The 57,671-nt window shown below is 43.7% G+C and carries 43 protein-coding genes; 22 read left to right on the top strand and 21 right to left on the bottom strand.

Annotated features, from left to right (window positions below; translation table 11 throughout):
• Positions 1–20 precede the first annotated feature (20 nt).
• The 6 genes from BUB99_RS11475 to BUB99_RS11450 form a co-directional block, all read right to left on the bottom strand.
• Positions 21–935 (bottom strand): ribonuclease Z, encoded by a 915-nt coding sequence (locus BUB99_RS11475; protein WP_073122644.1) that lies wholly within the window; start codon positions 933–935, stop codon positions 21–23.
• 30 nt (positions 936–965) lie between these two features.
• A complete protein-coding gene (locus BUB99_RS11470) occupies positions 966–1,343 on the bottom strand; it encodes an STAS domain-containing protein (protein ID WP_073122641.1) in 378 nt (125 codons plus the stop codon).
• An 18-nt stretch (positions 1,344–1,361) separates the two neighbouring features.
• Positions 1,362–2,306: a phosphoribosylaminoimidazolesuccinocarboxamide synthase gene (locus tag BUB99_RS11465; protein WP_073122639.1), complete on the bottom strand. Its 945-nt coding sequence runs from the start codon at positions 2,304–2,306 to the stop codon at positions 1,362–1,364.
• A gap of 66 nt (positions 2,307–2,372) precedes the next feature.
• Positions 2,373–3,695, bottom strand: a complete 1,323-nt coding sequence (locus BUB99_RS11460; RefSeq protein WP_073122637.1) for a toxin-antitoxin system YwqK family antitoxin — start codon at positions 3,693–3,695, stop codon at positions 2,373–2,375.
• 110 nt (positions 3,696–3,805) lie between these two features.
• On the bottom strand, positions 3,806–4,984 hold the full coding sequence (locus tag BUB99_RS11455) for an acetyl-CoA C-acyltransferase (RefSeq protein ID WP_073122634.1): 1,179 nt from the start codon (positions 4,982–4,984) through the stop codon (positions 3,806–3,808).
• A gap of 46 nt (positions 4,985–5,030) precedes the next feature.
• Positions 5,031–6,578: a hypothetical protein gene (locus BUB99_RS11450; protein WP_073122631.1), complete on the bottom strand. Its 1,548-nt coding sequence runs from the start codon at positions 6,576–6,578 to the stop codon at positions 5,031–5,033.
• Positions 6,579–6,723: 145 nt separating this feature from the next.
• Here BUB99_RS11450 and BUB99_RS11445 point away from each other — a divergent pair, with 145 nt between their 5' ends.
• The 12 genes from BUB99_RS11445 (at position 6,724) to thrC (ending at position 21,953) form a co-directional block, all read left to right on the top strand.
• Positions 6,724–7,881: a 2-isopropylmalate synthase gene (locus BUB99_RS11445; protein WP_073122629.1), complete on the top strand. Its 1,158-nt coding sequence runs from the start codon at positions 6,724–6,726 to the stop codon at positions 7,879–7,881.
• Between the two features lie 9 nt (positions 7,882–7,890).
• On the top strand, positions 7,891–8,058 hold the full coding sequence (locus BUB99_RS20395) for a hypothetical protein (RefSeq protein ID WP_170863787.1): 168 nt from the start codon (positions 7,891–7,893) through the stop codon (positions 8,056–8,058).
• Positions 8,059–8,573: 515 nt separating this feature from the next.
• On the top strand, positions 8,574–9,464 hold the full coding sequence (locus BUB99_RS11440) for a branched-chain amino acid transaminase (protein ID WP_073122627.1): 891 nt from the start codon (positions 8,574–8,576) through the stop codon (positions 9,462–9,464).
• A 31-nt stretch (positions 9,465–9,495) separates the two neighbouring features.
• Positions 9,496–11,166: a dihydroxy-acid dehydratase gene (gene ilvD, locus BUB99_RS11435; protein ID WP_073122626.1), complete on the top strand. Its 1,671-nt coding sequence runs from the start codon at positions 9,496–9,498 to the stop codon at positions 11,164–11,166.
• 12 nt (positions 11,167–11,178) lie between these two features.
• A complete protein-coding gene (ilvB, locus tag BUB99_RS11430) occupies positions 11,179–12,912 on the top strand; it encodes a biosynthetic-type acetolactate synthase large subunit (protein ID WP_073122624.1) in 1,734 nt (577 codons plus the stop codon).
• Positions 12,913–12,926: 14 nt separating this feature from the next.
• Complete coding sequence (gene ilvN, locus BUB99_RS11425) at positions 12,927–13,481, top strand: acetolactate synthase small subunit (protein ID WP_073122622.1); 555 nt, start codon at positions 12,927–12,929, stop codon at positions 13,479–13,481.
• Positions 13,482–13,562: 81 nt separating this feature from the next.
• Positions 13,563–14,897, top strand: a complete 1,335-nt coding sequence (locus BUB99_RS11420; protein WP_073122621.1) for a pyridoxal phosphate-dependent aminotransferase — start codon at positions 13,563–13,565, stop codon at positions 14,895–14,897.
• 3 nt (positions 14,898–14,900) lie between these two features.
• Entirely contained in the window at positions 14,901–16,166 is a 1,266-nt protein-coding gene (gene ilvA / locus BUB99_RS11415) for a threonine ammonia-lyase IlvA (RefSeq protein WP_073122619.1), read from the top strand.
• A gap of 212 nt (positions 16,167–16,378) precedes the next feature.
• The gene (locus BUB99_RS11410) at positions 16,379–16,747 is read left to right on the top strand and encodes a four helix bundle protein (RefSeq protein WP_073122617.1); all 369 of its coding nucleotides are present in this window, start codon (positions 16,379–16,381) and stop codon (positions 16,745–16,747) included.
• 490 nt (positions 16,748–17,237) lie between these two features.
• Positions 17,238–19,682: a bifunctional aspartate kinase/homoserine dehydrogenase I gene (thrA, locus tag BUB99_RS11405; RefSeq protein WP_073122616.1), complete on the top strand. Its 2,445-nt coding sequence runs from the start codon at positions 17,238–17,240 to the stop codon at positions 19,680–19,682.
• Positions 19,683–19,700: 18 nt separating this feature from the next.
• Complete coding sequence (locus BUB99_RS11400; RefSeq protein WP_073122614.1) at positions 19,701–20,624, top strand: homoserine kinase; 924 nt, start codon at positions 19,701–19,703, stop codon at positions 20,622–20,624.
• Between the two features lie 33 nt (positions 20,625–20,657).
• Positions 20,658–21,953 carry a threonine synthase gene (gene thrC, locus BUB99_RS11395; protein ID WP_073122612.1) on the top strand — a complete coding sequence of 432 codons (1,296 nt, stop codon included), beginning with the start codon at positions 20,658–20,660 and terminating at the stop codon, positions 21,951–21,953.
• Positions 21,954–23,085: 1,132 nt separating this feature from the next.
• On the opposite strand, the gene BUB99_RS11390 is transcribed toward thrC, so the two are convergent.
• Complete coding sequence (locus tag BUB99_RS11390) at positions 23,086–24,666, bottom strand: AAA family ATPase (protein ID WP_073122610.1); 1,581 nt, start codon at positions 24,664–24,666, stop codon at positions 23,086–23,088.
• A gap of 723 nt (positions 24,667–25,389) precedes the next feature.
• Here BUB99_RS11390 and BUB99_RS11385 point away from each other — a divergent pair.
• A complete protein-coding gene (locus BUB99_RS11385; RefSeq protein WP_139280987.1) occupies positions 25,390–25,974 on the top strand; it encodes a hypothetical protein in 585 nt (194 codons plus the stop codon).
• 59 nt (positions 25,975–26,033) lie between these two features.
• Positions 26,034–27,272, top strand: a complete 1,239-nt coding sequence (locus BUB99_RS11380; RefSeq protein WP_073122607.1) for a DEAD/DEAH box helicase — start codon at positions 26,034–26,036, stop codon at positions 27,270–27,272.
• Position 27,273: 1 nt separating this feature from the next.
• Here BUB99_RS11380 and BUB99_RS11375 read toward each other — a convergent pair whose 3' ends face one another.
• On the bottom strand, positions 27,274–30,570 hold the full coding sequence (locus BUB99_RS11375; protein ID WP_170863786.1) for a ligand-binding sensor domain-containing protein: 3,297 nt from the start codon (positions 30,568–30,570) through the stop codon (positions 27,274–27,276).
• Positions 30,571–30,939: 369 nt separating this feature from the next.
• A complete protein-coding gene (locus BUB99_RS11370) occupies positions 30,940–33,174 on the bottom strand; it encodes a TonB-dependent receptor (protein ID WP_084190516.1) in 2,235 nt (744 codons plus the stop codon).
• Positions 33,175–33,404: 230 nt separating this feature from the next.
• Between BUB99_RS11370 and BUB99_RS11365 the strand changes: the two genes are divergently transcribed.
• A complete protein-coding gene (locus tag BUB99_RS11365; protein WP_139280986.1) occupies positions 33,405–34,280 on the top strand; it encodes a PstS family phosphate ABC transporter substrate-binding protein in 876 nt (291 codons plus the stop codon).
• A 58-nt stretch (positions 34,281–34,338) separates the two neighbouring features.
• Here the strand turns inward: BUB99_RS11365 and BUB99_RS11360 are convergent, their stop codons facing one another.
• Complete coding sequence (locus BUB99_RS11360; protein WP_073122602.1) at positions 34,339–34,713, bottom strand: DoxX family protein; 375 nt, start codon at positions 34,711–34,713, stop codon at positions 34,339–34,341.
• 126 nt (positions 34,714–34,839) lie between these two features.
• The gene (locus tag BUB99_RS11355; RefSeq protein WP_073122600.1) at positions 34,840–35,325 is read right to left on the bottom strand and encodes a hypothetical protein; all 486 of its coding nucleotides are present in this window, start codon (positions 35,323–35,325) and stop codon (positions 34,840–34,842) included.
• A gap of 403 nt (positions 35,326–35,728) precedes the next feature.
• Here BUB99_RS11355 and BUB99_RS11350 point away from each other — a divergent pair, with 403 nt between their 5' ends.
• Positions 35,729–36,490 carry a peroxiredoxin-like family protein gene (locus BUB99_RS11350; RefSeq protein WP_139280985.1) on the top strand — a complete coding sequence of 254 codons (762 nt, stop codon included), beginning with the start codon at positions 35,729–35,731 and terminating at the stop codon, positions 36,488–36,490.
• Between the two features lie 99 nt (positions 36,491–36,589).
• Here the strand turns inward: BUB99_RS11350 and BUB99_RS11345 are convergent, their stop codons facing one another.
• From BUB99_RS11345 to BUB99_RS11325, 5 genes are all read right to left on the bottom strand, one after another.
• Positions 36,590–38,950 carry a TonB-dependent receptor plug domain-containing protein gene (locus BUB99_RS11345; protein WP_073122599.1) on the bottom strand — a complete coding sequence of 787 codons (2,361 nt, stop codon included), beginning with the start codon at positions 38,948–38,950 and terminating at the stop codon, positions 36,590–36,592.
• A gap of 110 nt (positions 38,951–39,060) precedes the next feature.
• Positions 39,061–39,561, bottom strand: coding sequence for a YfiR family protein (locus tag BUB99_RS11340; protein WP_084190515.1), 501 nt, complete (start codon positions 39,559–39,561; stop codon positions 39,061–39,063).
• 38 nt (positions 39,562–39,599) lie between these two features.
• Entirely contained in the window at positions 39,600–41,750 is a 2,151-nt protein-coding gene (locus tag BUB99_RS11335) for a methyl-accepting chemotaxis protein (RefSeq protein WP_073122595.1), read from the bottom strand.
• A gap of 420 nt (positions 41,751–42,170) precedes the next feature.
• On the bottom strand, positions 42,171–43,376 hold the full coding sequence (locus tag BUB99_RS11330) for an MFS transporter (RefSeq protein WP_073122593.1): 1,206 nt from the start codon (positions 43,374–43,376) through the stop codon (positions 42,171–42,173).
• 55 nt (positions 43,377–43,431) lie between these two features.
• Positions 43,432–44,667, bottom strand: coding sequence for a 3-phosphoshikimate 1-carboxyvinyltransferase (locus tag BUB99_RS11325; protein ID WP_073122591.1), 1,236 nt, complete (start codon positions 44,665–44,667; stop codon positions 43,432–43,434).
• 349 nt (positions 44,668–45,016) lie between these two features.
• On the opposite strand from BUB99_RS11325, the gene BUB99_RS20390 reads away from it, so the two are divergent.
• Positions 45,017–45,175 (top strand): hypothetical protein, encoded by a 159-nt coding sequence (locus tag BUB99_RS20390; RefSeq protein ID WP_158584352.1) that lies wholly within the window; start codon positions 45,017–45,019, stop codon positions 45,173–45,175.
• An 11-nt stretch (positions 45,176–45,186) separates the two neighbouring features.
• Here BUB99_RS20390 and aroB read toward each other — a convergent pair whose 3' ends face one another.
• On the bottom strand, positions 45,187–46,233 hold the full coding sequence (aroB, locus tag BUB99_RS11320; RefSeq protein ID WP_073122590.1) for a 3-dehydroquinate synthase: 1,047 nt from the start codon (positions 46,231–46,233) through the stop codon (positions 45,187–45,189).
• A 114-nt stretch (positions 46,234–46,347) separates the two neighbouring features.
• Between aroB and BUB99_RS11315 the strand changes: the two genes are divergently transcribed.
• Positions 46,348–47,589, top strand: coding sequence for a metallophosphoesterase (locus tag BUB99_RS11315; protein WP_073122588.1), 1,242 nt, complete (start codon positions 46,348–46,350; stop codon positions 47,587–47,589).
• A gap of 1 nt (position 47,590) precedes the next feature.
• On the opposite strand, the gene BUB99_RS11310 is transcribed toward BUB99_RS11315, so the two are convergent.
• Positions 47,591–49,279, bottom strand: a complete 1,689-nt coding sequence (locus BUB99_RS11310) for an amidohydrolase (RefSeq protein ID WP_073122586.1) — start codon at positions 49,277–49,279, stop codon at positions 47,591–47,593.
• Positions 49,280–49,383: 104 nt separating this feature from the next.
• On the opposite strand from BUB99_RS11310, the gene BUB99_RS11305 reads away from it, so the two are divergent.
• The gene (locus BUB99_RS11305; RefSeq protein ID WP_073122584.1) at positions 49,384–49,932 is read left to right on the top strand and encodes a cob(I)yrinic acid a,c-diamide adenosyltransferase; all 549 of its coding nucleotides are present in this window, start codon (positions 49,384–49,386) and stop codon (positions 49,930–49,932) included.
• A 109-nt stretch (positions 49,933–50,041) separates the two neighbouring features.
• A complete protein-coding gene (locus tag BUB99_RS11300) occupies positions 50,042–51,103 on the top strand; it encodes a branched-chain amino acid aminotransferase (RefSeq protein ID WP_073122582.1) in 1,062 nt (353 codons plus the stop codon).
• A 63-nt stretch (positions 51,104–51,166) separates the two neighbouring features.
• On the opposite strand, the gene BUB99_RS11295 is transcribed toward BUB99_RS11300, so the two are convergent.
• The 3 genes from BUB99_RS11295 to BUB99_RS11285 all read right to left on the bottom strand — a co-directional run bounded on the left by BUB99_RS11295 (position 51,167) and on the right by BUB99_RS11285 (position 54,655).
• Positions 51,167–51,631: a hypothetical protein gene (locus BUB99_RS11295; RefSeq protein ID WP_073122580.1), complete on the bottom strand. Its 465-nt coding sequence runs from the start codon at positions 51,629–51,631 to the stop codon at positions 51,167–51,169.
• Positions 51,632–51,984: 353 nt separating this feature from the next.
• Positions 51,985–52,638 carry a response regulator gene (locus BUB99_RS11290; protein ID WP_073122579.1) on the bottom strand — a complete coding sequence of 218 codons (654 nt, stop codon included), beginning with the start codon at positions 52,636–52,638 and terminating at the stop codon, positions 51,985–51,987.
• On the bottom strand, positions 52,631–54,655 hold the full coding sequence (locus BUB99_RS11285) for a tetratricopeptide repeat-containing sensor histidine kinase (protein WP_073122577.1): 2,025 nt from the start codon (positions 54,653–54,655) through the stop codon (positions 52,631–52,633). Before BUB99_RS11285 ends, BUB99_RS11290 begins: the two co-directional genes overlap by 8 nt.
• Positions 54,656–54,933: 278 nt before the next feature.
• On the opposite strand from BUB99_RS11285, the gene BUB99_RS11280 reads away from it, so the two are divergent.
• Both BUB99_RS11280 and BUB99_RS11275 read left to right on the top strand, forming a co-directional pair.
• Positions 54,934–56,286 carry a PorP/SprF family type IX secretion system membrane protein gene (locus BUB99_RS11280; protein WP_073122575.1) on the top strand — a complete coding sequence of 451 codons (1,353 nt, stop codon included), beginning with the start codon at positions 54,934–54,936 and terminating at the stop codon, positions 56,284–56,286.
• Between the two features lie 36 nt (positions 56,287–56,322).
• On the top strand, positions 56,323–57,671 hold a 1,349-nt coding region (locus BUB99_RS11275), incomplete at its 3' end, for an HYR domain-containing protein (RefSeq protein ID WP_139280984.1).

Here is a 57,671-nt window from a genome sequence, read left to right as displayed (position 1 = left end):
TAACCCTTTTTTGGTACTTATCAATCAATACTGAACTCATACCCTTCTAGGGCTAGTTCTGTATTTTCAAAGATAGTTTTGGTCTCGGCGAGCATAGGGAGTAGCTCTTTGTAACGCGTAGAAAAATGGCCGATGAGTAGTTTGTTTACCTGCGCTTTTTGAGCGATGAGTCCAGCTTCTATGGTTGTAGTGTGATGGGTTTGTGCGGCACGGTCCTTCATGTTGTCCATGAAGGTAGCTTCGTGGTAGAGTATGTCCACACCATGTATGTATGGGATGATTGCTTCGTCATATTTCGTGTCAGAGCAGAAAGCATAGGCACGTGATGGAGCAGGATCTAGGGTGTAGTCTTCGTTCTTATATTGAAGATTTCCATCTTGGTCGAATACGTCATTTCCGTTTTTGAGCGAAATGATTTTAGATGGAGGGATGTCTGCAATTACTTTTGATCGGTCTATTCTTCTCTTTTTAGGTTTTTCTCGGAAGATAAATCCAGAACAGGGAATTCGATGATTGAGTGGAAAAGAGTGTACAGTGATGTTCTGCGTCTCCATTAGTAGCTGTTGCTCTCCGTAAATCCACTCGGTCAGATTGATTTTGTAGTTTAGTGCAGTTTGCGAATGCTTGAGATTGATAGCTAAAATTTCTTTCAACCCAGGAGGGCCATAGATGTTTAGGTCTTTTTTTCGTCCATAGAGGTGTAAAGAAGAGATCAGCCCAATGAGTCCATAGTAGTGATCTCCATGTAGATGACTGATGAAAATGTAGTCTATCTTCTGGGCTTTGATTTTGTTCTTTTTGAGTTGAACCTGTGTGCCTTCTCCACAATCGATAAGAAAAGGCACTTGCATCATCGTCAGCAGTTGTGATGTTTGATTCCTGTTATGAGCAGGTACCGATGCATTGGATCCGAGTATTTTGACGCTAAATGACAAATGTTAGGGGCTGAAAAACTAAGGAGAAGACTATTCTTCTCCCTCTTTTAATCCTTTCTCTAGCTCGTTCATGAAAACGAGATCAACTGACTCTTCTACTGTAGGTAGGATTTCGAGTACTTTATCGAGTTGCGAGATTTTAATGAGTTTCATGGCGTGATCAGATACACCACTGAGGATGAATGTCCCTCCAGCCTCAGTAAACACCCTGTTGCCTACGAGAAGAGCGCTGAGTCCTGATGAGTCGATATATTTGACCTCTGATAAGTCTACAATCATATTAGCAACTCCCTGCCCCTGAAAAGCCAAAAACTCGGTTTTTAGCTCTGCCGAAATGGTAGCGTCTAGTTTCTCTTCGTTGAACTTTATTGTATTGTATTTTTCTTGTCTATCTAGTGTGAATTTCATATTGTGTTTTCTCCTCTTCTATTGTAAATTAATCGAATTTTCGATGTTTCCTTTGATTCTGTTGTAAATATCTGAAGTGTCTACTCGATCAAACGTGTCACCGATGATCTTTTCGTATAGCTCTATGTAGCGATCAGAAATAGACTTGATTTTTTCCTCAGACATATCAGGAATCGTTTGTCCGTCCTTGCCTTGAAACCCTTCAGAGATTAACCATTGACGTACAAACTCCTTAGAAAGTTGTCGTTGCGGTTCTTCTTTTGCTTGTAAATCTGCATAAGTGTCTGCATAAAAGTAGCGTGACGAATCAGGGGTGTGGATTTCATCGATCAAAATTATTTCTCCATTGTAGAGGCCAAATTCATATTTGGTATCTACCAAAATCAACCCACGCTCTGCAGCCATCTCTGTTCCCCGTTGGAATAGTGCTTGGGTATATTCCTCCAATTGGATGTACAATGATTCTTCGACGATTCCTTGTTTTAGGATTTCCTCTCTAGAAATATCTTCGTCATGTCCTTCTGAGGCTTTTGTCGTAGGGGTGATGATAGGGGTAGGGAGCTTGTCGTTTTCTTTCAATCCGTCAGGTAAGTTCACCCCACAAAGAATACGCTTTCCGGCTTTATATTCGCGAGCCGCATGTCCAGCTAAATAGCCACGGATAACCATTTCTACTTTGAAGGGGTCACATTTCTTGCCGACGGTGACGTTAGGGTCAGGTACAGATTCTACCCAGTTGGGTACGATATCGGCGGTTGCTGCTAAGAATCGAGCAGCGATTTGATTGAGCACTTGTCCCTTGTAGGGAATGGGCTCTGGGAGCACCACATCAAAAGCAGAAATCCTATCGCTAGCGACCATGACCAGTGCATGGTCGAATTCATAAACGTCACGCACTTTGCCAGTGTATTTCTTCGTTTGTCCAGCAAAGTGATAATCAGTAGATTTTAAACCTGTATTCATAGGGGCAAATCTAAAGCATCACAGCTAATTAGTAGATATAAAAAGCAGACAGGATTTTAATTCATGCTAGGGCTGGGTGATCAGCCGCCCAAATTTATAGCTTTCCTCTTTGATAATATTACCTCTCTTGTCATAGTATATCCACCGTCCATCTTTTTCATTGCGGTTGTACTGACCTTGAATTTCAGGGTCACCAGATTTGAAATACTGTGTGTAAGCTCCATCTAGTCGATCGAATTTGTAGTTTTTACTTTCCAGTATTTTGCCATTGGGATAGTATGCGAGACTCTCCCCATGTTTCTTCCCTTTGATATATGCTTCTTCGGTAAGTACATTGCCTTTGTTGTCATAGATGATACGTTTTCCTTCTAGTTTTCCTTCGTTGTATCTCTCGACTATATGTAAATCGCCTTTCTCATTAAAATACTTCCATGTTCCAGTTTTGAAATCATCCTTGAATTTGCGAGTAGCGATTAAAATGCCTGATTCGTCGAACTCATCTATGTTGCTGTCTTTTTCATAGTTGGAGTAGTTGCCTTTGGTTTTGATCTGACCGTTGGGATGGTAGACGATGTTGGTTCCAGATCTTTTACCGTTTGCTAGGTTGAGTTCCTGCTTGACTGCTCCATCAGGATAGTAAGAAATGATCGCCCCGTTGAGCTGTCCATGCTCGTAGTTGCCAGCAGTTTCTAGCTGACCATTTTCATAGTATTTCTTGAAACTTCCTTCGTTAGACCCATTTTTTTGGAATGTTTCGGTACTGACCTGTCCACTAGGGTAGTAGCTGAGTAGTTGTCCATCGATTACGCCATTTTTATAATGGATGGAGGACTTGATGATACCAGTGTCGTAGTAGGTCTTGTTAGGGCCGTGTTGTTTACCTCCTAGGTAGCTGATTTCTTCTTTGATCTTTCCGTTTGTCCAGTATTCTTTGACTAGTCCGTCTGGTTTACCTTTTTTGAATTCTGTTTCATTTTTGATCGTACCGTCTGGGTAGTAGGATTTGAGTATGCCAATCAAGCTATCGTTTTGAAATGTGCCTGACTGGATTAGGTGTCCAGCATCGTCGAAGACTTTGGTGTCTCCCTGCCTTTTTCCTCTGAGATAGAAAGTGCTGCGTTGTATCTGCCCGTCTTCGTAGTAATTGAGAAACTCCCCCTCACGATTGCCCCGATGATAGTATCCTGTTACTATTACTGCTCCATCATAACTATACTTTTTGTATTCACCATGTAGTACGGTGGTTGTATCCACTTTTATCGTGGTGTAAGTCTCTCTGATTGGATAGGCTCCGTTTCGCTCCTGATCGTAGCGTTTGGTTACTTTGGTCTGTGCGAATAGCGATACAGAAGGGATAGAAAGAAGCAAAAGGACTAATATTTTTCTCATATCTAGGGGTGAAAAAGACTTTACACTTGTATCAGTTCGCAAATGTAAAGTCTTTGAAGAAATAACGGTTTATTGGCTCATTCGTTTGCATGAGCATTATTGGGTTGATATTAACACTTTTCTATAACGATGGCAGATGCGCCACCTCCACCGTTACAGATGCCTGCTACACCGATTTTACCTTTTTTCTGATCGAGTACAGAGGTTAGTGTTGTGATAATGCGTGCACCTGATGCACCGAGTGGATGCCCTAGTGCTACTGCTCCACCGAGGACATTGACTGTGTCTGGCTTGAGGCCGAGTGCTTGTATGTTGGCGAGTGCGACGACTGAGAACGCTTCATTAATCTCATAGAAATCTACGTCTTTGGGTGTTAATCCAGCGTGTTTTATCGCTTTTGGGATTGCCAGCGATGGAGCAGTGGTGAACCAGATAGGTTCCTGTGCGGCATCTGCAAACCCCAATATTTTTGCGATGGGTTTTAGTTTCAATTCTTCCATTTTTCGCTTGCTCATTACCACTAGGGCGGAAGCTCCGTCGTTGATGGTGGACGCATTGGCTGCCGTGACAGAGCCATCAGCGTTGAAGACGGGACGTAACGATGGGATTTTGTCGAATTTGACCTTGCGGAATTCTTCGTCTTCATTTACTACGACGGGCTCTCCTTTTCTTTGTGGGACTTCTACGGGTACGATTTCGTTTTTGAAAGAACCAGCTTCGGTAGATGTAGCTGTTTTTTGGTAAGAAGCAATAGCGTATTCGTCCTGCGCTTCGCGGCTGATGTTCATTTCCTTGGCAGTGTTGTCTGCGCAGCTACCCATGGGGAATTTATGATATGGCTCCCAGAGCCCGTCATGTAGCAATCCATCGAGCATTTGTCCATGTCCATAACCGAGACCGTAGCGTGCTTTTGGTACGTAATACGGGATATTGGACATGCTTTCCATGCCACCAGCGACTACCACGTCGTTTTGTCCAAGCATGATGGATTGAGCAGCGAGCATGACGGACTTCATGCCAGAGGCACAGACTTTATTGACCGTAGTGCACGGGACGTTGTAGCCTATGCCAGCTCCGATCGCTGCTTGGCGTGCGGGTGCTTGTCCTAATCCTGCTGATACGACATTGCCCATGAATACTTCGTCTACATTTTCGGTTTGTATTCCTGCTTTGTTGAGCGCGCCTTGGATAGCAATAGAACCAAGTTGGACCGCTGAGAGAGAGGATAAACTACCGCCAAAACTTCCTATTGGTGTGCGGACGGCAGATACCAGATATACTTCTTCCATAATGATTTTGTTTTTGGGTTGTTATATACCAAATGTAATCAATGACCTAGGCGTTCGTCAAGCGAACAGCCGCTTTTTCTTGGATGATATTCTGTACGGGACGCTTTTCGATTTTGGATTCTAGCCACGAGATGATATCGAAGTACAAGAAAGCTCTTTTTTCGTAAGGATCTTTGGATAGCAAGAGGAGATTATTACGCAGTGTTTCGAATCGTTTTTCTAGCTCTTTTTCCGTGATGTTTGTCTTTAGTCTTACGAGGAAGTTGAGGATGTATTTTTGAAACTGATGGAGGTCTTCTTTCTTCAGAAGAAAACGATAGGTGGATCGTACGTAGTACTCGATCAACTCCATGTTGCCTAGTTCATAGTGGCTGATCAGGTTAACTATCCGTGCAAAACCGTGAATGTCCTCTCTCAAATCCACTTCGTGCGAGTTGATGATTTTGTTGAGCCAGATAATGGCAGTTTTGTGGTCGTCATTTCCAAAGTATAGACAGGCGGTTTTGAAGTACATGATGACTCGAGAGTGTGGGTCAAGCTGTAGAGCAAAGGGTTCGATTCCTGGCATGATCCGTTCTATTAGGTTAACACCTCTCCTAAAATCTCCTTTCATAAAGAGTCGATTAAACTCGTGGACGAAGGTGTATTTCTGCAGCTTTAGCTTGATGTTTTCGTTGAGGTGAGCAGAAGGCAGGGTGTATAATGCACGGAGCTCACGTGTGGTGTTTTGAAATTCACGGTATTTCAGGAGTTTGTTTTGAGCGATTAGTAGATAGTTCAGACTAGAGATGTAAGCTTCCAGCCTTGATTGGATTAGTGTTTTTTGTCCCGAAAAGAGCTCGACGAGCCGTTTGGCGTACTGATACCCTTTTTTGAAATCCTGAATAAAAAAATAGTAACCTATATACAGAGTATACAAACTGATTTTTTCACTGACAGAAAAAGTCGCTTCATTGAATAATGGCAAGTTGGAGTTGAAAACCTGATTGATGTCCTTGTAGTCACTTTCATTTCGGATGAACCCAATTTTTTTGTACATCGCTTGTAGTTTGAACTGGAGGTTGGAGAAAGAGTTGATATGGTTGATGCGTGTGGTGGTTTCCTCTATCTCTCGTATCACTTTGTTGGTTCGCTCTAGACTGTCACGGACCGTATGTCGTGTGAGCATTTGTTTCTCCCATTTTAAAATCTCCAATTGCATCTCAAGGTTGTCACTCTTGATGGCCATTTTTTTTGCTTTTTTGATTACCTCAGCACATTGGGTATAGAGACTTTTGTTGAATAGAATCTCGGCGTGATCCACCATGTCCCGGATACGGATGTTGGGGAGTGTACTAGAATTGTAGTCTCGCAGTGATTCGAGTACTTTGGTGTAGAGGTGAGCTTTGAGATTAGAGAGTTGTTGTGCCTTGATTATGGGCGCTTTGATCAATATTTCATCGTCATCGAATTTCTTCTGCTTGTCAATAACGCTAAATAGATGGGTGTATTTGGCATTTTCTGTGCCACTATTCGATAGGTTGAAATAGCGCTTTTCACTTTTCTTGAGTGACTTGATCAAAAGAAATAGAGAGTCGGATCTTTCTTTAGACATTGTATTTAAAGTTTGTTCTATTTACGTTAATTGGAGTATTTGGTTCGATTATGACTTGTTAGAGATCGTAAATAAATAAAACAATGGTATTTTTTAGCGATAATTCGCTAATTACTTTTGGAGTGTAAGAAATAGAAACAGAACTATGGAAAATCGCATACACATATTCGATACGACGCTTAGAGATGGAGAACAAGTACCTGGGTGCAGGTTGAATACCAAAGATAAGTTGCTGATAGCGGAAGAACTAGAGCTGTTGGGGGTTGATATTATCGAAGCGGGCTTTCCGGTTTCCAGCCCTGGAGACTTTGAGTCTGTGTCTGAGATAGCCAAATTGGTTAAAAATGCTACTGTGTGTGGATTGACGCGTGCAGTACAAAAAGATATAGAAGTAGCTGCCGAAGCATTGAAACATGCGAAGCACCCAAGAATCCATACAGGGATCGGGACATCGGATCAGCACGTGTTTACTAAAATCAAAACCACTAGAGAAGATATCCTAGTGAGAAGTAAGCAGGCTGTCAAGTGGGCAAAAAAATATGTGGAAGACGTGGAGTTCTATGCGGAGGATGCGGGACGTACCGAGAATGCCTTCTTGGCGCAAGTCGTAGAAGCGGTCATTGCAGAAGGAGCCACAGTGATTAATATCCCAGATACCACAGGGTATTGTCTGCCAGAAGAGTATGGGGCTAAAATCAAATACCTCAAAGAAAACGTCAAAGGAATTGAGAAAGCGATCTTGTCGACGCACTGTCACAACGATCTAGGTTTGGCGACTGCCAACTCTATCGCTGGGGTACAAAATGGAGCGAGACAAATCGAATGTACTATCAATGGAATTGGAGAGCGTGCAGGAAATACATCACTCGAAGAGGTCGTGATGATCATGCGCAAGCACAGCTGGTTGAAAAGTGATACGCGGATAGATGCTAGACGCCTCAACGCCATGAGCCGATTGGTCTCTGAAAAAATGAGAATGCCTGTACAGCCAAACAAGGCGATCGTGGGTTCTAATGCCTTTGCACACTCATCGGGGATACACCAAGACGGTGTGATTAAGAATCGGGACAATTACGAGATTATCGATCCAGCGGAAGTCGGCGTGAACGAGTCATCTATTATCCTGACTGCCCGCAGTGGTAGAGCAGCATTGAGCTACCGATTGGAAAAAATCGGTTTCAAGTTAGCCAAAGAAGAGCTGGATGTAGCGTACAAGCAGTTTTTATCTGTAGCAGACAAGCATAATGTGGTAGAGGAGGAGCAGTTGAAAGAGCTCATGAATGCACTAGCAATTAGTGCCTAAGCATAAGATATGAAGAATCGAAACACAAATAAAGCAGAATACGCATCAGCAACTGTCAAAAGTAGTAAGCGGACTCCAAAACAGCATGACGAAGAATTGACTGGCCGTATGTTCTTAGGGTCTAGTCAGTGTAGAGGCACTAGGACGAACTACCTGTATGCCTTTGGGGCTGAATGATTGTTTTTCGAATAAGGTAAGTTAAGTCGAAATCGCAGTAGGTGGTTTCTTTGGGTAGGAGAAAAGTGAAATTTCAATTCTTCCTGAGCTAAGTATTGTTTAGTAGGCTACAAGCGAGTGTATTTTATTTTTGTCAAAAACCCGACTGTTTGTTTGGAACTGAAAATTAAAATGAGCTATTTTGGCATTAATTAAAAGAAAGAAATGATAGCAATTATTGTCATAGCATTAACGATTGTAGCAGTGGTCACCGTGATCACAGGCCGGGAATGATATATCAATAATTCTAAAAAAATATTTGAAGCGTCATTCCCCCAAAGGATGACGCTTTTTTATTGCCCAAAAACAACAGATAAAAGTGATAACGATTATTGACATATTAGCTATTGTCACTGTGACTGCCGTGTACGGTTACTGAGAAAGCTGCGTATATCTAAAAATATCCGAAAGCCTTTCTCTTTACAGTGAAGGGCTTTTTTTATGTCTATTGCTAAATAACTTAAAGAGATTAGACCATGTATTACAACGAAAATTCGATTCTTTACCTAGACGGCCAGTGGCTCAAGGCTTCTGAGGCTAAAGTCAATTTGTATAGCCAAACCATGCACCATGGCAATGGTGTGTTCGAAGGAATACGGTCTTATGGTAGTGCTGCAGGACCAAATATTTTCAAGGCTAAGCAGCACTTTGAACGCTTGAAGTTTTCGGCAGAGCGAATGGCAATTAAGTTTCCCTACTCGGTGGACGAACTCGTCAAGATTTCTTATGAGTTGATAGAAAAGAATAATCTGGAGAATGCCTACATCAGACCATTGATATATCTCGGCGCTAACATGAAGCTGATTACCTGTGGTGAGACACATATCATGATGGCGACTTGGGAGTGGCCTCCATACCTCGGAGATGAGTCACTCAAAGTGATGATTTCATCCTACCAGCGTCCAAACCCAAAGTCAATTCCGATTGAGGCGAAGGTGACTGGCAACTATACAAACTCTATTTTGGCAACCAATGAAGCCAAGCGAGAGGGGTACGATGAGGCTTTGTTGTTGGATTCGGACGGTTATGTGTCGGAGGGGTCTGGACAGAACTTCTTCTTTGTCAAAGACGGTGTGATCTATACGCCTCCATTGGGCAATATCCTGCCAGGTATCACGAGAGCAACTATCATCGAGTACGCGATGGAGCTCGGCTATCCTGTCGTGGAAAAGCTGTTCGTGCCAGAGGATATGAGAGGAGGGGAAGTTGCTTTTTTCACAGGTACGGCGACAGAGGTTGCGAGTATTTCCTCGATAGGAGATATTGAGTTCAAAAAAGATTGGAAAGAAACAGTGGCCTACGAGCTGTTTCAGATGTATAGAGCCAGAGTCACCAACGAAGAGTTGAGTGAGTCGGCGGTAGGATAACAAGAGAAGATTAGAAATTATTAGAATATAAATGGAACTTAACAAACACAGTAAGACGATCACGCAAGATCCTTCGCAACCTGGTTCACAGGCACAATTGTACGCGACGGGATTGACAGAAGCCGACATGAGCAAAGCACAAGTAGGTATAGTCAGTACCGGTTTTGAAGGAAACCCATGTAACATGCACCTCAATATTTTGGCTCACCAAGTCAAAAAAGGGGTCAAAGAAGCTGATCTAGTCGGTTTGATTTTCCATACTATAGGGGTCTCCGACGGGATATCCAATGGTACAGTTGGGATGAAATATTCATTGGTGTCTCGTGACATTATCGCAGATTCCATCGAGACAGTGGTCAATGCACAGTTTTACGATGCAGTAGTTCCAGTCGTAGGGTGTGACAAGAACATGCCTGGCGCTATCATGGCTTTGGGACGATTGAACAGACCGGGACTCATGGTCTACGGCGGCTCGGTCAAGCCTGGGAAATGGAAGGGCGAAGATCTCAACATTGTATCGGCTTTCGAGGCATACGGCCAAAAACTAGGAAATAATATTTCTGACGAGGATTTCAAAGGAATTATCAAAAATGCAATCCCAGGCCCAGGGGCATGTGGAGGGATGTACACCGCGAATACGCTAGCATCTGCTATCGAGGCAATGGGGATGAGTTTACCTTCTTCTTCTTCCAATCCTGCCGAAAGCGAGGACAAGAAGCAAGAGACCTATAGAGTAGGGCAGGCGGTGAGACATTTGCTGACCGAGGATATTCGTCCGAGCGACATAATGACCAAAGAGGCGTTCGAAAATGCGATTCGATTGGTGATGATTACAGGAGGCTCTACTAATGCGGTGCTTCACTTGATCGCCATGGCCAAGTCTGTCGATGTGCCGATCGGATTGGATGACTTCCAAAGATTGTCAGATACGACTCCTTTCTTAGCGGATTTGAAACCAAGTGGAAAGTACCTCATGGAGGATCTTCACAACGTGGGAGGTATTCCAGGTGTGATGAAAGTCTTGTTGAAAGAAGGTTATCTACACGGTGATTGTATGACTGTGACGGGTAAGACTTTGGCACAAAACATAGAAGAAGGACCTTCTTTGAAAGCGAAGCAGGATGTGATTCACTCCTTTGGAGATCCGATCAAAAAGTCGGGACACTTGCAGATTCTGTATGGAAACCTCGCACCGACTGGTGCGGTAGCGAAGATTACAGGCAAAGAAGGCGAGTACTTCGAAGGGCCAGCGAGATGCTACGACGATGAGTTCGCGGCGATCAAAGGAATCGGCGAAGAGGTGCAAAAAGGAGAAGTGATTGTCATCCGATACTCTGGACCAAAAGGTGGGCCAGGGATGCCAGAAATGCTCAAGCCTACAGGTGCTGTGATGGGCGCAGGATTAGGCAAAGACGTGGCATTGATCACGGACGGTCGATTCTCTGGTGGTTCGCATGGTTTCGTGGTGGGGCACATCACTCCAGAAGCGCAAGAAGGTGGGCCGCTAGGATTGGTGAAAGATGGAGACATCATCGCCATCGATGCAGTCAACAACAAACTCGAACTGAAGATCAGTGACGAGGAGATGGAGAAAAGAAAGAAAGAATGGGTACAGCCTCCTTACAAAGCAACCAAAGGCATACTCAAGAAATATATCAATCAAGTAAAGTCTGCATCCGAAGGATGTGTGACCGACGAATAAATATTAGGAGAAATGGAGACTTCTACATTAGAACAAGAAAAGAAAGCTATGGCCAAAACCGAAAGAATGACTGGCTCTGAGGCACTCCTCAGATGTCTACTCGAGGAGGATGTCGATACCATATTTGGCTATCCCGGTGGAGCCATCATGCCGATCTATGACTTGCTATACAAGTACATGGACAGACTCAATCACATACTCGTACGTCACGAGCAGGGTGCCGCGCATGCCGCACAGGGTTATGCTCGTGTCAACGGCAAAACAGGTGTCTGCTTTGCGACTTCTGGGCCAGGTGCAACCAACTTGATCACAGGGATCGCGGATGCACAGATCGACTCTACGCCGATGGTATGTATCACAGGGCAGGTCGCTTCGCACTTGCTGGGGACGGATGCTTTTCAGGAGACGGATGTCGTGGGTATCTCTATGCCTGTCACCAAGTGGAATATACAGGTGACCAAAGCATCGGAGATTCCTGAGGCGGTGGCCAAGGCCTTTTATATCGCCAATACGGGTCGTCCAGGTCCGGTATTGATCGATATCACCAAGGATGCACAGTTTGAGGAGTTTGATTTTTCTTATCAGAAATGTGAAAGAATCCGTAGCTATCACCCGTATCCAATTTTGGATGAGTCCAAAGTAGATGCTGCTGCCAAACTGATCGACGAGGCGAAGAAACCGATGATCCTCGTAGGACATGGTGTCATCATCTCACAGGCACAGCATGAGCTTTTGGCATTCGCCGAAAAAACGGGCATACCAATGGCGTCTACGCTGCTGGGACTGTCAGCTGTACCTACTGCTCACCCATTGTACATGGGCTACCTCGGGATGCATGGCAACTACGGCCCCAACGTCAAGACCAACGAATGTGATCTTTTGATTGCAATCGGGATGAGGTTCGATGACAGGGTGACAGGAGATTTGAATACCTATGCCAAGCAGGCCAAGGTGATACATATCGAGATCGACCCAGCGGAAGTAGACAAGAACGTGAAGACAGAAGTCGCGATCGTATCGGATGCCAAAGCGGCATTGTTGAACTTGGTACCGAAAGTAAAAGAGAACAAGCACGAATCATGGATTGAAGAGTTCAAGGCGTGTGACAAAATTGAATATGACAAGGTTATCGAAGGTGATTTTTTCCCGAAGGGAGAAGAGTTGAAAATGTCTGAGGTTATCAAAGCGATCTCTGACAAGACCGAAGGAAAAGCCATCCTAGTGACGGATGTAGGACAACACCAGATGATTGCGACGAGGTATTACGAGTTTAGCGATACGAGGTTGAATGTGACCTCTGGCGGTTTAGGAACCATGGGGTTTGCCCTGCCAGCGGCGATGGGTGCCAAGATGGGACGACCAGAGAAGGAGGTCATCGCGGTGATTGGTGACGGTGGATTCCAGATGACAATTCAGGAGTTGGGTACGATCTTCCAGAGCAAGATTGGGGTGAAGATTTTGATCTTGAACAACAACTTCCTCGGCATGGTGCGTCAGTGGCAGCAGTTGTTCTTCGATAGTCGATACTCCTTTACTGAGATGGTCAATCCGGATTTTCAGAAGATCTCCGAAGGCTATGGTATCCCATGTAGTCGCGTCGATAAGCGAGAAAATCTCGACGATGCGCTCAAGACGTTCTTGGATCACGAAGGGCCTTATTTGCTCGAAGTGATGGTTGAAAAAGAAGGAAATGTATTTCCAATGATTCCAACAGGAGCTTCGGTTTCGGAAATGAGGTTGGACTAAAAAATTAGATTAAAGTGGATAAGCAACATACATTATCGGTACTGACCGAAGATAAAGCAGGTTTGTTGAATCAAATCACGATCATCTTTACGAGAAGGAAGATCAATATAGATAGTTTGAACGTGTCTTCTACGGAGGTGGCAGGTATCAGCCGATTCACCATCGTGGTAACGTGTACGCAGGACGAAGCAGAAAAAACCGTCAAGCAAATCCGCAAGATTGTGGATGTATTGGGGGCCTTTTTGTACAACGAGGATCAGATCTATTACCAAGAGATCGCTCTATATAAGGTGCCTACGTCGGTGTTTTTGAACGGTCAAAGTATCGAGAAGCTCGTCCGTGAAAACGGTGCGCGGATTTTGGTGATCGAAGAGGATCACATTATCCTAGAGAAGACAGGACTCAAGGACGAAACACACGATCTATACGAAAAACTCGTGCCGTTAGGGCTTTTGGAGTTTGTGCGTTCGGGGCGTGTGGCACTTTCTAAGTCCAAGCGCAAGACGGAGGAGTACATCAAGGAACTAGAGAACTCCAAGGATAACCTGTTGGACATCCGAAATTTTTAAGAACAGACACTAGATATTAGCACCTAGGCTCTTGGCGTCAAAGTCTTGAATCTAGGTGCTAAGAATCTAACATCTAATACAATGAGACAAGTACTACTTCATGAGGGTTCGAGACAGCTTGACTATGAGATCAGAGATATCGTCAAGAAAGCAGAGGCTTTGCAAGCACTCGGACAAAAAATCTATTGGGAAAACATCGGAGACCCTATCCTCAAGCATGCGGTAGTACCCGCCTGGATCAAAGAAATCTTGACCACTCTGGTCAATGAAAATTCGACCTACGGTTACTGCCACTCCAAAGGAGAACTCGAAACACGCAAATACGTCGCGGGTAAAAACAACGAAAAAGGCGGTGCACAAATCACTGCAGACGATGTCTTGTTTTTCAACGGGCTGGGAGATGCGATAGGCAAGCTCTACCAGTTTTTGAATCCCTACTCGCGTGTGATAGGTCCCTCGCCAGCTTACTCGACACACTCTGCATTGGAGGCGGCACACTCCAACAAGGAACCACTGACCTACAACCTTGATCCCGAGAACAACTGGTATCCAGATTTGGCAGATCTCCGATTGAAGGTCAAATACAACCCCAACATCGTAGGGATATTGATTATCAATCCAGACAACCCAACTGGGATGGTCTATCCCGTGGAGATTTTAGAGGAGATCGTGGAGATTGCTCGGGAGTTTAACTTGTTTTTGGTGAGTGACGAAATCTATACCAACATCATCTACAATGGTGTAGAGACCAAATCTCTCGCCGAAGTACTCGGTGATGTACCTGGGATTGCCATGAAGGGGATATCCAAAGATACTCCATGGCCAGGGTCTCGGTGTGGTTGGATGGAATTCTACAACCGCAAGGTGGATGAGCAGTTCGATCAGTACTGTTCGACGCTGGAAAATGCCAAGATGGTAGAGGTATGTTCGACGACTTTGCCACAAAAGGCATTGCCTATCATCCAAGAACACCCGAAGTTCAAGGAGTATCTGCGTGAACGTAGAAAAGAAATTGAGGAGCGAAGTGAGATCATTTCACAGTATCTCCATGAGATTCCTTACATCACTTTCAACAAGACCAATGGGGCGTTTTACAACACCATTGTATTCAAAGACGGATCTATCAATGACAAGCAATTTTTGAAGATCGAGGACGAGCAAATCCAAGCCTTAGCGGAAGACTGGGTGGAGAAAATTGGAGAGCCAGACAAGCGCTTCGTCTATTACTTGCTAGCTGCCAAAGGTGTGTGTGTAGTGCCTTTGTCTTCGTTTCAGTCCGAACTGAGAGGATTTAGAATCACGCTACTCGAAGAGAACCAAGAGGTGTTGAAGCAGACCTTTAGCAAAATCGCTGAAGCAATCTATGAGTTCTGTACCTCAGATGTCGACGAATCAGTAGAGGCAACACTGTCCTAAGCTATGGAGTCGGCTGTCAAATCCAATAAACCTACACTGGTAGGTGTGATGAAAGCGAGTAAGGGGCTGGAAGGCGTGGCGGTGCATACTCCGCTCATGCCCAATCTCAACTACTCCGAGCGCTACGATGCGGAGGTGGAGTTCAAGCGTGAAGACCTACAGGTCGTACGTTCGTACAAGCTCCGTGGAGCCTACAACAAAGTCGCAAGCCTCAGCAAAGCCCAACAAGACAATGGAATCGTCTGTGCCAGTGCTGGAAACCATGCTCAGGGCGTAGCATATTCCTGTCAGAAGCTAGGTATACACGGCACGATATTCATGCCGAGTGTCACACCCAAGCAGAAGATCCGGCAGGTTAAGATGTTTGGCAAGGACAAGGTAGAAGTCGTACTGACAGGCGACACCTTCGATGACGCTTATAAGCAGGCACAGCGCTATGGCGAAGAAAACCAATCGACGTTTGTACATCCGTTTGACGATCAGAAAATCATCGAAGGACAAGGAACAGTAGGACTAGAGATTGCCAATGATACTGGTGCGCCCATCGACTATTTGTTTGTACCGATCGGGGGTGGAGGTCTGGCCTCTGGCATCATCACGGTGTTCAAAGAACTGTCGCCAGCGACCAAAATCATCGGGGTAGAACCTGCTGGAGCACCGGCCATGCGCGACTCCATCGCTGCAGGGGAGAATGTGACCCTCGACGAGATCGACACTTTCGTAGATGGTGCGGCAGTGCGGGCCGTGGGGACTCAGACTTTGGAGATTTGCCAAGACGGGCTGGAGGAGATTATTCTCGTGCCAGAGGGCAAGATCTGTACGACGATTCTACAGTTGTACAACGAGGAAGCCATCGTGGTAGAACCTGCAGGCGCCTTGACGCTGACCGCTCTGGACTTCTACAAGGAGCAAATCAAAGGCAAGCATGTCGTCTGCGTGATCAGCGGTAGCAACAACGATATCACCCGTACCGAAGAAATCAAGGAACGTTCGTTGCTCTACGAGGGGTTCAAGCATTATTTCATCTTGCGATTTCCACAACGAGCGGGGGCACTCAAGGAGTTCGTCTCGGAGATACTATCACCAGGGGATGATATCGTGCACTTCGAATATTCGAAAAAGCACAGCCGCGAAAAGGGACCCGCTTTGATCGGAATCGAGTTGCAAAACAAAGACAACCTACAGGGGCTGCTGGACCGCATGACTGCCAAGAATTTTGTCTACGAGTATCTCAACGACAAGCCGGACTTGTTGCAGTATTTGGTGTAGTGAAGAAAGCTCAGAACATAGCGCTGTGGGTCGTGCTTTTGTTTTTGCTGAATCTGCGAAGGGTATGGCTGGATAGAGGTAAAAGTTGGTAGACGATCAATAGATTGAATGAAATATATACGAACTTCGGAATTCAACATTCCTTGTTTGATATTTTGAACATCGAATAAAGAATGACGAATATTGAAGTGAGTGACTAGAACCAACCAAGTATGAAGTACAATTATGATTTAGAAGAAAGACTAATTGAATTTTCAGTCTCGATCATTGATGTTGTGGACAAAATGCCTAGTTCAAAAGCAGGAAATCATTTGGCTGGGCAATTGGTTCGGTCTGGGACTTCAGTAGCATTGAATTATGGAGAGGCTCAGGCAGGGGAATCCAGACGGGATTTTATTCATAAACTGAAAGTAGTATTGAAAGAATTGAGAGAGTCTTATATCAATCTTCAAATTATTAAGCGAGCCAAATTGTTTGACCACATGGAATTGATCGAAAAGATTTTGGATGAGAATAATCAGTTGATTTCAATCTTTGTAAAAAGTGTAGTCACTGCAGAAGGAAATCAGAAGAAGGTGTAAGCGATAACTTCGCTATTCACTATTCAACATTCCTTGTTCGATATTTTGAACATCGAATAAAGAACAAGGAATGACGAATATTGAAGTGATTCTACTCTTCATAGCGTTGAAGTGTAGTGACTGCAGAAGTGAAATCAGAAGAAGGGATAAACGATAACTTCGCCATTCACTACTCAACATTCCTTGTTCGATATTGTTAATAACGAATGTCGAGTATTGAATACAGAATATTGAATTGGTCTATCGAAAGGTAGGTTGTGAAGTGATTCCACCTTCATAGCGTTGAAGTGTAGTCACTGCAGAAGGAAATCAGAAGAAGGTGTAAGCGATAACTTCGCTATTCACTATTCAACATTCCTTGTTCGATATTGTTAATAATGAATATTGAAGTGTTTGTCCCTCCATAGAGGGGCTTACATACAAGAATATAAATTGACGAGAGTCAACGTGCCTGTCGATGGCAGGCATTAAACTTTGAACTTAAAAATAAATGAAAGTATTAAAATTTGGAGGTACATCCGTAGGTACCCCAGACAACTTGAGAAAAGTAAAGGATATCCTAGCAGCAGGTCAGCCTGAGAAAACCGTTTGTGTGGTTTCGGCTCTAGGCGGAGTGACCAATCTGCTACATGCATGCAGCGATCTCGCAGCAGTGGGTGACGAGTCCTACGAAGCGTCGTTGGCACAGATCGAAGCGAGACACCTCGATACGATCAAGGAATTGATTCCGGTCAAGAGCCAATCGGTGATCTTTAGCAAGATCAGAATCCTGCTCAATGATCTCGAAGACATCATGAAGGGGATTTACCTGATTCGTGAGCTTTCGCCAAAGACCTTGGACAAGGTGCTTAGCTTTGGGGAGATACTTTCATCCAATATCATCGTGGACTTCCTCAACGCAGAAGGGTTGAAAACCGACCTTGGTGACTCACGCGTATTGATCAAAACAGACAATATCCACAACAATGCCAACGTGGATTTTGCCTCGACCAACAAGAACATCACAGACTATATTCCTACAGCGGCCAATTTGGTGGTTTGTCCAGGATTTGTGTCGTCCAATGCAGAGGGCGTGACGACTACCTTGGGTAGAGGAGGGTCTGACTATACAGCGGCTATTTTCGCGGCGGCCTTGGATGCAGATTCGTTTGAAATCTGGACTGACGTGAGCGGTATGATGACTTCTGATCCGCGTCAGGTTGCGGCGGCTCATCCGATCGAGAAACTGTCGTTTCAGGAGGCATTAGAGCTCTCGCACTTTGGGGCGAAGGTGATCTATCCACCGACGATTCAGCCCGTGTTGGACAAGAAAATTCCAATCAAAATCAAAAATACATTTGCGCCGGAGGACGCGGGGACTACCATCTGCGAAGATGCCAATGGCGACAAGCAGTTCGTCAAGGGACTATCTAGCGTCAGCGATATCGCGCTGCTCAACTTGACAGGCAGTGGCATGGTCGGTGTGCCGAAGTTCTCCTTCAGATTGTTCAAAGCACTGTCAGAAGCCAAAGTTAATGTCATCATCATCACGCAGGCTTCTTCGGAGCACTCGATCTGTGTGGGCATAGACAAGAAAGACATCGAGATATCCCAAGCAGCCATTGCGGAGGAGTTTCAGCTCGAACTGAGCCTGCGTAAAATCGACCCGCTAGAGGTCGAGACAGGCATGGCCATCGTGGCACTCGTCGGTGACAAGATGCGTGAGCACGTCGGGATCGGTGGGCAGATGTTTTCTGCACTGGGCGAAAACGGGATCAGTATCAAAGCCATCGCGCAGGGATCATCCGAAAGAAATATCACCGTGGTGCTCGAAGAGAAGCACCTCAGTAAGGCACTCAACGTATTGCATGAGAGCTTTTTCCTATCTCAGCGCAAGCGCATGAACTTGTTCATGATCGGGATCGGCAATGTCGGCGGTACCTTCATCGAGCAAATCAAGAAGCAGTACAACTATTTGGATGAGTTCGAAAATGTTGACCTACGCATCGTGGGGATTGCCAACAGCCGTCAGATGCTCTTCGATATAGACGGGATCGATCTCGCCGATTGGAAAGGGCAACTGGAGTCCAAAGGAGAGAAAATGGCTCCACAGGTATTCGTAGACAAGATGGTCGAGTCGAACCTGCGCAACAGTATCTTCGTGGACAATACCGCCAATGCAGAGATTGCAGGACTCTACGAAGGGATCTTGCGCAAGAGTATCTCGGTCGTCACGCCCAACAAGATCGCTTGTGCATCCGACTATGATACCTACGTCAACCTCAAAAGCACCGCCAGAGAATACCAGGCCAAGTTCTACTACGAGACCAACGTCGGTGCAGGGCTACCTGTCTTGACGACCCTAGGGGATTTGATCAAGAGCGGGGACAAAATCCAAAAGATACAAGCCGTCCTTTCGGGTAGTTTGAACTTCATCTTCAACTCCTTCAAACCAGGGGTGAAATTCGTGGATGTGGTCAAGCAAGCGGGGGTAGAAGGCTACACCGAGCCCGATCCGAAAATCGACCTCAGTGGGGTAGACGTGATGCGCAAGATTTTGATTTTGATCCGCGAGAGTGGGTTGAAATTCGAACTGGACGATATCGTCAGCGAATCCTTCATCCCAGCGGCGTGTATGGATACGAAAACCAACGACGAGTTCTATGCCAGCCTAGAACAACACGACGAGGTGTTCCAGAAACTGGTGAGCGATGCAGAAGCCAAAAACTGCCGCCTCAAGGTCGTAGCGACCTTTGACAAGGGCAAAGCATCTGTGGGCTTGCAGGAGATTCCGAAAGACCACCCGTTCTATATCTTGGAAGGAAAAGACAACATCGTACTCTTCTATACCAACCGATACCAGGATCAGCCTTTGGTGATAAAAGGCGCCGGAGCGGGTGCAGAAGTGACAGCTTCGGGTATATTTGCGGACGTAATGCGCATCGCAAATAGCTAACAAAAACCGAGTCAAGCCATGTCTAATTCAATCAAAGTTTTTTCACCCTCTACAGTCGCCAATGTAGGCTGTGGATATGACGTTTTGGGGTTCGCTCTCGATGGCATAGGCGAAGAAATGGTCGTGACCGAATTGTCAGATGACAAGATGGTCATCCTCGAAAATGACAAGTTTGATCTGCCGCTCAAGCCTGACAAAAACGTCGCATCGGTGGCCGCTCAGGCGCTACTCGATGCAGCAGGTATCAAGAAGGGCTACAGCTTCGCGTTTGACAAGCAGATCCATCCCGGTAGTGGGATGGGGACGAGTGCTTCGAGCTCGGCAGGCGCTGTGTTTGCGGTCAACGAACTGATCGGCCGTCCTTTCAATACGCATCAGCTCGTGGAGTTCGCGATGGAAGGAGAAAGAATGCTCTCAGGCAAGGCACATGCAGACAACGTCGCGCCCAACCTGCTCGGCGGTTTTACGCTCGTGCGTGCCTATGGGCCACTCGACGTGCTGCAGTTGCCCACACCGGACAACATGTACGTGGCGATCGTCCACCCACAGGTGGTGGTCAAGACCACAGATGCCAAGCGTATGCTCAAGCAGACGGTCAAGCTCGACCAAGCAGTCGCCCAATGGGGCAATGTCGGTGGGCTCGTGTCGGGACTGTACGAATCGGACTTTGGGCTGATTGGTCGCTCGATGGAGGACCATATCGTCGAGCCGGTGCGCAAGCTGCTGATTCCGCTCTATGACGAAGTGAAGGCCAAAGCGCTCGAAGAGGGTGCCATCGGATGCAGCATCGCTGGGTCAGGCCCTTCGATATTCGCATTTGCCGAGGGCAAAGCAACCGCAGAAAAAATCAAGGCCAGCATGCAAGCCATCTACGACGAAGTAGGCATACTGGCTTATACTTACTTATCCAAAATCGGCACAGAAGGCGTGAGAGTTCTTTAAGTCACAATACTCCATACACAAGAGAAGAATACCATGAGATATTACAGCACGAACAGACAAGTCCCAGAGGTGAGTTATGAGGACGCGATTTTCAACGGGTTGCCGGATGACAATGGCCTGTACATGCCCGACCATATCCCGAAGCTATCGGCAGAGTTTTTCGAGAATATCGGGGACATGAAACTGCACGATATCGCCTACGAGGTGGCGAGTCAGTTCATCGGGGAGGAGATCCCCGAGGCAGACCTGAGACGGATCGTCGAGGAGACTTTGAGCTTTGAGTTGCCTGTGGTAGAGGTGGAGGACAAGGTCTATTCGCTGGAGCTGTACCACGGCCCTACCTGTGCGTTCAAGGACGTGGGGGCGAGGTTTTTGGCGAGATGCCTGAGCTACTTCTCTGCCAAGAGCGACAAGAAATCTACCATACTCGTGGCGACCTCTGGCGATACAGGGGCAGCCGTAGGGAGTGGGTTCTTTGGGGTGGAAAACATCGATGTGATCATCCTTTACCCGAAAGGGAAGATCTCCAAAATACAGGAGCAACAGCTCACGACTTTTGGGCAAAACATCCAAGCACTCGAAGTGCGTGGGACTTTTGACGACTGTCAAAAAATGGTCAAAGACGCTTTCCTCAACAAAGAACTGAAGGAGAAATACAACCTGACCTCTGCCAACTCGATCAATATGGCGCGCTTGATTCCTCAGTCGTTTTACTACTTCTGGACCTATGCCTTGCTCAAGGATCAGGGTGATCTGGTGGTGTCTGTGCCGAGCGGCAACTTTGGCAACCTGACAGCTGGTCTGCTGGCGCAAAAGATGGGACTGCCTGTCAAGCAATTCGTCGCATCGACCAATGTCAATGATATCGTGCCGTCGTATTTGACGACTGGTGAGTTCACACCGCGCCCGTCTACCTCGACCATCTCCAACGCCATGGATGTCGGCAACCCGAGCAACTTCTACCGTATGAAAGAGGTCTTCGGTTCGTCATGGGAGGCGATGAAAGAAGGCGTGAAAGGCTATGCCTACGACGACAAACAAACCGCTGAGACTGTGAAGCAGGTCTATCAAGCGACCGATTATCTACTCGACCCACATGGCGCAGTAGGCTACCTCGGTCTCAAAGAATACATGAAGGATCACAAGGGGAGTGTAGGGGTCTTCTTGGAGACGGCGCATCCCGCCAAGTTTGGCGATGTGGTCGAACCTATCATCCAGCAGCCTGTAGAGATGCCTGAGCGCCTAGCGGAGTTTGCCAAGCGTACCAAAGTCGCCACCGAGATCGATGCTACCCAAGAGGAATTGATCAAGATCTTAGAAAAAGCCTAACAAAACCCCTCCATGCCTGCCATGGAGGGGTATATGTCTCCCGGGAAGGGTCAGAAACCTCCCGGGACGCCCTCTAGGTCTCCCGGGAAAGGGTGAAAGTCATCCGGGACGACCCCTAACCGTTCCGGGGAATATAAAAGCCCTACATGACGAAATAAAATTTGTCAGGAGTGGTTTTTGTGTGTTTTTTTTGAAATATTATATTGTTTTATAGGTAAGCAAGTTGCCTATTTTCCCGATGACGTGACCAGGAACAAATAGAAGTCTCGGAACCAATGGACTCGCATCCCTATGACACTACAAAATCGATGAATTAAGCCCTTTAGATCATCGGTTTGTTCGAGAAGTGAAAAAAATCTTCTTGATTTTGGACATTGAGCTCCTTTGGTACCACCTCCCAATCAGCCCTCGCTGTTTCAAGTGTTCCGTTAGGATCACTTGAAACTTACTGATAAAACGCAAGTCTTCAGACTTGTTGATCTATAAAAAATGAACTTCCACCAAGCCTTTTCTTCTGCATACTGCCGTCGGGTAAAAAACATCTATCCATTCTACGACTGCAAATGTGATGAAATAAATCCCCTGATGAACGCATGGTTATGGCTGGGTATTGAGCCAATGAAGATAGGACTAAGCAAGTCTGGAGACTTGCCCTGTATATATGCTTTTAAGTCTCGCTTTGCGCTAAGACTTAAAAGAGCGGGGGGGGTGATTGCCATGAGGCTATCCTATCACTCAAGTTGATACTTTTTAGACCTGACAGGTTTTCAAAACCTGTCAGGTCTTTTTTATGAATGGAACGGCTCACCGCTCCCCGTCATTACCCAACAAGGACGAGGTACGAGGACACAGATTGGGTAATCCCCCACTAATCGCAGAAATGCTAATTGGCTCACATCAGTTCTCACCGATGGAGATAGCCCGATCTCACGTCGGGCTATGACGTAGAAGGGGCTGGCTGACTCAAAAACGCATGGTTATGGCTGGGTATTGAGCCAATGAAGATCGCCAATTAGGACTAAGCAAGTCTGGAGACTTGTCCTGTATATATGCTTTCAGGTCTCGCTTTGCGCTAAGGCTTAAAAGAGCGGGGGCATTTGACCGTCAGCCGTCTACTCGATTATCAGTTTTTTTAATCACTTTGTGCAGAGAAAAACTTTACCGTATCGATTAAAAATTTGGTTAATTCTGTTTCCAGTTTCGAATATTCTGGTGTCTCTATGAAGGACTGCCAGCATAAATTTAGTGCCTGATCTTCATTAGCTGCTAATCCTTGACTAACCATTTCCTGAAATAAAGCATGATGATCAGAATAGTTTAATGCAGTTGTTAGTTGAGCATTAGGGTTACTATTTAGATATGATTTAATCAGGAACTTTTCAGGAGCAGTATATGGATAAAGGAAGAAGGTGTGTTCGGTAGGATGCTGGTGGTAATGGGAATATTTAGGATCATTCTTATAGTCTCCGTCAAAAACACAACAATAACCTATCTTCAGTCTCATTTGAGGATAATTTTTCTTGTGTCTTTCATAATCTCCTTTAACTTCATTTATAGCACCAGAAACTATAATATTGACTAACCTGTCAAAGTGTTTTCTGGTCTGATTCACCTTGATCAAAATATTTTGAATTATGAATTTGGCCTCTTGATCTTCACAATAAAGTTGTAGTAAAGGGTAAGCTCTAGAGTCCATTTTTGAAAATGCTGCATTGACTGAAATCGAAGATATAGCTTCATACTTCCCATTTACTCCTATGTCGATGAATTTTCTAGACACCTGTGGAAAGGAAGAAATTAATGATGGCGAATGAGTTGTAAGGATGAACTGCTTTTTGTGATGCCAAGAGACATATTGTATAATGTCTGCTAATCTACGTTGCACATTAGGATGAATTGCTGCCTCTAGCTCGTCAATCAGTATTAAAGAATCGTTGGGAGCTTCGAAGATATCAACAAGAATATTTAGTAAAGATTCTTCTCCTGAAGCAGCATTGTAACTAGAGTATGGTTCATTAAGTGCTGCTACATTTGGAGTAATTAAGTAAGCCAGCTTATTTATATGAGAACCAATTTTGTGGATTTGTACAGGATTAGGAATCTCAAAAACATAATTAAAAGCTTGTTCAATATCTTCATGAACCCGTTCTTGAGGATATCGAGCTATCTTTCTAATTAGACTGTTAGAAAAATTTCTTGCAGGTAGTAAACGGTCTAAATCTATCAGCCGAACCTGTTTATCTCTAATTTGAGCATTAATTCTATTTAAATCCTTACTTGCCTTACCTAATCCAGTCCAAGATTGTTTACCAATTGCACGCTTACCTTCTCCTTGCCTGGGATCTATTCCGACCCTCCAAAAGAGTTCATATGAATAGCTTCTTACGGCAGATTCATAGGACGTGAAATTCAGAACGTCCCGCCATGTGTGTCTTCTGAAAACTGTATCCGGTTTAGTGGAATCGTACTTCATAAAGTTTTCATGACTACAAGCGATGAGTAATAAAATACTAGTTTTTCCTATTTTATTCGTGCCAGAAATTACCGTAACTGCATGATCCATTGAAAACTCAAGCTCATCAATGTGCCTGAAATTGTTGATCTTAACTTTGTTTAGAAAATATCGATAGCTGTTCTGATTTCCAGAAAATGTAGAAGGATCATACTTTAGCAAGTTGTTCTTAGCAGCCTTTATGTTTTGGAGATTTAGCATAGAATGTTTCTGAGTATTGCTGATAACACTTATGTAAAGTACACAGTGCACTATAATGCGCACTGCATCAAATGTATAATAAACCCGTTTGCACGTGTTTATATACGGTTAAAAAAATGTTTTCTCTTCTCGAATGATGCTGCGGGAAGCCGACTGCTGATCGGCTTGGTAAAGCCAAACTAGTATTTCCTGTCGATATATCCCAAGGCTACAGGCAAATCCCTTGGTATATCACAATACGCTATGAGATGGGTGCTATATTTTGGGTTGGGAGGGGGGTGAGACCTGACCTGTCCAACCTAAGCTTAGTTCGGCTCCCATGTTGCCTTACCTCAGGGTCGAGGTAAGCTTAGTTCCACCCTGTTGTAAGCTTAGGTTCACCCTGTTGTAAGCTTAGGTTGGGGCTCGGGTAAGCTTAGCTTCAGCTACCGATGGGTTTACGAATTTTTACTCAATGTCAGACATAGAGTCGATTGAACATCAAGTTGATTATATAGCGGCCAATGCTCGGTGTTGGAAGAAAGAAGATGGCCTAGATTTCAAATACGCAATTGGTAGTAGTTTGCTAATTAGAATCTTCGGAGTGGCTAGTGATTTGTATTCATAATTCTCTGTTAGAATATTGTCTAGGGGTGACAATATTTTCATAATTCAATGGATAGCATCAGGGAAAGAAAATATTGCATTAATTTTGGGGGATTACTGTATAATAAACCCCTAGATATGATTCGAAATATTGCTGCCCTATGTATGTTAATGTTGTTCACTTGCCACTTTGCAGTCGGTCAAGAAACGATTGATGATCAGTTTCAAAAATTCTATGAAAACAACACCTCTTCGTGGCAGGAGTATAAGCTGGTAAAGACACCTAAATTACAAGAGTTTTGGAAGATAGCAAGTGATACAGTTCGGGTGAAAAATGAAGAAATTGCTTCACTAAAATCAGAGATCACATCTCTAAATGGCCAAATCTCTTCGTTAACAGCTAAACTATCTACGATAGAAGGAGAGTTAACATTGAGTGAGACACTCAATGAGAGTATTACCTTCATCGGGATCGAAATGAACAAGGCTTCATACAATGTCATCGTATGGTTGATCATTTTTATTCTGGCTGTCGCTGTAGGTGTGTGCTATTATATGTACACGAGAAGTAACCGAGTAACGACTCTTTCACGAGCGTCTTTGGATGCGCTAGACGAAGAGTTTAAGGAGCATAAAGATAATGCTAGAGAGATACAGGTTAAGCTAAAACGAGAACTTCAAACTGCACTGAATACGATTCACGAGAACCGCCTCAATCACTAATTATACTTATTGGGCAGGATTTAATCCTTAGCTTTGCATCAGCTATTAAGATATGCAAAATGAAGTTCGAGGATTATAATATTGCCGATGAAATAAAGTCGAATTTGACCAAAATGGGTCTACTTCGACCAACCGATATCCAGTTCAAGTCCATCCCCGCTATACTAAAAGGGGAGGATGTTTTGGCCATTGCTCAAACGGGCACTGGAAAAACGGCTGCATTTGCTATCCCTGTAATCGAACGCATACAAAGGTCCCGCAATGCCAAGCGAGAAGATGGTATACGGTGCGTGGTAATGGTGCCTACTCGTGAGTTGGCCATTCAGATTTCTCAAGCCTTTGAGCGTATCGCCAAAGGGACCAAGGTTAAAATTTTCGGGTTGTATGGTGGAGTAGATCAGGATGCCCAGATACAGAAGTTGTCGAAGCAAGTCGATGTATTGGTGTCCACACCGGGGCGAATGTTTGATTTGGCGAGTCAGGGCTATATCCATTTTAATCGCGTAGAGCAACTCATCTTAGACGAGGCGGATCACATGTTGGCATTGGGGTTCATCAAGGATATTCAGGATCTTATCAAAATGCTACCAAAGAAGCGACAAACACTTTTCTTTTCTGCTACGATAGATGAGAAGATCAAAAAGGTAGCTTATTCTCTGGTCAATAAGCCCATTAGAATTCAAATCTCACCAAAAGACCCTGTGTCTAAGAATGTAGAGCATTTTGTAGCGTTTGTAGAAATGGATGACAAGCGTTTTTTCCTCGAAAGGGTAGTGGATGAAAACCCTGATAAAAAGATACTAGTATTCGTCAGGACTAAGGTGAGAGCTGAACGTGTGCTAGCGGCTATGCAGCGGGTGGATATCAAAGCGGACACTATACACAGTGGCAAGGAACAGAGCCAAAGAAATACAGTGATGTCTGATTTTAGGTCTGGGAAGAACAATCTTTTGATTGCTACTGACGTGACTGCAAGGGGTATTGATATACCCAATGTTGACTATGTGGTCAATTATGATCTACCAGAGGATCCTGAGTTTTATGTCCACCGTGTAGGTAGAACAGGGCGTGGCAAGAACAAGGGACAGGCCATGTCGTTTTGTAGTACTGAAGAAAAAGAACTCCTCAAAGAAATTGAAACGTATGTCTCGAAACCTATCCGTGTATTGGAAATCGATAAAGTAGCCTATGCCGATACGGTAGAACTGAGTGCGAGTCAGGAGAGAGACTGGAAGAGCTTGATTGTCAACGAAGAAACTCGACCAAAACCAGCCAAAAAGAAGAAAAAGAAGAAGTGAATTAGGTGAGTTCGGCCTGAATAGGAAATGTGATGATGAATTCTGTCCCATGACCGAGTTCACTTTTTACCTCAATCTCTCCGTTAAGTTTATGGACTAAGGCCTTAACGATCGAAAGCCCCAGTCCGCTGGATCCTTCGCCTGCAGTGGGCTTTGCAGAGAGCTTTTGAAACATCTCAAACATGATTTTTTGGTCTTCTGGACTAATTCCTGGTCCTTGGTCTTTGATGCTAATACAGAAGTGCTTATCGGATGATTGAAGGGATAGAAAGATGCTAGTCCCAGGCTGAGCAAACTTCATGGCATTGGTGAATATATTGTCTAATATCCGTGTGAGTACGTCCTTGTCCGACTTAATCTCTAGCTGTTGTAGATCGTTAGTGAGCACTAGCGTTTGCTCTTTCTTTGCCAAGTCATTTTGATAATTTTCTATCCACGTATTGATGAACTCATTTAGGTTGAATTCTATCGTTTTCAATTTGATATCGAACTGTTTCATCCCATTGACATAGAGCAAGTCACTGATGAGTAGATCGCCTTGATTGATAAGTCTCCTTATCAGTTGAATGTATTTCTCTTGTTCTTCGTTAGTTTCACCGGACTTTGTGACCAGATGGATCAGTCCTTTAATGTTGTTTAACGGAGCACGGAGGTCATGAGCTACTACGCCTATCATTCCGTCTTTTTGTCGATGGAGATCTTCTAAAAGATTGTTTTTGGTCAAAATATCTTGATTGTATTGGGTTAGCATTTGGGCTTGTAGTTCCAATTCTTCTTTTTGTTTGACTACTTCTGCTGTGCGGTACTTTACTTCTTCTTCGAGTGCTCTTTTCTGATTATAGATTAATTTCATCCTGAGTTGGTAGATGAAATAGATCAAGGTCAGACCTGCTAAAAGAACGTAGAGCTTGAACCACCAAGTATTATACCACGGCGGGAGAATAATGACTCTTAGTTTGGTAATGGTGTCAGACCATTGGCCTTCGCTGTCCGATGCCTTGATACTCAAAAGGTATTCTCCTGGCGTAATGTTGGTATAGGTGACGAACCTACGTTTGGCGTCTGTCTCTATCCAGTCCTGTTCGAAGTTGTATAAGCGATAGGCGTACTTAACTTGATCTGGATCTATGTAGTTGAGCGATGAAAATTCGAAACTAAAAACGGACTGTTCATCTGTTAGTTTAATCGTAGGAATATCATCTGAACTTTTTGTTGTATAGTTTTCTAGCGGAACAGTTTTGTTGAATATTTGAAAGTTGGTAATAGCAACTCTAGCGTTTTGGCGCGAGTCAATGATGCTGTCTGGGTGAAAGGAATTGTACCCATTGGTTCCACCAAAGTGCATTTTTCCGTCATGAGTCTTGATGCATGACTCTAAGTTGAATTGATTGGTTCTTAGCCCCGTACTGAAGTTTCGTATTGCTCTGGTCTCTGGGTCGAATTTACTGATTCCTCCGTTGGTACTAATCCATAGATTGCCATGGTCATCCTCGAGAATACTCGAAATATTCTCATTCGCTAAACCATCAATTGCTGCGAAATGGGAGAAGTTTTCTTTTTCAGGGTTGAATAGGTTAAGCCCACCACCTTGGGTGCCAACCCATATCCTATCTTTGGAGTCTTGAAAAATTGTATGAATCGCATTGTTAGAGATGCTTGTACTGTCGCTCTCGTCATGAAGAAATCGCTTAAACTCCCCCGTATTTCTATTCATTCTATTTAGTCCATGGCTAGTGGCTAACCAGAGTGTGTTTTCATTTTCTATAAAAATAGACCAGATGTTTTCGTTGCTAAGTGCAGACGGATCTTCGTAGTTCCACCCAAAACTGATGAACTTATCTTCGTTGCGGATATATTTATTGAGCCCACCACCAATAGTTCCTATCCATAGGTCGCCTTTCTCATCTTCTTCGATAGACCATACATTGCCATTGTTTAGTTTTCCTTGATCAGAGTAGCTGGCAAAATATTTTTTGATTTCGTTGGTTTTCGGGTCTAGTCGGTTCAATCCTTGGTTGTAGATACCCAGCCAAACGTACTCATGGGAATCAATGAATACTTCCATGACGGAGACACCACTCAAGCTATTGGGATCATTGATGTCTGCAGTGTAATGGGTATATTCGTGCGTAGCAGGGTCATATCGATCCAGTCCACTGTGATCTACAGCAATCCATAGTTTATTGTCTTGATCTTGAGCAAATGAGGTAATGTTGTTGCCTTGAATTCCTTGTTGATCGAGTGGGTTATAGGTGATGTGTTTGAACGAAGTATAGCTAGGGTGAAAATAGCTAACGCCTCCACTATAAGTGCCAATCCATATGGTGCCATTGTGATCTTCGTAGATGCACCAAGCTTCATCACTGCTAATCGATAGCCCATTGATATCATCATGTTTAAAATGTGAAAAACTATCGTCAGTAGGGTTGTAGAGGTTTAACCCGAATTGAGAACCTACCCAAAGATTATCTTTCGAATCAAAACAAAGTGATCTTATCTGTCCTTGGCTAATACCGTTCTTTTCATCTGGGGAGTAAGTATAATTAGTGATTTTCTGCGTGCTTTTTTCAAGTTTACTCAGTCCACCCTCAGCCCCTATCCAGATATTGCCATTTTTGTCTTCTGTAATGTCCCAAACACTACTATTAATCTGATCCCCATCTTGTAGTATGATCCTCTCGAAATGGTCATGAGTTGGGTTGTAACGGTTGATGTATTGCCCAACTGTACCTATCCATAGTGAGCCTTCTTGGTCTTCGTAGATGTTCATTACCCAGTCTTTTGATAGACTAGTGGAGTCTCGGGGGGAATTTTGATATCGAGTAATCTTTAGGTTGGGGAATTGATCGAGGTTTTCTATCTTATTGAGTCCACCACCAAATGTCCCTGCCCAGATGTTGCCATTTTGATCTTCCAGAAGCGACCAGACTGAATTGTTGCTGATACTATTGGTGTTTTCAGTACTGTGCATAACACGGTCGAATTGCCCTGTTTTTTTATCGAACCGGTTGATACCATAGCTAGTTGCCACCCATAGATATCCTTGCTGATCCTCTATTATATCTGTGATGAAATTGGATGAGATGGATTTGGGGTGATAATGGTCGTTGTTATAGGTAGTGATTTGGTATCCATCATATTTATTGAGTCCATCGAAGGTGCCAATCCATATGTAGCCTTCGCTGTCTTGTAGGATCGTTTTGACATTGGCATGTGAAAGCCCTTGGGATATGCCCAAATGATTGAACCAGATATTGTCGTGAGTACCATTGGCGATTGTCCGATAGTGTATGGACAAACACATAGTGACTATTGCCAATATGTACTTGATATGTTTAGGTTTGAAAATCATCTCATTGGTCTACAGTCAACTCTGTTAGGATATTAATTAGTCTAACGGTGTTGACTTTGAAATAAGATAATACGGATGGACAGTGAATCTAATTGGTTAAATGTTGTTAAAAATTGTTTTACGGGTTCTGTAATATAATAATCAAAGTATAAAAGTTCGGTTCTTATATAGGATTATTTTTTGAAAACAGCTGTCTGTTAAATTTTACTTCTATGCGTGTCAATGATGGTTAAGTAATTGTATATGAATATTTTATGAGCTACTGGTAGTGTCAGTGTTTTAGACGTTAGATAATGAGACACTCATTGGAATAAATTACTTAAACAACGCATAGCGCACTCCAGCAAAACCTCTGATCCCTTGATTGGGAGCATATACATAGGATGGGTCGAATGTTAGGTTGTTAGGGTTATCTATCGGATCATTTACATTTTCGTCAAATGGATCGTGTGCTCTGGCGATACTGTTGGCTGGAGGAGTGAAATTGAGTAGGTTTTTGATACCACCATATATCTCAAGTCCGTTGATGAATTTCTTCGTGATTTGAATGTTTTGAATACTGTACCAAGGAGAGTAAGCTGGACGGTCGTCCTCTGGGCCTAAGAGAGGTAGTCTCATCGGTCCATATAGGTTGCCAGTATAGTCTATCGAAATTAATGAAGCACCAAAAGTATAACCGATGTTCCATACACCTGAGACCTTTTCGGTCAGTAGTTGTCTTCTCTTCACGCCATCTTCTTCTATACTCACGTCTATGATGCTAGTCCCTACTAGTGCACTGAGTCCGCTATGCCATGATAGGTCGAGGTTGAGCGATACACCTTTAGATACTGCAGACCCATCTAAGTTTGCATAGCGAATTTCGTTTGGGTCAGATTCATAGTCGGGTACGATACGATTGTCAAAGTAGGTATAGAAAACACTCGCATCAATCCCAATGTAATTTTGGTGATTGGTGATAATTTTTTTGACAAAATTAAGGTTAACGTTCCAAGACTCCTCTGGTTTTAGCTCTTCTTCGAACACCACATCCCGAGCGCCTGTTAATGCCGCATGGTCTTCTGTGAACACATTTGCTACACGGTAACCATTTCCTAGACTGAGTCGCAGGATATTTTTTTTGTTGGTCGTGTTCCATTTGTAGTTGATGCGAGGAGACCAGATACCACCATGCAGAGAGTTGTAGTCGTAGCGGACTCCTAAGAGTATCTTATTTTGGTTATCGATCCTAAAGTCGTCTTGGAGGTATGCTCCTGGCAAGTGTGTGATGGATGGGCTGGTTGTTGCTACTGTATTGTCGTTGTAGTAGGTATATCGGTAGGCAGCACCCAAGAGGAACTCGTGACGCCCCACAGGTCTATGCCAAGTCAGTTGACCGAATCCAATGTTTTGCTGTGCCTGAAAGGAAAGGTCACCATAATAAGAATCTTGCTTGTGACCATTGGCACTGAATTGAAAATTGATAATTTCTTCCACAGGTAATTGGTATGTACCAAAGGTTTCCCATCGTTTAGTATAGATACTTTCGCCATAGACCGTGTCATCTCCTCGGTCTTCGGGTGTCCATTGCATTTCTCCTCCCCACCGATCTTCGTACACGTAGCGCCCCGCTAGAGAGAGCTGGCGGTTGTTTTTTCGTTTCATCGTCCATTTGTTGAATAGCGATATGCGATTTTGTAATGTTAAATCCGTGAAATTGTCCCCGTTGTTGTCAATGGGGTTTTGATAGTAGAAATAATTGATTCCTACCAGCGTGTGTGACTTGTTCCCCGTATTGAGTTTAAGTCCAATATCAGTATTGACCTCTCCCCAGCTAGTCGCAAATGCGTCCGTCGAAACGGTCGGCGTGTTTTCAGGGGTTTTGGTAATTAGATTGATCAAACCGCCAACAGCCTCAGACCCATAAAGTGTGGAGGCAGGACCTTTTACAATTTCTACTCTTTCTATCAACGACTGAGGTATTCCAGTCAGGCCATATACGGAGGACAAACCGCTAACCAAAGGCATACCATCGATGAGAACCATAGTATAGGGGCCTTCCAAACCGTTGATATGGATATCACCAGTGTTGCACACGTTGCAATTGATCTGTGGTCGCACACCGTTGATGTTTTGCATGGATTCAAAAACTGATGGAGTTGGATTGGCTTTGAAGAATTTAGGGGAGTAAACATCAATGGAAACCGCGCTCTCCATCTTGCTAATTTCGGTCATGGTACCAGAGACCACCACTTCATCCAATGCTGTCGCAGATTCTTCTAGATCAACGGTCAAAGCGCTCAGAGAGGCCTGATGTACTACCGTTACTTTTTCACTTTTGAATCCCATGATCGATACCAATATATCATAGCTACCATAACTGAGGTCTGTGAGTCTTAGGATCCCTTTTGTATTGGTTGTGCCACCTCGGTTTGTGCCTTTGATCCCTATGGAGGCAAACTCTACTGGCTGTCCCTCACTATACACCTTGATTTCTAATGTCCCTGCGGACTGTGCCCATATATAACATGGTACAAATATGAGTATCAGTAATATTAAGTAATGCTTCATGCTTCTGTTTTTAGCTTTGCAAATATATTAATTTAGACATGGCTAAAAATATAATAATGTATAATTAAAATATTAATTAGTCTGGTGAAATACCCTAAACCAAGAAGCAGGTTTAGGATGGTAATGATTTGTTCTTATTTTGATAACCTACTCATAGAATGGATTGTGATGTGGGATCGATTTTTTTGCGTCCTATTTACAATTAACAAATCATATTGATCATACAGCAAATGAGAATTATTAGGCTATTACCAGCAGTTATAATTATTCTTCAGTTTTCGTGCAGCAGCGTAACGAGGGAGAAACAAGTATTAAAAATAAAGGGGAGTGAGTCGATGCATGAGACTTTCGATGCATTGAAGCGAGATTTTGAAAAATTACAAGACACCCTATCTCTAGAGATAGAGGGGGGAGGGAGTCGTACGGGGTTGATGGCGATCAAAGATCATTCGGTGGACATAGGCTTGTCGTCTTATGCGTTTGATTTGGACTCTGTATTAGGAGCTAATCATGGTGTGAAAGAACAAATAGTCGCCTATGATGGGATCGTAATTATCAACAATGATCTCAATCCAATAGAGCAGTTGACTCGCGAACAAATCGGTGGAATCTATCGTGGTGAGATCGTAGACTGGAGTGAGCTAGGCGGAGAGCCTGGCAAGATCATGCCTGTTATGAGAGATCAAAACTCAGGAACGCAGAAGTATTTCTCAGAATTTTTTGAGTTGAGTACTATTTCGGAAGATGCAGTGATCGCATCAGAAAACAATGAAATCGTATCCAAAGTATATGAGGACAAGAGAGGAATCGGTTTTATTGGGTTTGCGTATGTAACACTCAATGTAAGAGAACTACAACTACCCTCTATCAAGGAGAAGGATACGTTTTTTATCGCGCCATCATTTAAGACGATTCGCCAGGGAGAATACCCGCTCCGTAGAGGACTTAGAATGTACTATGAGGATAAAGAGAATGCTAAAGTTACTTCCTTTTTATCCTATTTGTCCAGCGAACGAGCGCAGAACATCATAGAGGGAAATGGCTTGATCTCAAATGTGTCTGGCGAAGAACCGCTACTGACTGAAGAAGGGTTGACGATACTTTGATCTTTATGCAATAAACAATGACGTCCTCGCTTCGAGCGAGAACGTCATTGTATCAACCTCAACTAATCATCGGCATGTACTTGTCTTTATTGTCTAGGATCGCCCAGAGATTGATCGCTAGCATCACCAAGACAACGACCAATGTCGACGGATCATGTACAATGTGGTGGATCACGATCCCCACCATCACAGGTAATATCACTATCGCACCCAAAGCACGCAGCTTTGGTATCGCAATCAATATCCCTCCGACCACTTCGATGAATCCCACCAGAGGAAACAACCAACCGATCTTCGCAAATGCACCAAAAAGCGCCATTTGCTCCTCGCTCATCTCTGGCATAGGCATGTAGTTAAGAAATTTGTTCAAGCCTGAGTTGACCATCATCAACCCAAACAGTACCGTCAGTACCAATAGTATTTTACTTTTCATAGTTCAGTTTGTTTATGAATACATGCTAAACAGCATACACGTAAAAATGATCCAATGTTGGATAAAAAACAATAGAATAGTCAGGGCATCTGTCACACGCTAAGGTAGCTACTATACTAGATGATATCAGCTTTTTTCCTTAACCGGACGGTAGATCATCACTTTACCTTTGGTGACTTGGTCGAGCCGAAAGTTGCTCACACCGACTTTCTTGCCCCACTCTCCTGTGTTTTGATGTGCGATCTCGTAGTTCATGGGTTCGTTGACTTGATAGACGATGGCAGTGTGCTGCGCCATGGTCGCCGAATAGGTTGTATTTCCATCCTTCCATTTCATCTCCACATTCTCGAATTGGATCAGGTCTCCTGGTAGTATATCTTCTTTCTTTGGGTTCAGTTTTCTACCATAGATACTGATGGTTTTCATCGAGCTCCTGTCAAAATAAGCCCCAGAATACTTCAACGCACCAGCTGCCAGATCCCAGCATTCGCCACGGTCAACCTTGGTTCCCATGACACTATCCACATACTGGACGACCTTCTGGTTGAGCTCGGGCAGCTCGGTCTGGAGTGACAAACTAATGAGCAGTACAGACAAGACAGATTTGATCATAACAAATGTTGTTTTTGGTTCGGCTAGTCAAACGAAATAAGAACTGATGAGTTGTCTACTTCTGTGTTTCGTGAGGATACGAATATATGGCCAGTACTTTTGCTCTGCTTCGTGTCTCACAAGTCAAAGCTTTAATCTTATCAGATAAATAACAGGGAATCTGGGGCATGACTGATCGAGAGAATGCTCCTATGGTACATGGATTATAGCGTCCCCTATGACGCACCGGGAGTGTCATACAATATCGTATAAAGTCATTCTACGATTCTCACTGACAAATGTGGGGAAACCAATACAAACAGGTGAGGATGATCAAATGTTAGGGAATTAACAATATTCAAAAACCTTTTGATGGAGGATACGATTACCTTTATTAGAAATACATAACAATCAATTTTACAAAATGAGAAACATTGCTTTATTCAGTCTGTCATTGCTATTTACGGTATTGGTCAGCTGTACACCCAAAAAGAAAGAAACACCCATGGAAAACAAAACAGAGCTACCTGTAGAAGAAAGCTCACTTCAAGAAACACTCGATGCGAAAAAGGCAGATTTCAATGCGAAAGCCTCCGACGAGAAAAAGAAAATCTATGCAGAAGGCATCGCAGCTGTCTCGGAAAGTGGCGTACTTCAAAATGCTAAAAATGTGGGCGATCAGGCACCTGATTTTACGCTGAAAAATGCACTTGGAGATGAGGTTTCGCTCGGCGATTACCTCCAGAAAGGTCCCGTCGTACTCACATGGTATCGCGGAGGGTGGTGTCCTTATTGCAACCTGACTTTGAATAGTTTGCAGTCTGAACTACCTAATTTTCAGGCAGAAGGTGCGAATTTACTTGCTCTCACGCCTGAGCTACCAGACAAATCTATTTCAACGAAAGAAAAAAACGAATTGGAATTTGAAGTGCTCAGTGATATTAGCAACACGATCGGTAAAGAATACGGTATCGTTTATCAGCTGACAGATGAAGTTGCTGATAGCTACCAAAAAGGCTTTGACTTGCATGGCTATAACGGTGACGAGAGCGACGAGCTACCACTCGCAGCGACATACGTAATAGATACAGATGGTAAGATCACCTATGCATTCTTAGATGCTGAGTATCGCAACCGTGCGGAACCATCAGAGATCATCGCTGCATTACAAGCACTCAAGAAGTAGTGGATAGCTTTCACAGTACTTAAAAGGAGCTGGACTTAAAACAAGAAGGGTCGGAACACCTCTGCTCCGACCCTAAATCCAAACCACCTAACCTGATCTTTATTTCAGTCTATAGTTGAGACCAGCACCATACATGGCACCAATACGACTGAGAGTTGCTGCATTTCTTATATTATCTGTATCAGAGACATTACCAGTATTGGTAATGTCATTGCCAAATACATAAAGGGATATCTTATCATTTAATAGCTTTTTTTCAAGTCTTAAGTTGACTATCGTTCGTCCACTATTTTTTGCTACTACAGTGGGAGAGGTTGTTGCTGGAGGCAATGACTCTTCAGTTAGCGTTGGATATCTCTCTGTGTCGTAATAGTAGTTGGACTCAGTCCAAAAAGCAGAAGTCTGAATTAAACTTGCCGTAACGTTGAAACCTTGACTGAACGAATAATCTGCTTTGAGTCTAAATACGTGCTTGGGCATGAAGGGGGTAGAGGGTGTCGGGTCTTCTGTGATACCGCTGATGTCAAAGTCTCTATTTTCTTGGTATTCCCATGTGGTCTCAGACCAAGCGTGAGAAGCTTCGAAAATTAACCCTTGCATTGGAAAAAATTTGATGACAGTTTCAGTACCGATACTTTCTCCACTCACATAGTTACCATAGAGATAATAGTCAGTGACTCGATCGTCTGTGATGGATTTTTGATCGATTAAAATAGCAGCTCCTGGGTTGGCAGAAACACCATCAGTAATGTAAGTCTTAAAGAAGGTCGCATTTAGCTGAACTTTGTCCCCTAGATGGCTTTTGATGCCAAATTCCCATGTTTGGAATTTGGAAGGAGAAGTTTCAGAACCATTTTTTGCAGCTAAATTTTGAACACCTTGATTACGGGTTTCAGCTTGAATAGCTGCTTGACCAGCCTCAGATGCAATAAATGCGTTTGCAGTAGCATCTGCCGTAGCATCATCGGCTCCTGCATTGATGGCTTGTTGATATGCTATGTCATAAACCTCTTTTGTGATGAGTTGTGTAACCGCAGTGGGGGTTTGTAGCAAGAATACGTTGACGTTGGTACTGTTGAAGCCTGGGGTAGTATAAGATTGGGTAAACCCTCCCCATAGTGTAATGTTTTTGTTAGCAATGAAAGAGGCTTTGGCCATAGGTGAGAAGTAGTACTTGTCGTTGACCAGAGAATAGTTCTCTGCTTTGATTCCAAGTACAAGATTTAGCTTTGTATCCAATAACTTGATTTTGTTTTGAACGAAGGCACCTTTGATGGATTCATTGGCTTGAGGGTCGACGTAGTTTATGTAATCTGTGGACTTGATATTATGTACGTCAAAATCTACAATACGGTAGTTGATACCCACACTGAGGTCGTTGTATTGTCCGAGAGAAAGGTTGTCTTGAATTTCAAAATCATAAATAGCATTAGAGATATTCATTCCTCCCCCTCCACGGTAAAAGTCGTTCTCAATGTTGGTAGATGCTCTGACAAATAAACTGTGTGTGTCATTGAACGAATGATCAAATCGTACATTGGCTACTGTACGGTTTGCACTTACCTCGGTGTATTGTAAATCATCGTCTCTTGTAAGTAAAAAACTCTGATCAAAGACGCTTGTATATACATTTTGTTGATAGCCATTGTGGTGTAGGCGAGCAGATATTTTTGATTTTTCGGTCAGGTCGAAATTTAATTTAGCTCCCCAACTGTAGTAATTGCTTTCGTCGTAATTTTCGGTAAAAGCAGTCGTGATACTTGTACTGTTACCGTCTTCGTCTTTTCCAGCCATAGATTCCCATCCAGAGAAGTATCGGTACTTAGCATAGCCAGAGACGGCTACTTTCTCCGAGATTTTTCCTCCAGCTCTAACAGATACAGCAGCATAGCCTGGTGCTGCACCTTCTGCTTTGATGTTAATACCATCGTATTTTTCAGGATTTTTGGTGAATATGTTGACAACACCCGTTGCGGAGTTGGCACCATAGACCGTTCCACCAGAGCCTTTGATCACTTCAATTCGGTCTATTTCATCTAATGGGATATCGAAGTTCTGAAAAGATAATACGGAACCCATTAAATCTTGAATTGGGGTGCCATCGAGTAGATATAGTACTGTTCCTGGGTCGGAGTTTTCTGTAGTGGAATTGCGAATCGAAGAATATACGTTGCTGTATGAAGTTTGAACGCCCCAGTAGCCAGGTACATTTCTCAGTGCTTCGTGCAGGGTGGTCGCACCCGACTTCATGATGTCATCTGCGGTCAAAACATAAATGGATGACGCTACATCTTGTAGTCTTTCGGCTTTTTTGGAAACCGAAGTGACTTCCATGTTCATTAGGTCTTCGAGTGACATATCTAATATGTCTTCGTCGTTTTCTTGTGCCTGCGCTAGACCTATGCTCAGTACGAGCATAATTAGGGTTAGCAGGTAGCGAGGTTTGTTTTGATTTTTCATTGTATTAAGTTTTAGGTGTTGGTAATTACTAGACAGTCCTCTTCCGCCCTCAAATGCGATTTGAGAAAATCAGAGTTACTAGAATTTTGTTATCGTGTGTAAGTAGGAACTTAGTTGATAGACTGACCGAGGGCTAAGAGTTTAGAACTCGGAACCATATTCTTAGATTCTATGTTGTTTTTGTCTATTTTGAAGCGCAGTTTTCCAGCTTCTAAGAAGAAACCAATATCTGCTCCTCTACCCACTTTAGAGCTATTGTCTGAAATGAGTAGGATACTCTTTTTGTTAATGAATGAAGTATAGAGACTTAGGTTCTTTTCTTCTGATTCAGGTACGTAGAGCATTTGGCATTTTGCGGCATCAGATGCTGAGTTGATGGAGATAACCTGCATATTCCCTTTACTCGCAGCGAATGACTCCAGTTTATCCTTTACATCAGAGGTGCCTACTATACCTACTGTCATTGGGCTAGGTGTGGTAGACCACTGTACATATTCTGAGAATTTGTATATAAATAGAGCCTTGAACTTGCTCTCTTGCGCTTGAGCACTGTAGTTGATGACTAGGGTGCTGATGAGCAAAGCGGTTATTATGAATGTTTTTTTCATCATGGTATTCGTAAAATAGATGAGTTGATTATATGATTCTGTTATCTTAATGTAAACTGGCTAGCGAACTCTTTCAGTGAGGCAGCTACCTTGGTCAACCTTTCGGATTTTTCACTGTAGTTATTCATCCCAGATGAAAGTTCAGTCGCTGAACTAGCAATTTCTTCTGTACCTGCTGCGGTCTGCTCTGCGATGACTACCACCGATTCGGTAATAGATACCACTTGGCTAATATCCTGTCCTTGTGCTTTGGTTGCATTCACAATATCTTCAGAGAGTGCTAGCGATTGATTCGTGGACTCTGCTATGTCTTGGAAAGCAACGGATGCTTCTGTAGTGGCAGACGATCCTGTACTTACACTCTTGTTCATGGTTTCCATGACTTTAGAGGCCTGCTGTGTATCTTTTTGTACGTCTTCTACTAGTTTTTCAATTTCTTGTGCGGAATTTCTAGAATCCTCTGCGAGTTTTCTAATCTCCTCGGCAACTACCGCAAAACCACGACCAGCATCACCTGCTTGAGCTGCTTCGATGGCAGCATTCAGTGCGAGTAGGTTGGTTTGTGAGGCGATATCTGTGATCACGCCCAGGACTCTGCTGATCTCCGCAGAACGCTGTGTGAGTACGTTGATCGAAGTGTAAGTTTCCTTGGCATAGGTGTCAATCTCACCCATGGCACTACCGATGTTCTCGATCATGGCTCTACCACGCTCACTTTTGAGCACCCCTGCTTTGGCAGCATCGTTGATAGATTCTGCTTTAGCTCCCATCTGTACCGATGAGCTGAGGATTCCTTCTACGAGCGTTGATGTTTCGTCGACCTTCACCACCTGGTTCTGAGCACCAGAACTCATCTGTGCGATGGCAGAAGCAATTTCGTCTGTGTTTGCATTCATTTCTACGCTGGCATTGAGCATTTCCACGGAGGATTCATCTACAATGTTGGCGTTGGATACGATATTAGAAATCAGTGTACTCAGGTTTACCAAAGCACGCTCTAGGCTATCCATGAGTTGTTTGATCTCTCCCTTGCCTTGGCCTTCATATCTAGCTCTTAGGTCCCCTTCTGCCATGGCAGATACGATTCTTTTGACTTCCATGATCGGTGTAGCAAATGATTGGAGCAGATCATTGACCGCCTGTGCTAGGTCTTTCCATGCACCATCTTTATCCTCTACGTTGATTCGTGAATCCAGCTGTCCTTCCTGACCAGCTAGTTTTACTACATCGTTGGTTTCTTCGATGACACGAGTTAGATTGTTTCTCATTGATAGGAGAGCATTTCCTAATACGTCTTCGCTGCTCAGTGCGGTGAAGTTTGCATTTAGATTTCCTCGACCGATTTGGCTTGCAAATTCTGATGAAGAGGTGAACCCTTCGATTAGAGAATTGATTCCTTCACTCATGCTGCCGATTTCATCCCTGTTCTTAACATGTATGCTTTCAGGGATTTTACCCAATTGGATTTGGCTGATTTTATCCTGGAGTGATTTGATCGGTAGTGTAATGTTTCGCGATAGCCAATTGGATATGATGAAAGCAAATACGGCTGCTAGCACACCCAATACGATGATGTTAATCGTGAGGCTGCTGAAAGACTCCTGCATGGTTTCCTTTAACTCATCGGAGTGTTGGTTTTTGACAGCTATGGTAGCATTGAGTCTATCGATGAGGTCGTCACTCTGTGGTACGATGTTACTTTCGATCAGGTCTTCGCAGATGAATACCGTCATAGGGTCTTCATAATCCATTCCACTTTGGAGACTCTCCATGACTGTGGTTTGGTCTGCGAGTATGAGTTCAAAAGCATCAACGATCGACCGTATTTCTTCTCGTTCTTCCTCCAGCGCTAACTGGTCGACCATTGATAGTATCTTCTCTTTCTGTGCGGGATAGATCGTACTGTGAATCTCCGCTAGCTTTTCTTTGTCCTTTTTATAGGTACTGATATAGACCCAGTTGGTGCTATAGGTTTTACTGTCCGTGATGAGCCTATTAAAGTCTCGGAGTACGGTCAGCGTAGGGTTGACATCATTAGAGATCGTGTTCAGTACTCCTATACTCGTATTGAGCGTCAGTGAGGTGTACAGAACGTTAAATAAGATCACTAGTATTAGAATCAAAAAACTGGTCCTAATTTTCTTGCCAATGGTGACGTTGATATTGCTAAAAAAATCTTTAACCTTATTCATGGTAAAGTCGGTGTTTGGATTGTACTTATTCTAGTTAGAAGATATTAAATAGTCAGGTTAACTAAACCTTCTGCCTAGGACTGTTATACTCGTCTCTGAGATAAAAATCTAAGGCAAAAGTAGCTACACTGCAGGGTATAAAACAATTGGTCAAAACCCATATTTTTAAGTTAGGTGATTTTGCCTAGGAATGACATGTGTATTAGAATAGCTGGGTATTGAGATATTAAACAATAGGTTTTTGATTGTTTATATCGAGTAAATGTATGTTCTTCTCTTGCTGAAATCACCTCTAACTAATTTGTCTATATAGGCTTATTGTAAAATATAATTTTATTTCTATACTCTGAAACTATCGCTATGTTTCTTTCCATATTTATGGGGATGGACTGCATGTTATATGTATGTTAAGAGATTTACCTACCTATTTGTAGTGATTTTTTCATGTTTTATCACAGGTGTTTTATTGTGGTTGTCTTGTTGATGTAGTATCCAGCTCAGTACTGGGCCGATAGCCAATGCTGGGAGCGCAAAATAGAGACCAAAGCTCCTATATAGATACCCTATGCATAGGAGACTAATGATGGTGATTGCATAACCTATACAATTGACCAATGTTAGTGCGCTGCCTTTGAGATGAGCGGGTGCGCTATTTGCTACGAGCGTAGAGAACATCGGAGAATCTGCAATCACCAACCACCCCCACACCAATAAGAAACCATAAATAAGTGGAGGGTACCCTATGATGACAAGTAGTCCTGCTCCCAAAGCACATAATCCTGACCCCAATAGGTTAGCGTATGCAATTCGCGAGGGTTCGATATGTTGCGATAGTCGGCCAGCGACTATACAAGCTACACTACCTATCCCTATGACTCCAAAGGAAAGTATCGATGGACTGATAGATGTCTCAGAAGAGACCGAAAAACTAATAATAGCAGGGACGAGTGCCCAAAAAGTATAAAGCTCCCACATGTGACCGAAGTAGCCTAATGCTGCCGAAGTGAATTTTTTGTCTCTGAATATGAGGAAGGTCTGATTGAGTTTTATTTTTTGAGCGGGTCTACGGTGTGGCCCATCTGGTACGAATATTCGTATCAGTATACCGCCCGTAGCGCATAGTGCAGAAGTGCTGACAAAGACAACCTGCCAAGATAGATCATTAAAGCTACCACGGAGTAGGTGAGGTAGTGCAGTACCTATCACTAGTGCTCCTATTAGGTAGCCTAGTGATTTTCCTAGCCCTTTTTGAGAGTAATCTGCGGCGATTTTCATGCCGACAGGATAAATTCCAGCTAAAAAGAAACCTACTAGAAACCGTAGAGATGAGAAATATAGCAAAGATGGAGTGACCCAAGTGATGGCATAGTTAGCAGATGCTCCTATTAGCGCACTGATCAAAAAGACTGTTGAAGGCGAATATTTATCCGTCAGGTTGAGTAGTGCGTAACTAAGCGTACCTGCTATGAAACCCAACTGCACTGCAGATGTCAGTACACTCATTGCATTATCGGGAAAACTATAGGCCGTGATGAGTTGGTCAATCACGGCATTACTAGCGAACCAAATAGAGGTGCAGCCAAACTGCGCAATGACGATAGTAGAAAGGATTCGGTTTTGTTTCAAAATATATGTTTCAATGTATAAGAACCCAAATCCTTCTCTTTCGGTTCAGTGGTACTTATTTTTCTGTGATTTGGATGCCTGCCATTTTGAGGTGGTCCCAATATTCTGGGTAGGACTTGACCACTACCTCTGGTTCGTTGATCACTACATCGCAAAGCATAGATACAGGTGCAAGTGCCATCGCCATGCGGTGGTCGTCATAGCTATCGAACGTGACAGGAGCAGTGATCACATGATCCTTTGGCATAGGAGTGAGTACCCATGTGCCTGGTTTGGTTTCTTCTAGTTTGGCACCTAGTTTGGCAAGCTCGGTAGCCATGGCGGCTGTACGGTCGGTTTCTTTGATACGAAGACTTTCTAGCCCTGTCATTTCTAGACTTACACCTTTGACCGCTGCACATACGAATACTGTCTGTGCTAGGTCAGGGCAGGATTTGAAGTCTATCACCATGTGTGCTTTGTGGTCACATTTGGTTAGTGTGACCGCATTGTCAGTGAATACAGATTTTACACCGATTCCTTCCATGATCTGTGCTATGGCACTATCGCCTTGGTTGGATTTCTCTCTTAGTCCCGTAAGTGTAACCTCTGCTTCTGATGCCATGGATACGAGACTGTACCAGTAGCTAGCGCCTGACCAGTCGGATTCTATGGTATAGCTGTTGGCTTGGTAGTTTTGAGACGCTACGGTGATAGATTGCTCTTCGAACTGACTGTCTATACCGAAGTGTTTCATGAGGTTGAGCGTCATCTCTATGTATGGACGACTATATATTTCTCCTTCGAGATGGATGGTTAATCCTTCTGGTAGTGTCGGAGCGATCATTAGTAGCGCAGATATGTATTGGCTGCTGATGTTGCCAGGGATCGTGAGACTGTTTGTTTTTTGCGATTGAAATGGCTCGAACTGTAGGGGTGGGTAGCCTTCTTCTCCTAGGTAGCTGATGTTAGCACCTAGGTCGTTGAGTGCCTCAGCGAGTATCTTGATGGGACGCTTGCACATGCGTGGTGTACCTGTGATTTGTCTTTGGGTCGATCCCATGGCAAGGTAAGCCGTCATAAAACGCATGACCGTACCTGCATCTAATACGTCTAGCTTTTCGTCATCAGAGGACAGCAGGCGCTTCATCGTGACAGTGTCCCGTGCAGTCGAGAGGTTATCTAGTGACGCTTGGTTGCCACCTAGTTTTTGAATCAAAAGAGCCCTGTTGCTTTCGCTCTTGGATGAGGTCAAAGGAACAGTTAATGATAGTTTGGCTTGGTGTTTTGCAAGGAATAATGCGTCACTCATATTTTCTAGTCTTAGATTATTCGGCAATATTAATCCGAAAATCAGACAGGCACTAGATAGATTGATGGATTTTGAAACCGAATTATGGTTTTACGGATGAGGAGAGATAAAAAGGTGGAGGGAATGGTTCGTTTGACCTGTTTCAGCCAAATATTATTTGGAGAGGGAGGTAGGAGAAACCGTACTTTGAATAATAATCTGAGTTTTAGCCATCCCCTACATTGTTAGCATCGATGAAAATATATATGATAATATTTAGGGGGATGAGCCATCTAAAATTGTATTATCAGCGTATATATACCCACTGCTCACTAAGGTGTGAGAGGCATGAGGATTGAATGAAAAAGATATGAAAAAAGCAAGAAAAAGTATCGTACCTACACTGATCGCAGGTGTCACTGCGACAGTCTTAGGATTGGCTACCTACTCTATCATTAAGAATGATAGAGTGGTTCAAAAAGTGAATCGAGTGGATTCTAAGAAGAAACAAGAGCGGATGTTTATCTAGCCGCTCTGCGTTTATCCTATTCGCTCGTTGAGGTAAAACAAGCTGTCGATCATGTCTGGAATCCCTATCGGGATATTGATCGTACAGCTACCTATTTCTTTGAGTAGACTGAATTGCACTATTCCTCCTTCATTCTTCTTGTCCTGTGTCGTCAGTCCCAATATCTCCTCGAACAACTTCGCATCGATTTTCTTCGGTGCATAGACTTTAATCAAAAAATCCGTAATCTCCTCAAGAGACTCTTTGCTCAGCCCTGTCAGTTTGTGTGAGAGATACGCTTCTGTAATCATGCCTACTGCGATCGCTTCTCCATGTAATAGTCTCTCTCCAGGGATTTCCAAAAAGTAAGATTCAATGGCGTGACCGATCGTGTGACCAAAGTTTAGGATTTTCCTCAACCCAGACTCGAAAGGGTCTTCTGTAACCACCTTTTTTTTGATGTCGATGGAATGTGAAACAACCTCCGTCCAGTCGTGACGGTAAGGGTCGATGGTTTTGACTTGCTCCCAGTAGGCTGCATCATAGATCAGCCCATGCTTGATGACTTCCGCGAAACCTGATCGAACCTCTTCTTTGGGTAGTGTACTGTAGAAGTCGGTATAGATGAGTACGTTTTGAGGTTCGTTGAAGATGCCGATGTGGTTTTTAAATCCATGAAAATCTACGCCTAGCTTGCCGCCTACACTGGCATCCACTTGTGAAAGTAATGTGGTAGGGATGTTGAGAAACTCAAATCCACGCTTGTAAGTACTGGCTACAAATCCTCCCATGTCACCGATGACACCACCGCCGAGGTTGATCATGAGTCCTTTGCGGTCAAAACCTGCTTCGGTCAATGCCATCCAAATGTCTTCACAGGTAGAGAGGTTCTTGTTAGACTCTCCACTGGGGATGGTGATGAGGTAGTGGTCAGGTAGGGCATCCAGTATTTTGGGAAGACAATGTGCTTCCGTGTTTTCATCCACCAATACGGCTATTTTGCTATACTTTCTACTGGCTAGAAAACGCGTGATGCTCTCCTGTATATTCGTGGTAACTTCCGTATTGTGATTTTCCATGGTGTGCTTTTGAGGTCGCAAAGTTAACATCCCTTCGCAATTGTCAAATGACTGGCGTAAAAATCAATCAATTGTATAATAACATCTCGGCCATACCGCCGTAAACAGTGATCTATGAATAGATTCGTACTTCTTGTTTTCTTTTTTCTGGCTTTCCTAGCTTTGGACTACTATGTGTTTCAGGCGGTTAGATTACTCACCCAGAATCAATCCCAGCTGATTAAAACCATACTATATTCTATTTACTGGTTGTTTACGTTGTTGGCAGTAGTAGGGCTACTCTTTTGGAATCGTATGGATACTTTCGAATTGGCTACTTTTCGGAATTTTGTCGCGACAGGTATCATGATGAATATTGTTTCTAAATTGATCGCGGGCGTGTTTGTCTTTTTGGATGATATCATTCGGCTGGGTAAGTACGCTTATCGAGGGATAGTGAACAATGGAGGGGTGACGCAAGCGGCGGAAGGAATAACGCGATCGGAATTCTTGGCGAAATCAGCTTTGGTGGCTGGTGCTGTACCCGTAGCGATGATGAGTTATGGGATTTTATCAGGAGCTTATGACTACAGAGTCAGAAGGAAAACCATTTTGCTCCCAAATCTACCCAAAGCATTTGATGGAGTGAAGATTGCTCAGTTGTCGGATATCCATAGCGGGAGCTTCTATAACAAACGGGCAGTTCAGGGAGGTATAGACCTGATGATGGCGGAGAAGCCCGACTTGTTCCTATTTACCGGCGATCTGGTCAACAATGAATCCAAAGAAGTGGCTGATTACATGGATATCTTTTCTAAGGTGAAGGCTCCTCTAGGGCAGTTTTCCGTCTTGGGTAATCATGACTATGGAGATTATAAACAATGGAGATCTACACAGTCCAAGCAAAAGAATTTAGAAGACTTGATCCAATCACATAAAAATATGGGGTGGGATATCATGCTCAACGAGCATCGATATGTGGAAGTAGATGGCGAACGACTCGCTTTAATAGGTGTGGAGAACTGGGGGAAGGGGAGATTTGCTAAATATGGTGATCTGACCAAGGCCAGCCAATATGTGGAGGCGGATACAAAGATTCTGCTATCTCATGACCCTAGTCACTGGGATGCTCAGGTACGTCCCGAGTTTGGAGATATAGATTTGACGCTGTCTGGGCATACGCATGGTTTTCAGTTTGGGATAGAGATAGGAGATTTTCGTTGGAGTCCATCACAGTACATCTATAAGCAATGGGCTGATCTATATCAGCAAGGGGAACAGTATCTCTATGTTAATCGTGGGTTTGGCTTTTTGGGTTACCCTGGCCGTATAGGTATTTTGCCAGAGATCACGATTTTGGAGCTGAAAAAGGCTTAAACTATTTCTTGTATCTGACTTGACCATCGACGATGGTGTATTCGATCTCTGTTTTTAGGATGTCTTCTTCAGGGATAGACATGATATCTTGAGAGAGTATCGTGAGATCTGCTACTTTTCCGATTTCTATACAGCCTTTGATGTCTTCTTGGAATGCACCGTAGGCATTGTTGATGGTGAGAGATTCTAGTGCTTCGATTCGAGTCATTTTTTGGTCTCCTTCGAAACCATCCTCTGGATCACCACTGAGTGTTTTTCGGGTGATGGATGCATAAAAATTAGCAAGGACACTAACGGGCTCGACGGGGGCATCTGTACCATTCATGACTGTGGCGCCAGAGTCGATGAGTTTTCTCCAGACATAGGCTCCCTCTTTGATGCGCTCTTCGCCGATACGGTGTATTGCCCATGGTCGATCGGAGGACATGTGTATGGCTTGCATAGATGGGATCACGCCCATTTCGCCAAATCTCGGTATGTCATCCGCAGCGATGTGCTGTGCATGTTCGATGCGAAACCTTGGGTTTACTTTCGTGGTGTCGGACTGAAATACAATTTTGTAGATGTTAAGTACGGCCTTGTTAGCGGCATCTCCGATACAGTGGATGGCTACTTGAAAACCCGTCTCGTAAGCGCGCTCAGATACGCGGAGTAGTTGGTCTGCGGTGGTGATTTTTTTGCCAGACTCTTCGGGCGCATCACTGTAGGGCTCTAACATGAGTGCTCCACGCGAGCCTAAGGCACCGTCAGCATAGAGTTTGATCGTGCGCACAGTTAAAAAATCATTGTCTACTTTTGGTCCAGTTTGGAACCAATGATCTAGCAGTTTGCTGTCACTTCCATCTAGCATGGCATTGACACGGAGGTGAAGCATGTTTTGGTTGTAGAAGGATTCGTAGAGTGCGATTGTTTTTTGGTCGATCCCTGCGTCGTGTACAGCAGTGACGCCATGACTGAGGTATTCTTCTATGGCATGGTTTAGCGCTTCTATTCTTTTTTCGTCGCTAGGTTCAGGGATAATGCTTTGGACGAGTTGAGTAGCGGATTCATTGAGTATCCCAGTTGGGAGGTCGTCTTCGTTTCGGAAGATTTCACCACCTTCTGGATTAGTTGTTTTTTTAGTGATTTTGGCGAGTTTGAGTGCTTTTTGATTGACCAAAATAAGGTGTCCACTCGCATGCATGAGTACGACGGGATTGTTAGGGGATACCGCGGATAATGAATCGTTCGTAGGGAAGCCCTGAAAGGAAGGAGAGGGGATGCTGTCCCATTTTTCTTGATGCCATCCTCGCCCGATGATCCACTCACCTTTTTTGGTAGAGGATGCCTTGGCTTTTACTGCTGAAATGATCTCTTCGTAACTGTTGGTTTTTGATAGATCGAGGTTCATCATGTTGTAGCCAACACCCATCAGGTGTGCATGACCATCGATGAAGCCGGGAACAACTGTTTTTTTGTTTAAATCCAAAATTTTCGTACTGTCACCTACCCAGTTGTTGGCGTTGAGGTTGTTACCGACGTAGACTATTTTTCCATCTACTATGGCGAGAGCTTCTGCACGAGGTTCTTTCTTGTTCAGTGTATGAATCAATCCGTTGAATATAACCATGTCTGCCTTGGGGTGTTTGTCAACACAGGATGTGAATAAACCTAGCATCCAAAAGGAGAGGAATACATAAGTAAGTTTCATGAAACGATGCTTTTGAATCAAGTGGACGAATTCTAGTTTATAAGTTTACGATATTTGGCAGTAAGATACAATATTCGAAATGAGAATAAAGCACAATCGACAACATGAAAGTATACACTAAAACAGGAGATAAGGGAGAAACAAGTTTGCTGGGAGGTACACGATTGCCTAAATCCGCTCTGCGGATAGAGGCCTATGGTACGGTTGACGAACTCAACAGCTACATTGGGTTGCTCCGAGATCAGGCAGTTAATACACGACATATCGAGTTGCTCATCTCTATTCAGAATCATTTATTTGTGATCGGAGCGGATTTGGCCACCGATCCTCAAAAGACCAAAGTAAAGAAGCCTCCAGTGGAGTCAGAAGAGACGGAGCAACTAGAGCGTGCCATTGATGTACTGGATGGCGATTTGCCCTCGATGAAATTCTTTGTGTTGCCTGGTGGCCATCAGTCGGTTTCGTTTGGGCATGTGGCGCGAACGGTGTGCCGTAGAGCTGAGCGGATTGTTATCGCATTGGCACAAGAAGAGTATGTTGCGGACGAAGTACAAATCTACCTTAACAGGTTGTCAGACTACTTATTTGTGCTGTGTAGATGGATGGCTGTGCAATTAAATATCGATGAAGTGCCATGGAGGCCAAATAAATAATAGGGACTTTTCAAAAAATCAGAACAAAGCAGAAAAACATGGCAAATTCTGTAACTTAGCATCGTCTTTTTGTAGACAGAAAAGGCAGAATCAATCAAATATATAAGAGATGAGTAGTAGTACGATCGATTTTGATATCAAAGAGGTTGCCCAATCCAAAATCAACGAGGTTGACTTTAATCACATTGAATTTGGGAAGGTGTATTCTGATCACATGTTCGCAGCTGAATATGAAGATGGGGAATGGAAGAATTTTCGAATTGAGCCTTATGGTGATCTATCGATTAGTCCTGCCAATGCGACCTTGCACTATGCTCAGTCTGTATTCGAGGGCTTGAAAGCTTACAAAGATGACCAAGGGGCTATCCGTATTTTTAGACCAGATGCCAATGCCAAGCGTATGGTAATTAGTGCGGAGCGGATGTGTATTCCTCCTATCCCAGAAGATCTGTTCATGGAGGCACTGACCGAGTTACTCAAGCTAGATGCGGCATGGATTCCGACGAGACCTGATACGTCTTTGTATATTCGTCCAGTGATATTTGCCAATGATCCTTATGTAGGAATCAGACCTTCGATGACCTATAAGTTTTTGATTTTCACAGGGCCTGTAGGTGCGTACTACTCAGAACCCGTTAATGTCAAGATAGAAAAAAAATATACTCGTGCTGCTTCTGGTGGCGTGGGGTTTGCAAAGACTGCGGGTAACTATGCCGCGTCTTTATATCCAGCTATGGAGGCGCTCAAAGAAGGCTACCACCAGTTGATCTGGACAGATGGCAAGGAGCATGAGTATATCGAAGAGGCTGGTACGATGAATTTGTTGTTTTATATCAACGATACGCTGATCACTGCCCCAGCAGGAGATAGCATACTTAATGGAATCACCAAAGACAGTGTACTGACACTTGCACGCGACTGGGGGATGAAAGTAGAGGAACGCCGACTAACGGTGACAGAACTGATAGCAGCACTGGAAGCAGGTACAGTACAGGAAGCCTTCGGAGCGGGGACTGCAGCGACGATTTCGAAGATCAAGATGATAGGAAATGAAGGCAAGCAGTATCAACTGCCAACAGAGACGCCGCTGGCGGATAAGCTGTTCAGTGAATTAGATGATATCAAGATGGGTAGAAAACCCGACCCGCACGGTTGGGTATTCACGTTATAAAAAAGGAAAGCAGCTCGAAAGGCTGCTTTTTTTGATTTGGGCAATATTGTTTAGCACGAGGGGCTATTTTCTACTAAAGAAGCCTTTTTTCTTTTTCGGTTCTTCTTTGGTTTCTTCCACGCTACCGATCAGCCAGTTGGACGCAGGCAGTACCATATCGAATTCCTTAAACGCTATGTTTGGGTTTTGTTCGACGATCAAGTCGATCAGGACATTGGAGGAGACTTGCGCCATGGCACTATCTGACATAACTGCTGCAATTTTATCCGTTTTTTGGATCAGCTCTTTGCCTACTTTATCTATGAAGTCGTTTTTTACCCAGATTCGTGCTTCTGCTTCGTATGACTCTAGTTGTCTTCTATCAATTAGCCAGTGTATCGTATCAGTGAGGTAGGAAGCTTTGGCTGCTAGAGACAAAACCTTTATTACCGAAGTTTCAGATACTTCCCCTTTCCAAGTAATGTATAAGGTGGTTTTTTCTTCGTCAAACTCTAGTATAGCGTCATTTGCTTCGTATATAGTCTTCATCAATCTTGTTTTATGGTTGTTTTGAACTGGGCGGGGATTCGGACGCAAAACTAGATAATTGGCTCCACAATATTTTATATGACCGAGGATTTCGTTTGAGGACTGCTTCGTGTCTTATTTAGTAACAAGAGGTAGTTGAAACCGTACCTTTGCCGGCGGGTATGCGCTTTAGTGGATCTCGCTTTAGCTTCTACCAACCTCTAATAGGATACTAGTATTTATATTTTAGTAAATATGATAGTTTTCTGTCTACAATCTCGTGTCTATGGATCTAAGGTCTTGATTCAGAATGTAGAGAATTTCATTCTCTCCTAAACCTATGGTGCTTTCAGCCCATAGTGGTTTAGTCAATTTCACAAAGCCATAATCAACCTCTTTTGTTCTACTGCCCACAACGAAAGACTATTTGATTGACCTGCTAGGTTTAGTTTGCTGATAATGTTGCTTCTGTGCTTTTCTACCGTTCGTTCAGAGATATGAAGTCTTTCGGCTATCATTTGAGAGCTACATTGACTTGCTACAAGTTTGAGGATCTTTTTTTCTGATGATGAAAGCAAATCTAAATTGACGGTCTTTTTGCTATCGGTGGTAGTGGCAGTAGAGAGAATCGAGGGGCTGTAATAAGAATTACCCTGCATGACCTCATCTATACATTTGAATATTTCTGTACTGGTATCTTCTTTTAGGATATAGCCCGCTATGTTGAGACTTTTCGCTTGAGCGATCAAGTCGGGCTCTTTGTGATAGGATAGGAGAATGAATTTAGTGTCTAGCTGCTTTTTTCTACACTCCTCTGCAATGGACAAGCCACTCAAATAGGGCATTTCAATATCCAATAGAGCAATGTCAGGTTGGCTATCTAAGATCAATTTTAAAGCTGTGGCACCATCGCTTGCAGCTCCCAACAATTCTACATCACCTTTTTGATGCAGTAGTTCTTTCAACCCCTGCAACAACAGCGGGTGATCATCTGCGATTACGATGCGTACTACTTTCGAATCAAGCATTTTCTGTTCGTTTTGAAATATGGAGTGTGACACTAGTTCCTTTTCCCTTGATGGATTCTATCATCAATTTGCCACCAAGAAGTTGTGTTCGTTCTTTGAGCGTTTTCATTCCTAAGCTAGTCACCACTCTGGAGTCTTCAGTCAAGTCAAAACCCACGCCATAATCTTTCACTTGGATCGATATACGTTTCGGTTCGTTCTTTACGACTATTGACGCAGAATCTGTCATCGAATGCTTCAGTACGTTATTCAAACACTCCTGAATGATCCTGTAAATTTGTAATTCCTTTGCTTCGTCAAATAAACCATCTATGGTGTCAATCTCTTCGGAAAAGAAAATGTCGGAGTATTCATCTGCGTCACTTACCAATTTTTGGATGGCAGCTGTAAGACCCAAGTTTTCTAATACAGCTGGATGCAGTGCCTTGGAGATTGATCTCACTTCCTCTAGTGCTTTGGATACCATATTGGTGGTGTTTTCATCTTGATTCAAGGCTACCTTATTTTTGATCAAAATAAGACTTTGGCCGACTGAATCGTGGAGGTCTTGGGAGATGCGTTTTCTTTCATCCTCGTGTGCTACGATCAATTGCCGCGAATAGAGGGCTTCCATTTTTTTGGCTTGAATGGCAAACCTTGATGAGCGATAGAAATAAATTCCCGCAAAGAATAAGAGCAAACCAATCCCGATAGCCCAGCTCAGTCGGGTTTTGAATAAATTGGCTGTTGCGAGAACCTTAATTTCATTTTCTTGATCAGATATCTGCCTCTCCCTGTGCTCTTTCTCATACAATGTCTCCATATAGACCAGTGCATTGGATTTGCTGGCGCTGAGTATGGAGTCTTTGATATGAATGGAAGACTGTAGGTGTGTATGAGCATTTTCGAAATCCCCTTTTGCCAAATAGCATTTATAGGTCAAATTCTCCATTTCCATCACCTCTTCGTACTTGTTTTGTGTTCGGCACTGATCGATCAATTGCTTAGACAGAGCAATTGTCTCGTCATATCTGTTTTGACAGTAAAGGGAATAGACCTGTGCCCATAAATAAAGCTCATCCAGCCATTTGGATTCCTTAAATTTATCTCGTTCGGCTTGCATGCGCTGAAAATAGTGGTTCGCAGAATCACAGCGGTTGATTTTGGTATATGCAACCGTGAGCTTACTGTAAGCGGAATACCTTAGGTCTGGCTTTGGACCACCAAGTGAGATTGCTTTTTTCAATAAACGAATCCCTAGACTATCATTATTCAATTTGCGGGCTTCAGTGGCGTAGTTAATATAGTTCACCAGAATCAGTCCTATTTCTGTATCAGTATTGCTCAACTGAGTGATTCTTTTTCGCTGTTCAATTGCCTTTTCAGCAAACCCGTTCATCCCATAGAGGATAGCCGTCTCATTGATCGTTTTGATCAGGCTAGCAGTATCATAGTTGTGGGCAAATATCGCACGGGCATTTTCTAACAATTCACCTGATTTTATAAAATCGCCCTTTTGCATGTGTCTGGCTGCCATATATAAGTAGGCCTCTCCAAATTCCCTCTGAGTTGAATCATTGAGTGTTTCATAAACATGAGCTGCATTATTATACTCACGTAGTGAACTGTCATATTCGTTTATATATGAATAGGCATGCCCCCGCTGTATGAATAGCGATCCTTTGGAGGATGGAGACAACCGATCATCCCAGCTAAGTGCTCTACTGAGGATAGCAAAAGCAGAATCAGGGATGAATACTTCTGAATAATACGTTTGAGCAAGACGAATGGCGTACTTGGCAGCAAAATCGTACTGTTGTTCTGCTTTAGTGTTCTGGATAGCCCGAGAAAGACACTGTTGGTATAGATCCAGCTTTTCGGGGTATATCCATAAGTCCAAGGTGTCATACAAGGGAAGTTTAGCCTCCCAAGTAGGTTGACTATCAATGACCTGAAAAAGTGAATCGTAGTTGTGATTGCCATAGGACGAACCACCTGCTGAGAATATAAAAACTGCTAAAAGGAATAATCGCTGCATCACTAGTGAGATGTAATTAATTCGAGTAACCAAGATCAGGATAAAATCATAAAATAAGCTGATTAAATGCAAAATATAGGTTCGGGGAGGATAAAAAAATGCTACAGTTTCCTAGCTGCCTTTTCATGTGAAATGAAACGGATATGTAGGGTTCTCATCTGACTCCATCCAAATGTGCTTGACTTTTACGTACTGCCACGTATGTATTTACGGGATGCCTCGTATTGCCTCGCGTAGCTGCTGTTTTCATCTTTGTATTTGTAAATCAGCGTCAGCACATGAGAAAAATTCACCTCCTAACCACACTAGTAGTTATTCTTGCTACGCATGGTCCGTTTGCATTGGCCCAACAGATCACGCCCTATAGCCTCTACAACCAAAATACCTTTCTGATCAATCCCGCTGTAGCAGGTATGAACAACTGCTGGTATGGTTTTGTCAATCGTAGAGTACAAACAGCCGGAGTAGATAATGCTCCTTCTATGCAGCAACTGAGTCTCTATGGGAGTCTAACTCCTACACATGGTTTGGGAACTACCATACGCTATTCGGATTTAGGATTAGTCACTCAGTTTTCAGGGAACATCAGTTATGCTTATCATCTGAAGGTATCTGAGCATAGCTCGCTGCATGCCGCTTTCTCTCTGGGGATCGATCAGCAGCGATTCGATATGAATGAAGTGATCGCTAGTGATTACACAGACGAATTGTTGGTTGGGCAAAATCAACCCCAATCACGGGTATCCAATGGTTTGGGGCTGATGTTTACTTCTCGAAGGTTGACGCTAGGGGCGGCCATGCCTCAGACATTTTCGAGAAAATCAGAGTTGAACTTTGCGCAGAGTGAGCTGTTCAATGCTTACGCTGCTTATGATCTCGCTAGTGGGCCTAACTGGATGCTCGAAGGATTTCTTCTCTATCGAAACTACGATGAACAAACCGATCAACTAGATATCGGTAGCAGCGTCTTGCTCAAAGATATCTTAGGCCTTGGAGCGATCTACAAAACTGGCTATGGCTTGGCGGTAATGGCTGACGTGCAAATCAATGATAGATTCATTTTTGCTTATAACTATGAAATCCCTACCAAAACCCAATCTCTAGGAGGTTCGCATGGGCTTATGCTGGGGATTAAACTATGTCGCAGAAACAAACCTGTAGAGAGACAAACCTATGTCACTCACACTCAACCAGCACTTGTCACATGGCCTACTCTAGTTGAGCCAGTTGAAACCTCGGCGCAGCTCGTGACCCAACCCACAAATGTTGAAGCATTACCTGATTCTCTCAATGCTGTTTTTACTCAAAAGGACTTAATCATCAGATTTGCAATTGCATCTGAAGATTCGGTGATTTCGGGAAATCAATACAAGGTCATCTCTAGAGTAGCTGAAATACTAGAAGCGCATCAGGAACTTAATGTTACGATCATCGGACATGCGAGCGCATCTGGTACAGAAGAATTTAATCAGCAAATATCTGAAGCAAGGGCAACAGCGGTGGCCAACGAACTTGTTCAGATTGGTGTGGCTTGGGATCGCATCTCTACGATTGGGAGAGGTGAAATAGACCCTATCTCCGAACAGGATGAAGAGAACCGATGCGTACAGGTCGTTTTTCATGTCAACTGATTCAGTAAATCATCCCCTTATTATTCCGATACATAGATGAAAAAGATACTACTTATTGCTCTTACCTTGTTGACATTCACCCTATCCAAAGCGCAAGAATGTGATACGCTATCCTATGAGTGGGAAACCCCCACTCCAACCACAACTGTTTTTAATTATGGATCTGGTAGGCTTACAGGTGTACCAGATCCATCGAACTCTACAAACCCAACAGACGCAAAAACAATCTTTGAAGGATTTACTAGCCCTAGCCCTGGTACGACCTCAGTAGGAGCTGTTTTATTAGGTCTTGGGTTTCTTTCGGACGCCAATGATAATCTTAGGATTGATGTGATGGTTTATGATGACAATGGGTCAGGCAGACCAGGTACTCAGGTCGGGGGTGTAACAGGTCTTTCACCTACTTCGTTAGGGGTAGTGCATAATTTTAGAGAGTTTTGGATTGAGCTGCCTTCTTTGCCAGTTCCGACTACCAGTAGATTTTATATTGGCGTAGTGATGCACCCTGGGGATGCCAGCGATCAACTGGTTGTCCAAGCTAGTGCTAAAGGACAGGGCAACGGAGATGGGTCCAATAGTATTACAACAACTGGATTTGGAAATGAAAAATTACTTAGCGTTTACAGTAGCGATATAGATCTGAAAATAATAGCAAAACTGGGGATAGTTAGAGATCCTTCTTTTAGTTACGGTAGCAGCAGCTATTGTTCTAATCTACCTGATCCCACGCCTACTATATCAGGGGATGCAGGAGGTACATTTACCAGTTCTCCTTCGGGTCTTTCTATCAATAGTTCTACGGGTAAAATAGATTTGTCGGCTAGCAGCGGTGGCACCTATACTGTGAGATACACGACGGGAGGAACATGTTCTCAGTTCAAAACCCAATCTGTAGCCATTGTAGATGATCAACCTACGATTACCTGTCCAGCAAACCAGACGATAGATTTTAACGCCAGTTGCCAATATACTTTGCCTGATTATAGGAGTTTGGCGATCGCCAGTGACAACTGTAGTACGCCTACCATTACACAATCTCCTGCTCCAGGGTCTGTTTTGTCCGCTACTCAAGTCGTTACACTTACTGCCAATGACGGGGACGGAAATATAAAAACTTGCACGTTTAGTGTGACTCCAGCCGACAACACGAAACCTACGATCACGTGCCCTGCAGATCAGAATGTGAGTTTCGATACGAGTTGTGAATATACGCTGTTGGATTACACGACTATGGCAACTGCCGCTGACAATTGCGGAACTGCTACGATCACACAATCCCCAGCCGTTGGAACAGTGATTACTGCGAGCCAAGTCATCACACTGACCGCTACAGATGGAAATGGTAACACGGAGACTTGTACCTTCAACGTGATCCCAGCCGACAA

The organism is Reichenbachiella agariperforans, assembly GCF_900142205.1.
In the GTDB taxonomy this organism is placed as follows: domain Bacteria; phylum Bacteroidota; class Bacteroidia; order Cytophagales; family Cyclobacteriaceae; genus Reichenbachiella; species Reichenbachiella agariperforans.
This window is presented reverse-complemented; position numbering and strand designations above follow the sequence as displayed.

Excerpts from the sequence above, each read along its gene's own strand:
- BUB99_RS11470 (WP_073122641.1), bottom strand. The coding sequence starts at position 1,343 with ATGAAATTCACACTAGATAGACAAGAAAAATACAATACAATAAAGTTC.
- BUB99_RS11465 (WP_073122639.1), bottom strand. The coding sequence starts at position 2,306 with ATGAATACAGGTTTAAAATCTACTGATTATCACTTTGCTGGACAAACG.
- BUB99_RS11460 (WP_073122637.1), bottom strand. The coding sequence starts at position 3,695 with ATGAGAAAAATATTAGTCCTTTTGCTTCTTTCTATCCCTTCTGTATCG.
- BUB99_RS11455 (WP_073122634.1), bottom strand. The coding sequence starts at position 4,984 with ATGGAAGAAGTATATCTGGTATCTGCCGTCCGCACACCAATAGGAAGT.
- BUB99_RS11450 (WP_073122631.1), bottom strand. The coding sequence starts at position 6,578 with ATGTCTAAAGAAAGATCCGACTCTCTATTTCTTTTGATCAAGTCACTC.
- BUB99_RS11445 (WP_073122629.1), top strand. The coding sequence starts at position 6,724 with ATGGAAAATCGCATACACATATTCGATACGACGCTTAGAGATGGAGAA.
- BUB99_RS20395 (WP_170863787.1), top strand. The coding sequence starts at position 7,891 with ATGAAGAATCGAAACACAAATAAAGCAGAATACGCATCAGCAACTGTC.
- BUB99_RS11440 (WP_073122627.1), top strand. The coding sequence starts at position 8,574 with ATGTATTACAACGAAAATTCGATTCTTTACCTAGACGGCCAGTGGCTC.
- ilvD (WP_073122626.1), top strand. The coding sequence starts at position 9,496 with ATGGAACTTAACAAACACAGTAAGACGATCACGCAAGATCCTTCGCAA.
- ilvB (WP_073122624.1), top strand. The coding sequence starts at position 11,179 with ATGGAGACTTCTACATTAGAACAAGAAAAGAAAGCTATGGCCAAAACC.
- BUB99_RS11420 (WP_073122621.1), top strand. The coding sequence starts at position 13,563 with ATGAGACAAGTACTACTTCATGAGGGTTCGAGACAGCTTGACTATGAG.
- ilvA (WP_073122619.1), top strand. The coding sequence starts at position 14,901 with ATGGAGTCGGCTGTCAAATCCAATAAACCTACACTGGTAGGTGTGATG.
- BUB99_RS11410 (WP_073122617.1), top strand. The coding sequence starts at position 16,379 with ATGAAGTACAATTATGATTTAGAAGAAAGACTAATTGAATTTTCAGTC.
- thrA (WP_073122616.1), top strand. The coding sequence starts at position 17,238 with ATGAAAGTATTAAAATTTGGAGGTACATCCGTAGGTACCCCAGACAAC.
- BUB99_RS11400 (WP_073122614.1), top strand. The coding sequence starts at position 19,701 with ATGTCTAATTCAATCAAAGTTTTTTCACCCTCTACAGTCGCCAATGTA.
- thrC (WP_073122612.1), top strand. The coding sequence starts at position 20,658 with ATGAGATATTACAGCACGAACAGACAAGTCCCAGAGGTGAGTTATGAG.
- BUB99_RS11390 (WP_073122610.1), bottom strand. The coding sequence starts at position 24,666 with ATGCTAAATCTCCAAAACATAAAGGCTGCTAAGAACAACTTGCTAAAG.
- BUB99_RS11385 (WP_139280987.1), top strand. The coding sequence starts at position 25,390 with ATGATTCGAAATATTGCTGCCCTATGTATGTTAATGTTGTTCACTTGC.
- BUB99_RS11380 (WP_073122607.1), top strand. The coding sequence starts at position 26,034 with ATGAAGTTCGAGGATTATAATATTGCCGATGAAATAAAGTCGAATTTG.
- BUB99_RS11370 (WP_084190516.1), bottom strand. The coding sequence starts at position 33,174 with ATGAAGCATTACTTAATATTACTGATACTCATATTTGTACCATGTTAT.
- BUB99_RS11365 (WP_139280986.1), top strand. The coding sequence starts at position 33,405 with ATGAGAATTATTAGGCTATTACCAGCAGTTATAATTATTCTTCAGTTT.
- BUB99_RS11360 (WP_073122602.1), bottom strand. The coding sequence starts at position 34,713 with ATGAAAAGTAAAATACTATTGGTACTGACGGTACTGTTTGGGTTGATG.
- BUB99_RS11355 (WP_073122600.1), bottom strand. The coding sequence starts at position 35,325 with ATGATCAAATCTGTCTTGTCTGTACTGCTCATTAGTTTGTCACTCCAG.
- BUB99_RS11350 (WP_139280985.1), top strand. The coding sequence starts at position 35,729 with ATGAGAAACATTGCTTTATTCAGTCTGTCATTGCTATTTACGGTATTG.
- BUB99_RS11345 (WP_073122599.1), bottom strand. The coding sequence starts at position 38,950 with ATGAAAAATCAAAACAAACCTCGCTACCTGCTAACCCTAATTATGCTC.
- BUB99_RS11340 (WP_084190515.1), bottom strand. The coding sequence starts at position 39,561 with ATGATGAAAAAAACATTCATAATAACCGCTTTGCTCATCAGCACCCTA.
- BUB99_RS11335 (WP_073122595.1), bottom strand. The coding sequence starts at position 41,750 with ATGAATAAGGTTAAAGATTTTTTTAGCAATATCAACGTCACCATTGGC.
- BUB99_RS11325 (WP_073122591.1), bottom strand. The coding sequence starts at position 44,667 with ATGAGTGACGCATTATTCCTTGCAAAACACCAAGCCAAACTATCATTA.
- BUB99_RS20390 (WP_158584352.1), top strand. The coding sequence starts at position 45,017 with ATGAAAAAAGCAAGAAAAAGTATCGTACCTACACTGATCGCAGGTGTC.
- aroB (WP_073122590.1), bottom strand. The coding sequence starts at position 46,233 with ATGGAAAATCACAATACGGAAGTTACCACGAATATACAGGAGAGCATC.
- BUB99_RS11315 (WP_073122588.1), top strand. The coding sequence starts at position 46,348 with ATGAATAGATTCGTACTTCTTGTTTTCTTTTTTCTGGCTTTCCTAGCT.
- BUB99_RS11310 (WP_073122586.1), bottom strand. The coding sequence starts at position 49,279 with ATGAAACTTACTTATGTATTCCTCTCCTTTTGGATGCTAGGTTTATTC.
- BUB99_RS11305 (WP_073122584.1), top strand. The coding sequence starts at position 49,384 with ATGAAAGTATACACTAAAACAGGAGATAAGGGAGAAACAAGTTTGCTG.
- BUB99_RS11300 (WP_073122582.1), top strand. The coding sequence starts at position 50,042 with ATGAGTAGTAGTACGATCGATTTTGATATCAAAGAGGTTGCCCAATCC.
- BUB99_RS11295 (WP_073122580.1), bottom strand. The coding sequence starts at position 51,631 with ATGAAGACTATATACGAAGCAAATGACGCTATACTAGAGTTTGACGAA.
- BUB99_RS11290 (WP_073122579.1), bottom strand. The coding sequence starts at position 52,638 with ATGCTTGATTCGAAAGTAGTACGCATCGTAATCGCAGATGATCACCCG.
- BUB99_RS11285 (WP_073122577.1), bottom strand. The coding sequence starts at position 54,655 with ATGCAGCGATTATTCCTTTTAGCAGTTTTTATATTCTCAGCAGGTGGT.
- BUB99_RS11280 (WP_073122575.1), top strand. The coding sequence starts at position 54,934 with ATGAGAAAAATTCACCTCCTAACCACACTAGTAGTTATTCTTGCTACG.